Origin of the sequence: Anoxybacillus sp. PDR2 (assembly GCF_009834045.1) — a bacterium.
Lineage (GTDB): Bacteria > Bacillota > Bacilli > Bacillales > Anoxybacillaceae > Anoxybacteroides > Anoxybacteroides rupiense.
In genome coordinates this window covers 365,001-422,671 of sequence record NZ_CP047158.1, presented here as the reverse complement: position 1 = coordinate 422,671, position 57,671 = coordinate 365,001, and the positions used below count along the sequence as shown (strand labels likewise).

Sequence of the window (57,671 nt, the reverse complement as noted above, 5' to 3'; positions counted from 1 at the left end):
AGCCGCTTCCAAATGCGCCATTCATTCAGCCTTGATTTAAGCAACTATGCCACATTGTGGAAATGGCGCTTTGAAGCGTTGTCAAACTCCCTTTTCAGCTACTATTGGAAGATTCGCTCACATTTCAATCAATAGCGAACACGAATCAGGTGATTTTGGTAAAAATGATGAGAGGAGCAAGACTAATGAAATCGTTATTATGGAAGCGGCTCGCCGTTGCCGCCCGGAAAGAGCCGGCTGATCTCGTGGTCAAAAACGGGAAAATTATCAATGTATTCACTCATGAGATCGAAGAAGGAGATATCGCCATTGTTGACGGAATGATTGCAGGCATCGGACAATATGAGGGCCATTCGATCATTGATGCCGGAGGAAAGTATGTTTGTCCGGGATTCATTGATGCGCATGTGCACATTGAATCTTCCATGGTCACCCCAAGCGAATTTGCTCAAGCCGTGATCCCCCACGGTGTGACAGCTGTGATCGCCGATCCTCATGAAATCGCCAACGTATCTGGAGTGGAAGGAATACAATTTATGCTGGACGATTCCAAGCATGTGCCGCTGGACGTTTATATCATGCTCCCTTCCTGTGTTCCAGCGACATCGTTTGAACATGCGGGAGCTGTATTGACCGCGCAGGAGCTGGCTCCATTTCTCTCCGACTCTCGAGTTCTCGGATTGGCAGAAGTGATGGATTACCCGTCTCTTTTGCACGAGCGCTCACATATGCTCGATAAGCTCATCATGGCAGAAGAAGCGAACAAACGCATCGATGGGCATTTGGCCGGCTTAGATCATCAAGCGGTAAACGTGTACGCCAGCGCGGCCATAAAAACAGACCATGAATGTGCAACGGCCGCAGAAGCTTTAGAACGAATTCGACGCGGCCTATATGTCATGATTCGCGAAGGATCCGTCGCTAAAGATTTGCTTCAGCTGATTCCGGCGGTTAACGTCCAAAATGCACGGCGATTTTTATTTTGCACAGATGATAAGCATTTAGATGAACTAATGGCCGAGGGAAGCATCGATCATAACATCCGCCTTGCTATACAGGCAGGAATCGATCCGATCACGGCCATTCAAATGGCGACACTTAATGTGGCTGAGTGCTATCGTTTAAATACAAAAGGAGCCATCGCTCCCGGATATGAAGCCGATTTTTTACTGATTGACGATTTGCGTTTATTGCAAATTTCACACGTTTATAAAAAAGGGGGGCTCGTGGCCGAAAACGGCAAAGCCGTCTTTTCCACATCAGCAGAAAAGAAAAATTTAGGAGACCGAATTCTCCAATCTGTTCACGCCCCCGTCATCACAGAAAGAGATCTGCAAATTCCTTTTTCAAAAGGGACGAAGGCTCATGTTATTGAAATTATTCCCAATCGCTTACAAACGAAGCATATGATCGAATCAGTCGATGTCCACCAAGGACGATTCGTCCCTTCCATAACAAAAGATTTATTGAAGCTTGTTGTTGTTGAACGGCATCAACAGCGCGGAATCGGACTTGGCATTGTGAAAGGGTTTCAACTGCAAAACGGCGCGATTGCTTCATCCATCGCCCACGATTCGCATAATCTTATCGCCGTCGGCACAAACGATCGCGATTTACTGCTGGCCATCGATCATATCAAGCAGCTTAACGGTGGACTCGTTGTCGTGAAAGACGGAGCAATCATAGCCGACCTGCCGCTTGAAGTTGGCGGTCTTATGACGACAAGAAGCTGCAGCGATGTGTGCGAAAACTTGCAAAAAATCAACGAGGCATTGATGGATATCGGGGCATCTCAAGCGTTTAATCCATTCATTACCCTCGCTTTTTTAGCCTTGCCAGTCATCCCAGAACTGAAATTGACGGACCAAGGATTGTTTGACGTACAGACCTTTCAATTTATTCCGGTAGAAGCATAAGTCGGATCCCCTCTTTCGGATGAAAGAGGGGATTTTTTACTTATTTATGTATGATTTTGGAAAATAAACAGAACCAAACTAACAAAAATTCACAAAATCAAGCTTCATGTGGAAAAAATAAATGGAAAATGATATTCTTAACCGTGTAGTTTTTTACAGCGCTAGCTTAGATAGACCAAACCCGTTTGTCCCTATGACGAAAAGCACATATTGATAACAAAGTGCTATTCATGGCATATAAACCATAATAGAAAAGGAGTGAAAACATGAAGATCGCCGTACTCATTCCTTGCTATAACGAGGAACAGACCATTGGAAAAGTGATCTCAGATTTTCAAAGAGAATTACCAGAAGCCGATATTTACGTATATGACAACAACTCAAAGGACCGTACTTCAGAAGTTGCGTCCCAGCATGGCGCTATTGTTCGAAAAGAAACTCGCCAAGGAAAGGGACATGTCGTTCGTTCGATGTTTCGGGAGATTGATGCCGATATTTATGTCATGGTTGACGGCGATGACACATATCCGGCCGAATTTGTTCATCGGCTAATTGAACCGATTAAAAACAAAGAAGCCAATATGGTGATTGGTGACCGCTTGTCAAACGGCACCTACTTTCAGGAAAACAAACGACCTTTCCACAACTTTGGCAATAATTTGGTAAAAGGATTAATTAACTTCCTTTATAAAAGCGATATTAAAGATATCATGACTGGCTATCGCGCGTTTGATAAGTGGTTTGTCAAATCCATGCCCGTCATGAGTCCAGGATTTGAAATTGAAACGGAAATGAGCATCCATGCTCTTGATAAAAAGTTTTTAATTAAAGAGGTGCCGATCGATTATCGCGATCGTCCAGAAGGCAGCGAATCCAAGCTTAATACGTTCTCTGATGGATGGAAAGTGTTAAAAATGATTTTCACCTTATTTAAAGATTACAAACCATTCTTATTCTTTTCACTATGGGCGCTGTTATTTTTCATTCTTGGACTAGCCGCAGGAATTCCGGTTATCGTAGAGTTTGCCAAAACAAGCTTCATTACTCGTATCCCGTCGGCGATTTTAGCCGTTGGATTAATGATTTTTGCCTTGCTATCTTTCGCATGTGGATTGATTTTAGATACCGTTGCCGCTGCACACCGAAAGCAGTATGAATTGGAGTTGAACCAAATTTATAAGCAAATGCGGAGGGAAGAAAATGACTACATCTCTTAATCGCTACGCTATAAGCGTAGCTGCCGCTTTGCTCAGCGGTATAGCAGTCATCTTTTTTTTCGCGCCGATTCTTGATGTTTCCTTGTTTGTTATCCTTTTGGTGATCGCATTGCTCGCTTTTTGCTATTATCGGCTTTTTTTTATGGCTTCGTCCCTTGCATCCTTTAACAAACGCAAAAAGCACATCACCATTGGGTTTACATTGGTCTTTTCATTCTTAGCCTTTCTTAGTTTAAAAGGAGAGCAATTTTATTTATCAGATAATTCTTGGCTGACGCGCGCATATGTATATATTGGTACATATGCAACGATTTGCTCGCTCGTCCTATGGATCATTTTGTCGCTTGTAAACATTAAAATGAATGAAGTTCCTCGCTCTGTCAGCAAATGGAACATACTGAAATATGCTCTCCCTTCTCTAGTAGTTTGGACCTTTTATCTGTTGGCCATTTTTCCTGGAGGAATGACCGCTGACTCCATTTATCAATGGGAGCAAGCTCATACAGGAAAATTTAATGATTGGCATCCCTTAATGTATACATTTTTCATTATGATTCTAACAAAAATCTGGGACTCACCTGCCGTGATCGGCCTCTCGCAAATCATCATCATTTCGTTGATTTTTGGCTATTGTATGCGGCAATTTGAAAAAGCTGGGGTTAAACCATTTTTGCTTTGGATCATATCGATTATTTTTGCTTTAAGTCCTATTAATGGGATTTATTCTATCACCATATGGAAAGATGTTTTATATAGCACCTTTATTTTATTATTTACTACGCTCGTTTTTAATCTTGTCATTACCAACGGAAAATGGATTAAACGCAACACCCATTTCTTTCTCTTTATCATGACAGCTCTAGGAGTGATTTTTTTCCGGCACAACGGCTTTGCCGTCTGTTTAGTCATGCTCGTGATCTTGCTTATTTGCTTCCGGGAAACATGGAAGCAATGGGTCTTTTCCATTTTCTTTATCGTTGCAGCCCATTATATTGTCACCGGTCCTGTATTTACCTATCTGAAAGTTGTGCCAGCGGATCCAAACGAAGCATTAAGCATTCCGACGCAACAGCTCGCTCGGGTTGTTGCTTATAATGGGAACCTGACGGATGAACAAGCAGATTATTTAAATCAAATTTTACCTTTGGAGCTCTGGAAGAAAAACTATAATCCATACCTTACAGACCCCATTAAATTCGCCAAGCAATACAATCGAAGCGCGATTTTTCCTGACCACTTTTCTGATTATTTACGCATATGGTGGGATATTTGTATGCAAAATCCAAAGCTTGTGATACAAGCCGCGCTCAAGCAAACATCTCTTGTTTGGCAAATGAACCAGCCTAATGATGGGTATACATCGACATTTGTCACCAATGTCTTTTACGGAAATAAGTTTGGTCTGAAAAACGAAATCATTTTCTCTCCGCTGACATTGGCAGTGAAAAAATATTTATCGATCTCTGACACAACATTCAAACCGTTGATTTGGCGGCCGGCCATCTATACCTTTTTCATTCTGTTATTCACATTTGTCGCCTTTTTACGAAACAATTGGAAAGCCTGGCTTGTGCCACTCATAGTTCTTTTAAATACCGGAACCGTATTAGCCGCTTTGCCAGCGCAAGATTTCCGTTATTTGTATTCTAATTCGTTAGTATTCTTTATTGCCTTTTTATTTGCCTTCGTTTCTTATAAAAAGAAGGAGATGAGGACATGAATCGGTTTGTTCAGTCCTTGCAAAAAAACAAAATCGGCATTTTATTCATTCTGATTGCCTCTGTCAGCACCGCCAGCGGACAGATGCTTTGGAAGCTATCGGACGGAAATTGGAACGTTTATCTGTTATTCGGGTTCTCCCTTTATTTTATTGGAGCTGTTTTAATGATCGTCGCTTTTCGCTTCGGAAGTCTTTCTGTGCTGCACCCTCTTCTCAGTATGGGATATGTGTTCGGTCTTCTGTTGGGAGTCGCCTTTCTTCATGAACCAATCACCACCATGAAAGTAATAGGGACTCTTCTCATTACGAGCGGCGCCATACTGATAGGAGGTGGCGATCATTAGTTCGTTTCTCTTGCTTTTAATCATGACCTTGTCCGGCGCGTTAGGAGGCTATTACTTTAAAAAAGCATCCAGCCAGCGCTTAGGATTCCAAGCAGCGTTTTTGCTCCCGTTATTCATTGGCGGTATGCTTTATGGGATAGGAGCCGTGCTTAATATTATCATTTTAAAGCAGCTCCCTTATACTATCGTGTTCCCTTTAACATCCATCACTTATATTTGGACGCTCGGTTTATCGTATGTTCTGTTAAAAGAACATATCACCCGCAAAAAAATGGCAGGGGTCTTGTTGATTTTAATCGGCTCCATTTTCCTTGTGTTATAAACGGCAAAAAGCTGCTTCAAGGGAGCAGCTTTTTGCCATTATCCTTCTATTCTCCTCTCCTTCCCCTATCTTCTACCGCAAAAATTCAACATTTATAGATTTCATAAAAAATGACATTTTTATAATTCTGTCGATCGGTGTATAATAGGATAATGGAAAATAAATACATGAATGACTGATTGAAGTAAGACCCCCTCTAGTGATCGATGTCGCCATCACAAAGACATTGCATAGAGTCAGTGTTAGGAATGGATTAGCGCACGTTCAACATCATATGATTACCTATTCTGAGGAGGAAATAATGTAATGAGCACGAGGATGATCATTTATATAGCTAGTATCCCGTTAGCCCTTTTTAGCAGTGTGGCCCTCATTTTCTTTTTTATCCCCATTCAAGATACGTCACGGGCGACCGTTGCTTTTGTCACGACACTATTGACTTTCATCCATATTCATTTGCTGTTCTTAATGAAAGATGAATGGCGCCGTCTTTTAAAAAGACAACGGATAGCGATTATCGTCTTTACGCTTTTATTTTCATTCTTAGCCCTTCTTAGCATGAAAGGAGAACAAGATTTTTTGCTTGCCTACTCTTTTAAAACAAGAGCATATGTTTATGTCGGCACCTTTTTTTTCCTAAGTAGTCTTGTATTGTGGATTATTTTCTCCTCTCTAAAAATAGAGGTAAAACCAGCTGATCACTTAGCTTCAAGCAAATGGAGCCTATTCAAATACGCCGTTCCTTCCATCATCCTGTGGGGGGGATATGCACTGGCGATTTTCCCTGCCGCTATGACCTTTGATTCTGTTGATCAGTGGCACCAAGCTCATACCGGACATTTTAGCAATTGGCATCCGCTGATGTATACATTACTCATTATGGGACTAACGAAAATTTGGAACTCTCCCGCTATTGTTGCGCTATCGCAAATCATCATCATCTCACTCATCTTTGGATACTGTATGGCCCAATTCGAAAAAGCTGGCATTCGACGCTTTTGGCTTTGGATTGTATCGATTCTTTTTGCAATTAACCCTATTAACGGCATTTATTCTGTAACAATTTGGAAAGATATCCTATATAGTGCATTCATATTACTATTTAGTACGACTATCTTTCATTTAGTCATTACGAATGGAAAATGGCTAAACAGCAAGAAAAACACGTGGATTTTCTTTCTAGCCGCCTTCGGTGTTGTATTTTTCCGTCATAACGGCTTTCCGGTGTTCCTTGTCATGCTCATCGTTTTGCTTATGGTCTTCCGCCGTCAGTGGAAACCGTTGATATTATCCGGGGGCTCTATTATCGCGTTTTACCTCATCTTTACAGGGCCTGTCTTTCATTATCTGAAGGTCGCACCTTCGGATCCAAACGAGGTTTTAAGCATTCCTACCCAACAAATAGCTAGAGTGATTGAGCAAGGTGGAAAACTAACAGAGGAACAGGCGCAATACTTAAATCAAATTTTGCCATTACCGTTGTGGAAGCAATATTATCATCCATATATCACCAATCGCATTAAATTTTCCAAGGAATATAATCGAAGTGCGATTTTTCCCGATCATCTTTCCACTTATATGCGGACATGGCTCGAAATTTGCGCACAAAATCCAAAAATAGCAAAGGAAGCTTTTTTAAAACAAACTTCTCTTGTCTGGCAAATGAATGAACCACAAGACGGCCATACGTATACATTTGTGACAAATGTTTGGCCTCACAATAGGGACGGGCTGAAAAGCCAAGTCATCGTTAAGCCTTTGACTGAATTCATCACTCAATATTTAAAAACATCGGATACAGATTTAAAACCATTTATTTGGCGGCCAGCCAACTACATGTTCCTGATCGTTTTGTTTACTTTTATTACAGCTTTGCGGAACGACTGGAAGGCTTGGTTAGTTCCTTTTGCGTTGTTTCTCAATATCGGAAGCATTTTTATCGCTCTGCCGGCTCAAGACTTTCGTTATTTGTATGCCAATACACTCGTATTTTATCTTTCCGTTTTATTCATGTTCATACGTTATAAAGACAAGGAACCTTCGAAGCAGAGCTCTTGATTTCATTAACAGAGCTGGCTCTCAAGATTTCTTATTCCATGTGCATAAAAAACCTCTCCCCTCTTCACTTCGTGAAAGGAGGGAGAGGTTTCTATGAGTATGTTAAAGCGCCTTTTCCTGATGGAGCAATTGCTTCAAAAAGCTAATCAGCTCCCCGCGCAGTTCTTCCTTCTGCAGCGCGAATTCCACCGTCGTTTTTACAAATCCAAGCTTCTCGCCTACATCATAGCGCTTGCCCATAAAACTGTATGCATATACAGACTGTTTTTCATTTAATTTTTGGATCGCATCGGTCAGTTGAATTTCTCCTCCAGCCCCAATCTCCTGTTTTTCTAAAAACTCGAATATATCCGGAGTAAACACATAACGACCCATAATCGCTAAATTGGACGGAGCTGTGCCTAACGGAGGTTTTTCAACAAACTGCTTTACTTGATAAAGCTCTCCCATTTTCTTTAGCGGTTCGATAATTCCATAACGGTTTGTTTCATCGTCCGGCACGGGTTGAACACCAATCACTGAGCATTGAGTATGCTCAAATTGTTCAATCAATTGGCTTAAACAAGGTTTTTCCGCTTGGACGATATCATCTCCCAGTAACACCGCGAACGGTTCATCGCCAATAAACTTGCGGGCACACCATACCGCATGGCCCAATCCTTTTGGGGATTTTTGGCGAATATAATGAATATCCACTAAATTAGCGGAGTGGCGCACCTCTTCCAATAAATCGTACTTTTTCTTTTCCATTAAATTTTGCTCCAGCTCTGGCGCATTATCAAAATGGTCTTCAATGGCGCGCTTTCCTTTTCCCGTTACAATGATAATATCTTCAATGCCAGAAGCGATCGCTTCTTCAACAATATACTGAATGGTCGGCTTATCCACAATCGGAAGCATTTCCTTGGGCATCGCCTTAGTAGCTGGTAGAAAACGAGTGCCCAAACCGGCAGCAGGAATAATCGCCTTTCTAACCTTTTTCATGCTAAACTCTCCTTTATCATCCAATTCCTTATTAATTATATATGACTAAAAATGGATAAACAATAAATCTGGAATGAATAGTATATTACACAATTAGAAAAAATAAACTGCTTTCCCCAAAAACAAGTCTATCTGTTTGATCGGGTCATCCACACACTAACAGATAAACGCTTTCCGCATCAAAACCTCTTTTTAACATACGAAAACATGTACTTCCCTGACATAACAAAATTCCTCGTTAATACATGGAATCTCGTTCATAATATGTATAAAAATACTATTGAAACAAATCATTTATAAGATTATATTTATAATATGGTTGAATCTATCATTATTACCATATATCGTAATGGAACAAACGGCAAAAGAATTCAAGTCGACCTCTATTGATCGATCGGGAAAGGTTGAATGAATTGTTTACTCCAAAAAATCAACCCATTTTTTAACAATATGGAAACTTGCCTTGAACCAACGAAAAACACCCTAAATTTCATATCGATATAAATGATGGGTTCAAATGGAAAACCGATAGAAACGAGCTCGTTCAACCGTTTGAAAATGATGAGGCCATATTAGAAAATCAATCTGTATTGAATCCGTTCACTCCGTGAAAGTATACATACGCACCTTTAAGCAAAACCAATGGAATAAGGCGATTCATCATAGGCTGGCAATGGAGAATGAAAGCCGATATTTGCCGTTCTCCCCCTATCAGTCAATCAAATTAGGAAAGGAGGTGATCATGACATGCGGCGCATCTTCCTCTTTATCTTTTCATGCTTAGCTGTTTTTTTGGTTTTATTCACTCATAAAGCAACTGCCGACGGACAAAAAATGTATATTAAAGCGATACAGTCACGCGTTCCACTGCTTGACAACAGCACAGGCTCATTACTTGAAGTAGGCTATATGGAAAAAGGAGATATATTAAAAATCTATGCAGATGCAGGGAAAAATTGGTGGAAAATAAAATTTGGCAATAGCTATGCTTATGTGTATAAGGGTGCTGTTCATCCCTTTTGCAGCCAAACGGTTTCAGGAGAAAATGCAAAAAATCTAAAAAACTCAAACCGCACGATTTTAATCAATAAAAATGAACGCGTTTATGATAATAGCAAGGGCAAACTGATTCCTTTCGTCACGATCAAAGGCAATATGCGTTATCCGATTATAAAAAAAATCAATCATTGGTACCAACTTGATGTCGGCGGACGAATCGGATATTTACATGATTCAAAAGCTAAGTGGGACAATGGTGTCCCTGTCCTTATGTATCATCATATTTTAAAGCCAGCAGAAAATAAAAATTATCGCAATGTATCGACGACTATTTCGGATCTTCAGTTTAACCAACAGATGAATTGGCTGAAAACTCATGGGTACGAGGCGATTACGCTGGAGCGCTTAGAAAATTACGTAAAAGGAACGGCCAATCTCCCGGCCAAAGCGGTTGTCATTACCTTTGACGACGGTTTAAAAACGAGTTTTTTGTATGCTTATCCTGTATTAAAATCGTACGGATTTAAAGCAGCTAATTTTGTCATCACGAGCAGAATGACGAAAACACCGCAGCCATTTAACCCAGATAAGCTGCAATTTTTAAGTCAAACGGAAATGAACAGCATGAAGGACGTATTTACATTTGAATCCCATACCCATCAGCTACATCATTTAAACGGCAACAAAAGTGATGTGATCACAAAGCCTTATGCAACCGTCAAAGCGGACATTAAACAAAGCATAAGCATACTGGAAGGAAGCAAATATTTCGCCTATCCGTTCGGCCAATACAATGCTAATACAATAAAGCTATTAAAAGAATTAAATATTCATATGGCCGTGACAACCAAACCAGGGAAAGTCCAGGTTGGCGATGCATTGCTGGAAATTAAGCGACTTGGTGTAGAGCCAAATTGTACGTTAAATCAATTTGCTAAAATGGTGGAAAACTAAACAAATTAAACCGAGGCAGATTCATATGTAAAGGAGGAATCTGCCTCGGTGAACGTTTGCGATCGGCAATGACTATGATAACCAAAGCAGCCGATACGGCGCTTCTAAATAAGTCTTCACGGTGCGGAGAAAATCGCTCGCTGGAGCTCCATCAATGATTTGGTGGTCAAACGTCAAGCTGAGTGGCAATCGTTTTCTGCGTTGAATGTCCTCCCCGATAAAAACAGGGACATCGGTTGCCGTCCCTACCCCAAGAATCCCTACCTCTGGAGGATTGAGCACCGGCGTAAAAAATTCGACTCCATAAGCACCAAGACTAGTAATGGTAAAGGTCGATCCTGTCATCTCTTCACTGTTTAAAGCCCCTTCACGCGCCTTTTTACTTAACGTCTTGATTTGCTGTGAAATTTCTCTTAAAGAAAGAGATTCGGCATGTTTGACGACGGGAACAATAAGGCCGTTTTCCAACGCAACAGCTATCCCTAAATGGACCGCATCATACGTTTGAATCTGTCCATTTTGATAATGGCTGTTTATTTGTTTATGTTGAAGCAACGATAAAACGACAGCACGGGCAATAAAGTCCGTGATCGTCAGTTTTCCGATCGCTTCATCCTGTCTCAGCTTTTCCTGCAGCTCCAACAAATGAGTGACATCCGCGTTCATATGAATGGTCAACTGCGCCGTTTGCTGCAGGCTAGCAAGCATTCTTGAGGCAATGGTTTTACGCATGCCTGTCATCGGTTTGACCGTCACACCGCTTGGCTCAACTTCAACATTCGTTTGAGGCTTTAGCTGCTTTTCCGCAACAGAAGGGGCAGGAGCCTGTGCCATTTGTATGGCCTTTTCAATATCAGCTCTTGTTATCCTTCCCTTTGGGCCAGAACCGGAAATTTTGCTTAAATCAATCCCCGCTTCGCGAGCGAGCTTCCTCGCCGCAGGCGAGACACGGGCCATCATCTGCGGAGCGGGCTTCGTCTCTTCTGCCGCGATCGCTGTCGCCGCTTCCTGCCGCGCTGTTTGGCTTGCTGTGCTGATCACTTGTTCTTCTTTCTTGACAGCTTCTCTTCCTTCCGCTTCATGCATGCTTTCTCCTTCTTGACCGATATAGCCGATGGCTTGCCCTACTGCAACCGTTTCGTCTTGCGCCGCAATAATCTTCAATAGCACTCCATCCTGAGGGGCTTCAATATCTTTTTCGATTTTTTCCGAGCTGATGACCGCAATCGACTCACCTTTTTTAATCGCGTCTCCTTCTTTTTTGAGCCACTCGACTACCGTTCCTTCTTCCATGCTCATTCCTAGCTTTGGCATAATAATTTCAACCGCCATGATTTCCCTCTCCTTTTCCGATGAATACAAGGAATGAAAAATGCTGCAATCAATGTAGGCAGCATGCGCCTGAGCGTCCATGTCGCCAGCCGCTCTTGTGAACCACCCGCCACGCCACCGTTTAGAGGAGGGGGCTTCAAGCGACTTGTGCGTGTTCGCTGAACGGTAAGCCCCACACAAGAACCCTTTACGCTTCCCTTCGTTCCGCAGGGGTCCGTTCGAACGATAGAGTATCCTATCCGTTGGCGGATCGCCGACCGAAATTCATCTCCCCCTACTCACTGGGCTGTCACCCTTCATGGTCCTCGAGGATGGGAGACTTCTTTTGGAAAGCTGTTAAATCGCTCATTATACTAGCGCCCTATATTCACTCTTATCTTTTTGAGAAAATGTCAGCTGCTGGACTCCAGCTGAAATGAATGACCTATTGATTCACGCTTTAAGAAAGAAAGGCGCATGCCAGCTGATTGAAATAAAACAAAGTTTTACTATGTCCCGCACGATTCGCGTCTGCTTCACACGGTTACAATCGTTTCATCGCCGATAATTTCAGCTGCTGCCCGCAACACTTTTTCCGGAGTTGGCAAATACAGGTCCTCCAATGCCGGCGAAAATGGAACCGGGCAATGCGGAGCGGTAATCATTTTGATCGGCGCGTCTAAATAATCAAATCCTTTATCGGCCACGAGCGCGGAAATATCCGTAGCAGCGCTGCAGCGCGGATTTGCTTCATCGATGACAATAAGCCGGCCCGTCTTCTCCACAGAAGCTAAAATCGTCTCCTCATCAAGCGGAGATAGCGTTCTTGGATCGACGACTTCTGTTTCAATTCCTCTCTCTTTTAATAATTCTGCCGCCTTTAACGCGGTATGCACCTGTTTTCCGATTGCGACAATCGTCAAATCGCTGCCTTGCCGTTTAATATCGGCCTTTCCAAGCGGAATCGTATAAAACTCCTCGTCTACTTCTCCTTTCATGTTATAAAGTGTTTTATCCTCAAAAAAGATCACGGGATCATCATCAAAAATCGAAGCGAGCAAGAGCCCTTTTGCGTCAGATGGAGTCGATGGCACAACCACCTTTAAACCTGGTATGTGGGTAAATAACGCATAAAGGCTTTGCGAATGCTGGGCCGCCGCCCGAAACCCTGCACCATGCATCGTCCGCACAGTGAGCGGCACCTTCGCCTTTCCGCCAAACATATAGCGCAGCTTTGCTCCCTGATTCATCACCTCGTCCAAACAACTGCCGATAAAGTCATTAAACATTAATTCAGCGATTGGCCGCATTCCAGTGGCCGCCGCCGTGACAGCCGCTCCCATATATCCCGCTTCAGCAATCGGCGTATCAAGTACTCGTTCTCTCCCAAACTCCTGCACAAGTCCTTTCGTGACTCCCATCACTCCTCCCCATGCTTCGTCATCCTGCAAATGGTCGACTGTCGCCCCGCCGGCGACATCCTCTCCGAGCAAAATGACATTCGGATCTTTTCGCATCGCCAGCTTCATCGCCTCATTGACCGCTTCTGAGAAAGAAATTTTTCTTGTCATCTTTCGCTCCCCCTCACTTTTTCATTAATAGGATACATATACATCCCGCAAAAGCTCCTCTTCGGTCGGAAACGGACTATTCTCCGCAAACTCGACAGCCTTCTCAATCGCTTCTGCCACATTTTGTTCGATATGCATTAGCTCCTGCTCAGAGACAAGCCCATTCGCCAGCAAATGCTTGCGGAATCTGACAATCGCATCAAGCTCCTGCAAATGCTTCTGCTTTTCTTCCGATGATTTGTATGTTTGCGCATCTCCCTCGAAATGTCCGTAGTTTCGATAAGTTTTACACTCAATCAGCGTCGGGCCTTGTCCGTTTCTTGCTCGCTCAATCGCCCTTTCCGCCGCTTCATAAACAGCGACCACATCCTTACCGTCCACAATTTCTCCCGGAATATTATAAGCAGCCGCACGATCGGCAATATTTTGGCAGCTGGAAGCATATTCAAAAGGAGTAGCTTCCGCGTATCCATTATTTTCGGCCACAAAAATGACCGGTAGCTTCCAAATCGCCGCAAGATTGATCCCTTCATGAAACGTTCCATGGTTGTTGGCGCCATCTCCGAAAAAGCAAACGGCCACTCCGCCCGTTTTCTTTAACTTCGCCGTCAATCCGGCACCAACAGCGAGAGGAAAGCCTCCTCCAACGATTCCATTGGCACCAAGCATTCCTTTTTCCACATCGGCAATATGCATCGATCCGCCTTTTCCTTTACATAGCCCTGTCGCCTTTCCATAAATTTCAGACATCATTCCATTTAAGTCACATTCCTTTGCAATGCAATGACCGTGCCCTCTGTGTGTGCTCGTAATATAGTCTTTTTCGCTTAAATGGGCGCAAATTCCGACTGCCACCGCCTCCTCGCCAGCATACAAATGAACAAAACCAGGCAAAACACCTTTGCTAAAAATTTCATGCACTTTGTCCTCAAACTGGCGAATTTCATTCATTTTTTGATACATCCACTTCGCTTTTTCTTGAGTGATGCTTTTCGTTTGTGATTTTGCGATTGTCATCATGCTCCCTCCTATTCGATTCATTTCACTTTTATATATTGCAAGTATCGTGCCAGCAAAAAAGCGCTTACAAAATCAATCCTTTTGCAAGCGCCTGATACACAAAAGCGACATTGTTTCTCATTTTGTTTCATACTGTATCATTTTGTTTCATTTTTGTTCATTGGCGAACCTTTTCCCTTTTGCGCAGAACGCGGAGAAACGGAACACTTTTCTAGGATGTTCTACATGAGCTGGTATTTTTTCAGTTTACGATAAAGGGTGCTTCGCGAAATATTAAGCGTAGCCGCTGCTTTGCTGACATTTCCGTTCGTGATCTGCAATACGTTCATCATTCGTTCTTTTTCGATCTTCTCTCTGTAAGATAGTGCTTGATTCTGCTCCGCTTTTTCTTTATTTTGATTCCAAGCTACAAGCATCGACTGAAGCTGAGAAACCGATGGGAGATGCGTCCCATATTCCACACGGATTCTTTCCAAAACATTCAACAGTTCGCGGATATTTCCAGGCCAGTGATAATTCATCAATAATTGCAGCAGCTGATCTGAAAAGGTTACCGTCCAATGGTGTTTTTGACAGTAATGCTCAATAAAAAAGGGAATATCTTCTTTTCTCTCTCTAAGCGGCGGTACATGAATGGGGTACACATAAATTCGGTAGAACAAATCCTCCCTAAGTTTTCCTTCCTGCACTAGCTTGTATAAGTCGCGATGAGTGGCCGTAATGATTCTCACATCAACCGGAATGGCTTTATCGCCCCCAATAGGTACCACCTCACGCTCTTGAAGCACCCTTAAAAGTGCTACTTGCATCTCTGGAGGGATCTCGCCCATTTCATCAAGAAACAAGGTTCCACCATTCGCCTGCACAAATTTCCCCTTATGTCCTGTCCGCTTGGCCCCTGTAAACGCTCCTTCTGCATAGCCAAACAATTCACTGCCAATCAGCTCTTTTGGAATGGCGCCGCAGTTGACCGCCACAAACGGTTTGTTTTTCCGGTTGCTATTTTGATGAATAAAGCGGGCGAGCATTTCCTTTCCGGTACCGGTTTCTCCCGTCATATAAACCGTGGTCTCTGTTTTTGCTGCTTTTTCGCAGCTTTGCAAAACATGGGCAAACACCTCGCTTTCTCCCGCAACACCATCAAAATGAAAGGATGGCGCAGAGAAGTAAAAGGTTTGTGGATAAACGGCGGTTCTCTGAAGCGTCACCTCATAGCCGATCAACTCACCATCAACGGCAGAGTGAATCGGTTTTTTTGTTTGAATTCTCCATTTTTGTTCACAAAGGGATTCCAGTGGCTGATCGGTTAAATTAGGCAAGAAAGCGCGCAACCCATGGTTCATCCATACCGTTTTTTCATGACAGTCGCAGATGACAACCGGAGAATGAGGATTGGGAATGTGATGTGTATACTTAAATAGTTCTAATAGATCTTCTTTCTTTTGTAGCTGAAATCGCTGTTCGATGGTATAAGCGGCGGCAACAACAGTGGCTAAAGCATGGTCTTGAAGCAGAGAGCTGTTGATGGGGCAAGAAAGATCAATCGCTCCAACTAATTCTTTCTTTTCATTATAGATAGGCGTAGCTGAACATATCCATTGCTGGGAAGCGACTGAGTAGTGCTCATCGCCGACAACGGTGATCGGCTCCTGAATTCTTAGCGCTGTGCCAATCGCATTTGTTCCAACCTCATCCTCGGTCCATTTCACTCCTTCTGTAAAACGAATCGCTTTAGCTTTCTTGATCGCTTGCTGATGTCCATTCGCGTATAAAACATATCCATCGCGATCAATTAACAACAAAAGCGATTTTGTCTCCTGAATCAGCTTCTGTAGCTTTTCTAAAACAGGAACTGCCAGCTGCAGCAATCGCCGATTTTTTTGCTTCCGCTCCAGCAATAAAGGCGGTTCCAGCACAACTTTCCCCTTTCCATCGTATGGATTAACATTATAGCGGCGGCAAAGCTGCCATGATTCTTCAATTCTGTGATGGATTCTTCCTTGATCCAATATTCCTTCTCGTATAAAACGCTGCCAAACCTCCCTTTTGGATAGATCTACCATACCCATCCTATGCCCTCCTCTCTATCGGATTCATACTATACTACATTCGCTTTTGTTAAAAAAATTCCTCTTTGTGAACCCTTTCTACCTTTCTATGCGAATGGCCAATCCGCCGAGACGCCAGCGAAGTATAGAAAAGGGGGTATTGGCGCTTTTTCCTTCTTATTTTTATAATAAATACAAGCTGATTTCATCATGCAGCCACATGACCAAAGCATCACTTCGGCGATCATCAAACAGCCATATTGAAACATGCCGCAATCAACCGTTTCTATGGATATATGAAAAGGAGAGAGACCCATGCAAGTGACCTTTGACCATCTTGTTCATCTAACAGCATCCCCCAGAGAAGCGAAAGCTGCTTTTGCACAAATGGGCTTCCACGCCGTACAGGGCGGTATTCATCACGATTGGGGAACGTATAATTGCCTATGCTATTTCCGTGACTTGCGCTACATTGAATGGATTGGCTTTATGGACCTTAACAAAGCGAAAAAGTCTGATAATAGACTGATCCAGCAAATCGTCACAGACTCCGCCCAAGGGGCCGGCTTTTCACAAATCGCCTTTCGCACAAATGACATCCATGCCATCATGAACCATATTTCTGAAAAAGGATTAACCCCCATTGGCCCATTTGCCGGAAACCGGCAACGAGAAGACGGGACCGTGCTCAGCTGGTCGATGCTGTTTATTAGAGATGAGTCCCATCGCACATACCGCTATCCATTTTTTATTCAATGGGGGCAACAAGACAGCATACGGAAGCAGGAAATGAAACAGCTGATGCAGCATCATCATGGACAGCCAACCCTTTCCTATATCGGCATTCAAGCGGACCACCTCGACGAGTCGGTCCAAAAATATTGCCACTTATTTGATATTCCTTCTTCTTTAGTCCGCTATCATGCTGACCGATTTGGCTCTTATGCGGAGATTCCCGCTGGCCATATCAAGATGCGTTTTTATGAATCTGCGAAGCTTTCATCCGGAAGGGCTCTATATATCAATCGCCCTTTTTTATGCGGAATCACGGGAATGCCACAAAATCAAATGATCTTGCTCGAACAAGCGATTTACGATTTTTCTGTCTGAGAGGCAGGCAACCGGCATAGGGCAAACAACCCAAAACCCATTCCCTCTCCAGGCAAAGCTGGAGAGGGAAGATACCATTTAGGCTAAACCGCATCAAAATGGCGCGTCCATACGATAACCGCGATCATGATCGCCAAGATCACAAACGAACTGCTTAATCCCATCACGCTCCACATAAAGGAAACATGAAGCAAATAAAGGGCAAGGCTGGCAAAAGCCAATCCGAGAATGATGGCAGAAAGAGCCCAAACCGCTATTTCCTTTGCAAAATGCCAGAGCCTCGTTCTTCTTGTCCAACCGATCATCTCATACATTTGAAACTCGCTTTTTCGTTCGCTCAATAGCGTATGAACCCCTTCGCTCACACCGATGGCGGCAAGGCCAGTTGACGATAAAATGATCGAGATTTGCACCCAAAAGGTCGCATTTCTTATATACTCCCCTAAGGCGGTCTCTGCCGTCTCCTGCAGGGCAGCGGTCAACGCGGCGATCTGTACAGCCAGCAACACGGCGGCAAGCGATAAAATCCCCATCATCGGAACAATCCAGCGCCGATAATAACGAATGGAAGAAAAACGGCGATAAGCGATCGTTCGCTCCTTTCGTTCTTCTTTTCTGTGAAGCAAAAATGTCACAAGCACTATGGAAAACATCCACAAACCAGCGGCCACCCCATATAGCGGCAGGGCGGCATCCAAACCATATAAAATGCTAAAAGACGCCGCTAAGGCAACCGTCATAAGCAAATATTGCTCTATGGCATTTCGCTTGCGAATCTGTCCTTCTCGCCAACCAAGGAGAGTTAGATATTCATTTTCAAGAGCCAGCAGATTTTTTTCAAAAACGAGTCTCATAGCGAGCCAAAGCAGGGCAAAGCAAGAAAACAAAAATGTGGTTACAAGACTCATATCATTCCATGTATGTGTCAGCCGTTGGGCGACTCCTAACGTTGTCCACGGCTCCTTGACTTTGCCGATCCCCTCGACATCAAGCGTCATTTCCTTAAACGAAGCGCCGGCTACGACATCTACCTCATATCCCTGCTTCAACAACTTAGCGGCCACCTGTTCAATTTTCCGGCGGGCTGCCTCATCATACTTTTTAATTCCAGCAATTCGAACGCGAATGGCATCAATCGGTTTCTTTCCTTTGATCAGTTCAGCCGCTTCCAACGTCGTCACACCGCTGGCAGGCGCTGGAATGAAACTTCCGGGTACTGTTGTCGGCGTTAATGTGCGGCCCTCTTCGGTTGTTGCCTCCATCCCTCCATAAATGCCCAGAGGGCTTGAAGCAAGCTTGTTGCTGGGCTCCTTTTTCGGAGAAAACGTGCCTACCTGTTCAATAATAAAAGGGAGTTTCGTTGCAGTCGCCATCGAGACGCCCCGTTTTTCTACCTGCTTATAAGACGGCGGCTCACCAGGCTGTACAATATGGATGGTCGGAATGGAATCAAGATGCTGATAAACAATTTTAGAGGCGACATAATAAACGGACGTATCGCCGCCAATTGAATATCTTTGCGCAACATTTAACTGCCACTGGTCATTAAGAATCAGCGCCGTACCATCAAACGGCTTTTGAAACTTCGATAAATCTAAATCGATCGTTTTCGATTGCACGACTCTCTCCTTTTTCAGTTCCTTTAAAACCTCGGCGATTTTCTCCGGGCTTGCACTCATCATCCATTGCCCTTGCTGCAAATGGAGGCTGCGAAGATACTTCTCGATGCTTACCTCAAGCGTATCCACTTGCAGGCGAAGAAAAACGGGGATATTCAAATCATCACGCTGAAGCACCTTTACAACAGGGGGATTCCCGTAATTTTCAAGCGTCATTTTTAGCATCATCGCTTTTGGATCCTGAGGGCGATCCAGTTCCAGCGGTTCTTCTAATTTGGAAAAATCAATGCCGGTTAACTGCTGTTCGCTTTCCGGGTCAATGGCGACCAAAAGGTAATAATTCTCCGGCATCTCAATCATCATGGCTGCGCTTCCAAAACGCTGTGCTGTGGTAACATACTGAGTCGTTCCAGGATCGAGCTGTTCAAAATAGACAAATGTTCCCGAAGAACCGAGCGGATAGTTTTTATATCCGTCTGATGTATAAAATTGATAGGTGAATCTCGACGGATTTTCCAAAAAAGGGAGCTCTAGGGAAAACTGCTTGCCGCGAAAGTAGCCTAATGAAGCAACAGGAGCAGCCGCTTCAATCAGCGGATCGGCTTTGATCCGCTTCCACTCGGCGATGGAAAAGCCGCCCTTTCCATCGCCAATATAGTTTTCCTCGACGACGCCAAGCGTTTTTTCCACTTGCGTTCTTGATGAGGCAGGACGAACTAATAGATCATATGTACCCCTTCCATATTTCTCAATGCTGCTGTCGACCGTTGATTTCGCTTCTTTCGCTTGGAAAAGGCCGAACGGAATCAGCGTATAGACGCTGATAAGAGCGGCCAGCATCGTCATTGTTGCCATTTTCCGGTGAACGAGACGACGCCAAACGATCCGGATCATACATTCACCTCATTTGGCAGAAGAAGCCCATCTTTTAATAAATAAATGCAATTAGAGTAGGCCGCCACTTCCATATCATGGGTCACTAAAATCATCGTTTTTCCTTGCTGGTTGAAGGAACGCAAAATCTCAATCATATGATCGCGATTCTCCCGATCTAAATTCCCTGTCGGCTCATCGCAAACCAATACGTCCGGATCGGCAATGAGCGCACGCGCAAAGGCAACGCGCTGCTTTTCTCCTCCGGATAAGTCATTCGGCAGCCGGGAAAATAACGGCTCTTGAATGCCGAGCGATAGCAACAGCATTTTCGCTTTTTCATATAATTCCTGTTTCTTTTTATCATAATATAAAGGGAGGATCACATTGTCTAAAACCGAATAATACGGCAATAATTTAAAATCTTGAAATACAAACCCAATATGACGTCGGCGGAAATCGCTTTTTTCTCGTTCGCCCATTCGATAGAGATCGAGATCCCGGTAATAAACAGTCCCTGTATCCGGTTTTAATAAACCCGTCATAATTTTTAATAAAGTCGATTTCCCTGAGCCGGACGGACCGACAATCGACACCCAGCTCCCTTGCTGAATCACTAGATCAACATGATTTAAAATTTTGATTTTGCTAGAATGGTGCTTAAATGATTGGCTGATATTTTCTAATCGAATCATCTTTTCCCTCCTTCTCCTTAGCTAAAAACGAGGCTGTATATCACAGATTACACTGATCGCCCATTCACCAATAAGGATGCATATAACATTCATATGTCCTTCTAACAGCCGTAGGCCTCGATCTTTAAGGCTTAAACATACTCTCTAGGCATGCGCGACTTTTTTCTATTATACTTCTCTTTCTGTTTGCCTCTACCGCCAACCTGTGGCGGAACTCCGCCACTAAATGGCGGGCTTAAAAAGAAAACGCCTCACCGCGGGGCATTTTCACTGTTTTTATAAATTCCTACCATACGGATATAAATATTTCCGAATAGATAAATCAAAATAAAATTCCTGATACATAACAATCAAACCTCTTTGTCATTGCAAAGAGGCCCGTATGTTTTAATACATTATTTTTGATTCAATGTGTATCTCATTTAAGTTAAAAAATTATATCTTAATGATCTGCCTCTATTTCATTAATTTTTTATAATAATTTTAATGAAACATAATCATCAAAAAATCGAGAACAAATTGACATCTAAATTTTTATTAATTTCAATATTTTTCGTTTTTATTGATTCCTTAATGATACCTGAGGAATCAAAAACTTCCATTTGTATCATTATTCCAGTTTTTGGATCTATATTTAATTTGAAAGTTTTTGCGTTATATCGTTTTGAATATTCGCTATTGAGTTTACCTTCTATTACTATTGTCTTAATTCCTGCTATAATTTCCTGTCCTGTGATATCCCATAGTGTACTATCTACTAAGAATCCCATTGCTATATCTTCTGGAAATAAAGAAGTCTTCGCTATCCCCATATAGGATGGATCTACTCTGTGTATATAGGCTTTTTCTCCATCTACTGTAGTAATCCGTTCATGAATACTCGTGTTTTTTAAATAATTACGCTCCTTTTCACTCACTTTTCCTACTTTTACGATAGTTTTTATAGGAACATTGCTCTTAGTAACACTATTCGTTTGATGATCGCTAGAACCACTATTGTAGTTAATCAAATTTTCTCCATCATATATACTCACTTCATAGCCCAACTCAGTCGCATTAACTATACCATTATTATTTTCCTTACCCAGTCCATACACTTTTTCATAAGATTGTGGGCTATCAGAAAGATTTGTTTGATAATCTACACTGATATAAAAATCACCTGATTCACTAAAATATTCAAACGATCCTTTTGCTGTTTTATAATGATCAATAGAATTTAACATTAAGGTTTGAATTTTAGTTTTTTGTTCATTTGTATTTTGAACTTTTACTTTTTGGATATTTTCACTTGCCTGAGCCACGTTTTCTCTTTTCCCAGTAAAATCCATACCATTATATATTACAAGTGAAATGGCTAATATCACACCAGTAACTCCAGCAACCAAAAATTCTTTTTTCAAAGTATTCACCCCCAAATTAATAAGTAATTTTTGTAGCATCTGCTCCCACGTTTCCTACCTTGGTAGTTAAAGATGTGTTAATTACAATCATATGATTCCACTCTTTATTAGTTTTTAGAAAATTCCAGCCTCCGGGTGCTGTATTTTGATTAATATAGACAATACCACCAAGCTCATCTATTTGATAAGCTGTTCTTGGATTTGTAAAATCTTTATTGTTTAAATAGACATAATGAGCGGCATTTTTATCGTGTGCATAAAAGCTCCAAATATAGGCATAATCAGGATCAAAGCCATTAACGGTCGCTGAAACGATCCGATAATCATTGTAGTACCCAGAACCTGTCTTGTAGATCCAATTTCCCTTTTGTTCAGAGAATCCAGGAGCGTTGCTTAAAGCATCATTATCCACAATATCAGTAGTTGCAAAAGTATTAGTTGAGAAGAAAGCCAACCCTGTAACTAGCGGAAAAATGGATAAATAACCCTTTTTGAACATAAAAATCCCCCCCATCTGTCTGATTTTTATACTATAAATATAAATCAAAACTATCACTTTTTCACCGCCAACCTGTGGCGGAACCCCGCCATTTTTTGGCGGAAGTCCGCCACAGGTTGGCGGGTTTAAAAAAGAAAATGCCTCACCGCGGGGGAGAGACGCGCAAGGCCAGGTATGGGACCATCCGATTCACTCCATATTCACAGTCTAGGATATGATATCACAAAGCCGCCAATATTTTTATTTAAACGTCCGCCATAGTTGTATAGCCGATATAATAATGCCCACTCCTAACCACAAAAAGGTAAGCAAAAGCGCCATGTCGCCACTTCCATAAACGTATAAGCCGCTACTATCGCCAGTGCAACATCCAAGCTTCGGACAGCACTTAAAACCGCAATCCCCACCATTCGATAAAAGAGAAACAACATAATCAGGTGCGCCATTAAAGTGCTTGTGAAAAAGTTCAACCCATTGATCCATGCTGTCAATCCCACTAGCAGAAATATAAAAATTCCGTGCAGTCCAGCGTAACGGATCATGTCGATATGAAGAAATAAACGAGTGAAAAAACGTGGTAAGCCATCATCATAAACCCTTGGCATAACATATGGGCGGCCAACATCGCGCTCATTTTCTCCAACATGATCCGATAGCCATCCACAAAAAAAGGACTGAACGCCATAAAGAAGCTCCTTTGAATGGAGAAGATAGAAAAAACAATGTAAAAGATTGATATCATTTGCACAAGCATGAAGACTTCATGTGGCGGTTGTCCGGAATACTCCATATTTGATTGCATATCATCTGAAAAGAACAAAATGAGTCTAGCAATCAACAAAACAAAAAATAATACGCTAGCTCCAGCGTATAGCTTACTTTTAAGCATCTTCTTCAGATAAAATACAAACAGAAATTTCCATCTCATTACACATCACCTACTTTCGTTCAAGGAGTTTTGTAGCATCAAGCATGGGAGAAGGAGGAAGGATGTGACGCCGATAGCGGGACACATCTTTACAAAAAACGTAGAGTGAATCATGCCATATGAGAAAGTGGGTTGGAAACGCCGTATATCCTCTAGTTTGGTACATCCGCGCTCTAAGATAGCTTTCATTGGCTCTTATTGCGGCTTCCGGTCCCCCCTGCGAATCCATACAACAGTGATGGATACCAATAGGAGCACCGCAAGGGATAAAACGGTCAGTTTGCTGATGAAAAATGGGTCCCATACGGGCGGGTCGAACAAAAAGATGTGCGGCCATGGCATAAATGTCCCTAATGTGGCGACTTCGAGCACCGTATAAATGAAGATGACCGTCAAAGAGATGTCCACGTTTTTCACAAGCACGATCAATGTAGTGCTAAAAAAAAGGTAAAACAGTGTCAAAATAACGAAGTGAATCATGTTCAAAGGCGACAAAGAAGACGCGCCATATTTCCATCCCAATGCGATGCTTAACAAAACGACTCCCAACATATGAACAAAGAAGTAGCGAAATACATCAGCCCAAAACCATTTCGCATAATAGGGGACAAGCGTTTCTTGCGCTCCGTCTTCATACATTTCACCGAACCGATAGGTGAGGCACCAGCCGGAAAACGGGATGAACAGCCCTTGGATGATGATCACATTGTCGTAAATGCTTTGCGATTTGCGGGGAATAAGCAAAATGAGCAACAACGATAGGGCGAACATCGCCGGTGGCACGAAAAACGCTCCGCCCATTGTCTTTCGGTCAAACGTGAATGCGGTTCGGATCCATTCTATGTACGGTTTCATCTTAATTCCCCCTCCGGACGACAGCCAAATAGCCATCGATCAATCGCGGCGCCACCCGCCTTGCCCCTGTTTCGTCAGTCTTAGAAAACACGCGCACATGAATGCCGTCCTCTTCTTCCAGAAGCTGCACCACTTCTCTCGCTGCGATCAAGTCATCCAATTCTTCCGGGCGTACGCAATATTCCCACACGCAGCCTTCCGCACGGGATTTCAGTTTGGACGGCGTGCCTTCAAATAACACTTGTCCTTGTTTTAAAATGCCAATTTTTGTACACAAAAACTCAATGTCTTCCACAATGTGCGAAGAGATGATGACGGTATGCTCGGAACCAAGCTGTTTGAGCAAATGGCGAAAGCGGATTCGCTCTTCAATATCAAGACCGGCTGTCGGCTCGTCGAAAAGCAAGATGGACGGCTTTCGCGTCAATAAATGGGCAATTCCCACCCGTCGCCGCATACCGCCGGACAGCTCGGACATTTTTTTCGTCTCATGGCCGTTCAAGTTGACTTTTTGGATCGCCTCGGCAATGGCCGCCTGCCGTTCCTGCTTGTCCATCATTCCTTGCAATAAAGCGAGATGGTCAAGCGCTTCTTCGACCGTAATGTTCGGATAGACCATGAAATCTTGCGGCAAATAACCGATCCTTTCATTGGCTTTCACATATTTTCCTTTGATATAGTTTCGCCCGTCGATTGCCACCTGTCCTTCATCCATGGGTGTCAAGCCGGCCAATATTTTCATCAATGTCGTTTTGCCGGCTCCGTTCGGTCCGACCAAGCCATAGATCCCTTCAATGCAAAGCGATACGTTCGATAAAATGAGTTGTTTTTTGATTCGTTTGGTGACGCCGGATACATGGATCATTTCTGTCCCTCCTGAACGATACGGATGAGCTGTACCGTTTTCTCCCAGCTGCCATCCGCTCCTTCCCTTATTTGTTTGTACCATAAGGCCAAAAATTGCCGCTTTTTCTCATCGGATAAGCGTTCATACTCCCCAGACATCTGCCTCAGCACTTGCTGTGTTTTCCCGTCAGAGGAGTCGACTGACAAAGCCAAATCAAACGTCAAATCTCCTCCGGAATATGGGAGGCCTAATTGTTGTTGAAACCATCTTGTCAGCAACGCTTGAAACGCTTCTTTTTGTTTAGATGAATGCTTTCCGCTCCAAAGCAGCCCTTCGGTTATTATTTCCGGCAAATACATTAATGTTCCTTCCTGGGAGCGAAGAGAATATGGCGTATCGATTTGAAGAAGCAAGTGATCGCTGCTATATACGCTGCGTTGTTCGCCATGGGGGGCAAGCAGCACGATTTTCGTCGGCAGCTCTGCATCCTTTAAATCGAACATCTGCACCATTTCGTTATGGATGCGCCGCAAATAGCGTTCGAAAGCAGGCCAAACATCCGCCACCCCCGGCCAATCCGCAGGATGCACGATCTCCCATGGCCCGATTTTTTCCTTCAAAAACATTCCGGCTACGGCCGTAATGCCACCGGACACCGCTCCTTCATACGTTCCATCGCTTCGGCTCGGCAAATTCGTATAAAACGGCGCCGTTCCGTGAAACGACAACGTATAGCGGATCGGCTGGCTCGGTTGCATCGATACGGACACTGGGCCGGAATGATCGCTCGCAAAGGCAAACGGCGCATGGTCGGCTCTTGTCGGCACCCAGCTGAAATCGTTGGGTAAAAACAAATAGTGCGGCGAAACGGGAACTTGGGCGGAATCGTTCATCTTATACTCAAACGTCCATTCATCGGCTGGGCGGATGGATGACCGCTTGACAGTGATGACATCCCCCTGTTGGATAAACGGCAGCCGTTTTCTGGTTTGATCGGTGACTTGTTTCAGAGCAAAATGATGATAAAGCACAAACGACAGCGTGTTGCCCCGGATTTGCCGCAAGGTCACTTTCACTTTCGCATTGACACCGCTTTTGGCATCCAACTGAATGTCATACCGTTCAATCGAATAGTGCAATGTGCTCGGCTTGATTGTTGGATAGTGAGTTTGATAGTAAACATTTTCTTGATTTAAATCAGCATAGCTAAACACCAGCTTGCTTCCTGTAAAAATATGCGGAAACAACCAGGCATCACCCGCCAAAAGCAAAGTGGCGCCCATGATGATGGCCGCTTTCTCCTTTGTGGTGCGGGCCGTTTTCCAAAGGATGGCCCATACCGCCATCATAGACGCTATGATCCAAAACAACATTTTCATATACGTCGAAAGGCTGACATTGTACCCAATGACGTCACGAAACACGTCGTCCATATTCAACGGGCCGATGTAGAACAAACTATGGATGTCGGAAAAGGAAATGTGATGGAAATAACGGGAAAACAATTCTGTATTCATTGGGCCGATCGCCAGCCAAACGACCATCATCCAGGCAAAGCTCAATCGATTTTTCCCAAACAATAGAGCGGTGAAAATACCAAGAAAAAAGGCGAACACTAACGGCAACAGCCAATACGCGGCAATATACGATACCGTTTCGGTATACAACGAAGAAAAGGGAATGCCCCATGCGCGATAAAACTGCCATACGAGCGCAGCTTGCAGCCCTGTAAGCAATGCAAGAAACAACAGATGATTGGCGAACAAGGCTGCGATTTTCAGCGCTGTGATGCGCAACGAACCGGCAAACAAAAGATTGGCGCCAAATCGGTATTCATCAGAGAACAACTTGTAAAAAAATACCATAAACAACAACATCGCTGCTTGGATGATTAACGTCATTTCCCCGACAAAATTTCCGTAATCCGTCATTCCAAATGGATCGTGTTGCCGAATGATAAAGCGGGAAATGAGCATGGTAGCCATAAAAATGTATGTTCCTATATAGAGCACGCTTTTTACCATTTGTTTCGCGTAAAACCACGATAAACGGAAACACAACGTCATGATGAGTCACTCCATTTCTGGATGGTCATATCCATCAGCAACAAAAGGAAGCAAACGAATGCTGGCATGATTGAGCCGCTTTGGCATTCGTTTGCTGTTGAATGAAACATACCATTAGTTCACTGTCACTTTTGCCTCGCCATAAATGGATGTCGCGTTGGCTTGCGTGTATGCTTCAGCATAGTAGAAAGACCCGTTCTCAGCTGTAAAAGATTTTTTTACTGTTTGTGATGGGTAGGCTATTGCTGAAGCAACTGTTGAGTCAGGCCACCAGTCGATTTGTTTTTTTGCATACCCCTGTACATAAAATGCTGGACCTGATGAAGAGACTGTTAATGTTCCAGAAGTCCCGGTAGCTTTCACTGGTGTTCCTGTGGCAGAACTAGCTCCCGGTGAAATATGCGCAGTTGAAGTGCCAGCGGCATACACAGATCCAGCAATGCTGAGAACCAACACTAAAATGAATAGTGGTAGCCCCTTAGCTTTCGTTTTACGTGCCTTATTGACAACCATCCTCCTCACCTCCTTTCAAGCGTAGTAATTTGGTAGAATCAAGTTGATATATTGGCTTTGAAAGCATAGTGAATATTCTTTCTATTCGATTTGTAAAAATGAGATAATGTGCATCCGAAAAATCATCTTTTAAGAAATGATAAAACTGTTCTAAGTCCTCGAAGTCGAAGTATTTGGTTGGCTGATTAAGAATAAATATGGTGCGATTCAATGCTTGTCCAAGGGAAATAATATAAATCAGTCGTTGGAATATGGTCAGTGAATCAATCGATGCTTGGGGAAGTATATTGTATTTTTGACATAATGCAGATTGCTGAAATGAGCTATTCATCAATTTGGGTATTTCTTGTAAACGATAGTTCATCCATAATTTGTTGTAGTTTTCCGGTATAACAAAAAATACTTTTTTACTCAACTTCTTCTTTTCACTTATAACATTTTCATCTAAATGTATTTCACCTCCGTCTACAGGATGAAAGCCAGCAAAAGTTCTCGAAATAATATCCGTATTAATATTATTTTTGGCCACAATAATTGATTGAGAAGGAAGCTTACAATTACAACTATGCAAAATGATTTGGCGATTATATTTGATAGTAACGTTTTTTAATTCTAGCATTAGTCTTTTCTCCTCATTTCTTGCGCCATTTGAATGAGCGCCTTTTCTTTCTCTTCCATCGTTAGTTTCGTATAGTGATTCCATGATTCCGAGTTGATAGAGGATTTCTCCACTATCGTTCTCAAATATCCACTTGGTTGAATATGTAGTTTTTCCATTAAATACTGACTAGCAAAGATGCTTATTTGTTCATTTTCGAACAGTCTGTATGGGATCAAAAAGGTGGATAATTCCTGAACATATGCTGTTACCGGTTTGTCATTGACGTCAAGAAAAGGATCGACGTAGAACGTATAGCTTCCGTTAGTAACTGTGCTGTCATATAGCGAGAGATTTGTTGTACTTAAGCTTTTTGGAATGATAACAATAGTTTCAATTTCATTTGTGCAATAATTTGTGTTTTTAAGATTAGTAAATAATTTACAAAGTTCACTACGAATTGAAACAAGTTGATCCTTCAATTCTCTATAATTCTTTGTTTTCGTCAAAAATGGTTCATAAACGATTAACTTCGTATTTTGAATTTCAATTTGTTTGTAGGGACCTTTTATAATTGATAGACAATCTAAATGATCTCCATGCCAACTATAATTTTCTTCTCCCTCAATTATCTCTATGCGTTTACATTTTTTTGTTTGGACATTAGTATGAAAAGTTCCAGATGAGTCTATCGTATAAAGATTCGAATGGGTTGACTGTGGATACCAGTTTGCTTCAAACGGCAGTAAAACGATATTGGATGTTAACGGATAAAAGCTAGAACCAAAAGTATTTTTATAATATAGCACCATTGATTGAACACCGTTTGTTTCCACTTCTACAATGCTTCCTTGTTGTTTAAATGATAAATTTTTGCCTTCACTTTTTATGTGGTCGATCTTAAATTGTTCGTTAATAGAAAAACGGATTAAATTCTCTTTTTTATCTAAAGTAAGCTTAATTTGAATTGGGTATCGGGACCCTGGTTCAACTTGAACACCCGTTATTCTCCAATTGTCTGTCATTTTTATGTTGCTATAGGTTTTATTTTTTATCTGATGATAAAGTTTATAGTCATTAGCTAGCAGAATTTTATCTAACTGGGATTTACTTTGAACACTATCGGTTGTAAATGTGACAAAAATGATGAGGATAACACTTATAGCAATTCCAACCATAGTGCGTCTAATTTTCACAAAAACGAAACAAGCTCCTATTGAACAAATGAGGTATACTAACTTAATAAGTACATTCTCTTTTAGAAATGTCAGACTAAATAAAGGATCAATATAAGGCCAACGATTTTCGATAAATACATTAAATGATGCAAGCTTATATTCAAGGAAAAATAACGTTATTACCCATAGAAGAAATACATCGAAAAACAAAATCGCTTTTTTGTGAGAATGATATGCATAAATAATACTGATGGATAATCCAGTAATCCATGACCATATAAACGGAAGAACAAAATAAATACAGTATAATTTAAAAATGAAAGCAAAGAGATTCCAACCAGCTGAAAAAGTCATGACAATGGCACTTGCTATGATTCCAGCGATAAGTATTTGTAATATTAAGAAACAAATAAATGTAGTACTAATTTGATTAACCACAATCTTTTTTGGCTTTTGTACGATTTCGTTAATAGTAATCCAGTTAATAGGAATTGAATTTGTAATCAAAAGATGTAAGCGAAAACTTACGAATAACCAGACACAAACTCCAACGGGAACCAAATACTTCGTGTATAAGATAAATTCTACTGGATTAATTGTATGAGGATTACTGCAATAAAAAATAAGGATGCACGAAAAAACGCAAATAAGAATCATGTCTATCTTTATACTTAAAACCATTCTTAACAACACATATAACAGCCTCATACCAGCTTATCCTTTCAAACATCGTATTTACAATTTAAAATTACCTCACCAAATTCACATACCCATCTATATTCTGAGATAGACTCAAATCACCACCCTGTTCAAAAATGTTAAGAGCAACTTTTGCACATTCCTTTATATACAAAATTATACATCTATTTTCTTGTCTCTCCACCGCCAACCTGTGGCGGAACCCCGCCATTTTTTGGCGGAAGTCCGCCACTAAGATGGCGGGCTTAAAAAAGAAAACGCCTCACCGGTAAGGAGGCGTTAATATTCCATGTGAATCGCGGAGATCAGCCCTAGCTTTCTAGCTTTTTCTACCGCTTCGATCCTTGAAGAAACTTGCAGTTTGGCAAAAATGCGGGATAGTTGCCGTTCAATGCTGCGTTGGCTGATATGGCATTTTTTTGCAATCTCCTTATTGCCTAAGCCATTGGCAACTTCCATTAATATTTCCTGCTCAAGGGGGCTCAGCGCGACCGGTTCGCCTTCTTGCGTTCGGTCCTTCACCTCAGAAAGCCGCATCCGGCGCAACAAATGCACAGGAACCACCGCTTCGTTCCTTAATGCGCAACGAATCGCTGTGATTAATTGCTCGCTTGTCGCCGTTTTACTGACAAAGCCGGTGATACCTGATTCGATCAAGTAATGAAAAAAAGGCGCGATGTCATATCCGGTATACATAACAATTTTCGCATCTGGTTGTTTTTGCAGAATTCGCTTACCTAATTCGACTCCACTTATCCCAGGCATCTGCCAATCCAGCAAATATGCATCATAGGTGTACCTTTCTATGATTGGTTCCACATCTTTTCCAGATGTTACAAGCTCCACATGAAAGTCTGGTTCATTTTCCAGTACTTTCTTTGTCCCCTCACCAACAAGCCGATGGTCATCGACAACCAAAATATGAATCATCTTAGCCTCTTCTCCCCCTTTCCAGATTTACAGCGCAAGGATGATTCCTTTTGAAATGCGGTATGCCAAGCTTGGCATGTGTTCTTTGATACCACCGATCCACCTCTTATCAGCCATCGGACAAAAGCGCAGGCAATGCGATTGATTTCTTCCGTCATTTGTCTCACATATTCATATAAACGCTTTCATCTCCCCTCCTTATTTTGTCCCCCCACATATCTACACAAATATTTACAATTAACCAAAATTCGACAAAATCAGTGAACTTCCTTCCACTGATGTAAATAAATTTATCGCTAAAAAGGAAACCATTTTGTATCAACAGTGATCTTCGGACATTTAAAGTGTCTAAAACTAGTTCTACTTACACAAAGTAAAAGAAGAGAAAAAGCGGCTTTGTACATCACTTGAAGGGGATAAACGCGGGAATATAGCATAATGAAAAACCTCCCTGCCTAGGCAGAGAGGGATTTTCATTAAAACATTTCCGATACCGTTTTTGCTTGCACGTGAAGAATCAAATAAGTCAGGGCCGCCTGCTTTTGAGTCTGTTCCTGACATGCTGAAGCCGCCAAATGGCTGATAGCCGACCAGCCGACCATCGTTCCTCTATTTAGAAAAATTCTGTCCATAAACAAAAAGCGTTTTTCCAAGCTGGCTTTATTCAGTCGGGAAGTCTCGCGTTTCTGAATCTTGTACAGCTTGATGAAAGCGGGAGATGAATCGACTTCGGACAAGGACAAGCGTTGTCTGTTCCATGATCCGACTCTATCATAAAATAAATCGATGCTGTTCTTTGATCACTGGATTGAGAGATTGATGGAGAAATCAAATGAGAAAACCAAACGGAGCCTTCCATACGTAAAATATCCAAGGTACAAAAAAGAACTCCGAATCGTCGGACATCTAGGGTGGGAAAACCTGTGGGGACAACATATCGCGTTATTTCTCTAACTCCTCCACTCGCTTTTTCATTTCCATCAATAACCGATCAAATAGATAAACGTATCTCTGGCGAATGTGTTCATAAATTTCCATCGCTATTTGCTCATCATACGTGTGTGATGTTCTGTTTCTGTCTTCCAGCATTTGAATCCACGTTTCTCCGTCTTGAATGAGTCCTCCTTTAAACGCTTCCTTTATCGTCTTTCGCGGGCTTGTTACTTCGTTGTTTCCGTTGTATTCCAAATAACTTTTCATCCATTTCCATGCCAGATCATATGTAAATTCAAACCGCTGAATCGTCGCATCAAGAACAAGGTCGTCTTTCGTGACATCGCGCCCGACGCTTTGATGAAGTTTATATAGGCGCCTTCTCAAAATCGGAAAGCTTATCTATGATTTTATTCATCGTCACGACTATCTCCCCCCGATCGTTCGTTAAAAAGATCGTTTTCCCTTCTTGATCAACATACGATTTGAGTTTTCCGTTACTTATTTTGTCATAATCGATCACATCTACTGTATAAATTATATTGACTTCAGCCAAATCGTCTTGAATGCGATATAGCTGCTCGTTGTTTTTTCTAAATTTAATCGCAATATCAATATCCGATGTTTCTTTATAATCACCTCGTGCCCGCGAACCAAACAAAATGATTTTTTCAATAATGTCCGCATAGCTTTGGAAGAAATGAAGAAGCTGATAAAATGTTTTTCTCTTTAATCCATACATATTGACACTCAAGATCACCGCCTCCTAATGATTTTCTTCAAATGTCCAAACCTGAACACGAAATCATGATGAGAATTTAGGAGCTATTCCAAAAGTCTTCGTAATATTTCCACAACCCCCAATTTAATGTTTGTTACCTAACAACATTCTTAATTCATTGTTAGGTTTCCAAAGCCCCTTACTGGATATATCAGAGGTATGTCTTCATAAGTGAGGAGCTAAGTCCTTATCCATTTTATGCTCTGTAAAATGAAACCCACTCTTTTTCCAGTCTGGCTTTACACCTCGCCCCCATAACACGAGGGTTTCTTTATGTTACCAAGTATATGAGGCTCATCAAAGAAACGTAAGTATAACAACAATATTTTTACCATTTGGACAGAGGAATTTTAGAAAAATCCACCTCAGTCGCCGTTTGGACAGAGGTGGATTTTTTGCGCATCGACAAATTCACTAGACCCCCTCCCAGCATTCGCCAAGAGGGGGTTTTTACTTTAAAACATTTCCGATACCGTTTTTGCTTGCATATGAAGAATCAAGTAGTCAGGACCGCCTGCTTTTGAGTCTGTTCCTGACATGTTGAAGCCGCCAAATGGCTGATAACCGACAATCGCGCCTGTGCATCCGCGGTTGAAGTAAAGGTTACCGACATGGAATTCTTCGCGCGCTTTGTCAAGGTTAAAGCGGTTTTTCGAAATGACCGCTCCCGTTAAGCCGTATTCGGTGTTATTAGCAATTTCAAGCGCATGATCGAAATCTTTCGCTTTTGTGAACGCCACAACTGGGCCGAAGATTTCTTCTTGCATTAAGCGCGCTTTTGGATCGACATCGGCGAATACTGTTGGCTGAATGAAGAAGCCTTTTGAGTCATCTCCTTCGCCGCCTGTCATCAGCTTGCCTTCTTGTTTGCCGATTTCAATGTATTCCATAATTTTATTGTAAGCAGATTGGTCGATCACAGGACCCATGAACGTGCTTTGTTCTTCTGGATTGCCGACTTTCAACTGCTTTGTTAGCTCAACGACGCGATTTAATACTTGATCGTATACCTCTTCAAGAACAACCGCACGAGAGCAAGCGGAGCATTTTTGTCCTGAGAAGCCAAAGGCAGAGGCAACAATCGATTGAGCTGCCAATTCTAAGTCAGCTTCTTTGTCGACCACGATTGTATCTTTTCCACCCATTTCCGCGATGACGCGTTTGAGCCAAATTTGGCCTGGATGTACTTTCGCTGCGCGCTCGTAAATGCGAATGCCGACATCACGAGAGCCTGTGAAGCTGATAAAGCGAGTGCGCGGATGGTCCACTAAGTAGTCGCCGACTTCTGCGCCGCTTCCCGGGATATAGTTCAATACGCCGGCTGGAAGACCTGCTTCCTCCAACACTTCCACAAATTTATAAGCGACAACAGGCGTTGTGCTCGCTGGTTTTAAAAGAACGGTATTGCCCGTAACAAGAGCAGCTACTGTTGTTCCCGCCATGATCGCAAACGGGAAGTTCCAAGGCGAAATCACCACACCGACGCCAAGCGGAATATAGAAGAAACGATTCGACTCACCTGGACGGCTTTCTACCGGAATGCCCTCTTTCAGCTTTAACATTTGACGAGCATAATACTCCATAAAATCAATCGCTTCTGCTGTGTCCGCATCCGCTTCTCTCCAAGGTTTTCCGGCTTCTTTCACAAGCAATGCGGAAAACTCATGCTTGCGGCGACGCACAATCGCAGCAGCACGGAACAAAATATCAGCGCGCATTTCCGGTTTTGTTTTGCTCCACCATTTGAATGCGGCATCTGCTGCTTGCATAGCCTTTTCAGCCAACTCTTTATTCGCTTTTGATACGCGACCAATTACTTCTTCTTTATTAGCTGGGTTGATTGAAACGATTTTATCTTCCGTCGTCACCCGTTCTCCGCCAATCACTAACGGGTAGTCTTGGCCAAGATACGCTTGTACTTGTTGTAAACCGGCTTCAAAAGCCTGTTTATTTGCTTCCACTGTGAAATCTGTGAATGGTTCATGTCTATAAGGTTGTACCATACTTGTGCCCCCTTTGCCGAAATTAAACGTTTACAACCCACATCTATCATTCTAACGGATAATAAAAACTTATTCAATCGCTATCGTTTTCCGTCTATTGATATATATGGACAAATGGCTGTTCGGCCTTCGCTTCGCGGATGATAATGCTTTCCGGGCCGTTAACAGACGAAATATAGACATTGACCGTGATATAATCCGGGAATTGCTCCATCACAAGCCCTGTTACATATTGCGTAAACGCAATGACCTCTCCCTTGCCATAAAATTGCATCGGAATATTGACCGTCAGCTGCTGAAGCTGATCGTCTACATAAAATGCTTTGCCGATGACGCCTGTATAATTTGGAAAAAAGTCTTCGATATCGGATTTAAAATTTAAAAACTTCATTAAATCTTCGCGGTGATTTTTTTCCGCGTCATCTGATGGAAATAAAGTGTATTCTTCATTAATTTTTTCCCATTTGTCGATCGTCGTGCTTCCCTCGTCTACATTCGTCACGGCAAAGAAATGGCCTGGAATAATCGCCGATTGCGGCTGTTGCTTAAATAAGGCAATGGTAATCGGCACGCTTTCTAATCCTTTAATCTGACGAACCCGCGACAATATTTCAGAAGCCAGTCGCTTGCCTTCTTTTTCAATGACGCCATCCTCGATTTGCACCTCGCGCGGATATCCCTGCTCCGTCTCATAATAATGGACGGAATTTAAGGCGAGCCCTAAAACAATCCCGCCAAGCTTTACTTTATTATTATCGTTTTTCATTAAATAATCATGCTCTAAAATATTGGCCAAATAAATCGGACTTTTTGTATTTTTTTCTTCATTGGTTCCTTTGTTGCCTAGCGCCGGATTCAAGCCCTTATCATCTTCGCTTTTCCTCTTAAGCCAGCTCTGAATCGTTTTTTTGTCCAAATATTGCCCTTCTTGAAATAAATAGTCCTGCGGTGAGAAACGATCTTGAGCTACACGCATCAAGCCCGTTTCAAACTCGTCCACATCCAAACGTGTATTCAAATCCTCCACCACAAGTCCTCTCGCTTCCGAAGGCTTAAATGGCAAAATCATTCGATAGTACGAATCAGAAATATTGTATTTTGGAATCACAGCTTTTTGCTGTTTATTATCTTTTTGTTGTACGACTTCTTCTTGGCCAAATTTCGGAGCACAAGCCGATAGCAAGAACATCATTGCTATAGATAATATCGCCATTTTTTTCATGGTCCTTACACCTGCCGCTCAAGTTCTTGAAGAAAGCGCGCTTCATTCCAAATTTCAATATGGAGCTGCTGCGCTTTCGTTAATTTCGATCCGGCTTCTGCACCGGCAATGACTAAATCGGTCTTTTTGCTGACGCTTCCCGTCACGTTGCCGCCAAGCTGTTCGATCCTTTCTTTCGCTTCACTGCGCGATAATGCTTCCAGCTTGCCGGTTAATACGACCGTTTTTCCAGAAAAATAAGACGTTCCTTCAACTGCTTTTACTGATTTTGTTCCTTTGTAAGTCATATTCACTCCATAAGAACGGAGCTCATTCAACAGTTCTTTTACTTCCTGCCGCGAAAAATAAGTGACAATGGAATCGGCCATTTTTTCGCCGATTTCGTGAATCTCCAGCAAATCTTCCTGCGTAGCCGACTCAAGACGTTCCATTGTTTCAAAATGCTCGGCAAGTACTTTCGCCGCTTTCGCTCCGACATGGCGAATGCCAAGTCCGAACAAAAGACGTTCCAGCGAATTTTGCTTTGACGCTTCAATCGCTGCAAGCAAATTCGCGGCAGACTTTTCGCCCATCCGCTCCAAAGGAACGAGCTGCTCTTTTGTTAGTGTATACAAATCGGCCACGTCATGTACAAGCCCTTGTTGAAACAATTGAGCAATCACCTTTTCGCCAAGTCCCTCAATGTTCATCGCCTGTCGGGAAACAAAATGGATTAAACCTTCGCGAATTTGGGCTGGACATTTTGGGTTTAAACAGCGAAGCGCCACCTCTCCTTCTAAGCGGACAAGCTCGCTTTTACATTCTGGACAATGGGTCGGCATTGCAAAAGGAATTTCGTCTCCCGTTCGCCTTTCAGGCAAAACATTTACAATTTCAGGAATAATGTCACCTGCTTTTTTGACAACGACGGCGTCGCCAATCATAATATCCTTCGCTCGAATCAAATCTTCATTATGAAGCGAAGCTCTCTGCACCGTTGTGCCAGCAACGCGAACTGGCTCTAAAAGCGCGGTTGGCGTGACCACTCCCGTACGGCCGACGCTTAATTCAATGCCAAGCAGCTTTGTGACTACTTCTTCGGCTGGAAATTTGTAAGCGATCGCCCAACGAGGGCTTTTAGCCGTTGCGCCGAGCTGTTCCTGCTGTTCAAATGAATCCACTTTAATCACAATGCCATCAATCTCATAGGAAAGCTGCGGACGTTTCCCATTCCATTCCTTTATAAATTCAATTACTTCTTCCATATTCGCACATCTCCGCCGCTCCGGATTGGTTTTAAATCCAAGCCGTTGCAAATAATCAAGCGCCTCACTGTGCGAATCGATTCCCATTTCCTCTGCATTAGCTAAACCATAAATAAACATGTCTAAATGGCGAGAGGCCGCAATTTTTGGATCAAGCTGACGCAACGATCCAGCGGCTGCATTGCGCGGGTTGGCAAACAGTTCCTCGCCGCGCTGGCGGCGCTGTTCATTTAATCGCTCAAACGATCTTTTCGGCATATAGGCTTCACCGCGCGCCTCTAACGTGACAGGTTGCTGCAGCCGCAACGGGAGCGAACGAATGGTTTTTAAATTTTCGGTGATGTCCTCTCCTGTTATTCCATCGCCCCGTGTAGCCCCTTGAGCAAAATAGCCATCCTCATAGCGCAAGGAAACAGCAAGTCCGTCGATTTTCAGTTCACATACATACGCGACATCATCGCCAACTTCTTGACGAACGCGGCGGTCAAACTCCCGCAAATCTCCTTCATTAAAAGCATTGGCAAGACTTAGCATCGGAGCACGATGCTCCACTTTTTGGAAAGCATCTAACGCTTGTCCGCCTACACGCTGGGAAGGAGAGTCTTTCGTTTTTAAATCAGGATGCGCCTCTTCAAGAGCGATGAGCTCCTGCATCAGCCGGTCATATTCAGCATCAGGCACCGATGGTCGATCCAATACGTAATACTCATAGTTATATTGATCTAAAAGACGGCGAAGCTCCTCAATGCGCCCAATAGCTGTTTGTCGATCCATTGTTCGTTCATCCTTTCTCTAGACCTTCGTAATCGGGGCAAATTTAGCTAATAATCGCTTAATTCCAATCGGACTTTGGAAAGCGATATCCAGCTCTTTGTCGTCTCCGTCTCCGCGCACGCTCACAACGGTTCCGATTCCCCACTTTTTATGCTCTGCTTTATCGCCTACCTTCCAAGCGACCGCTTCTCCTCCTGTCGTTGTCGGCACCGCAGCTAAACGAACGGACTTCGTTCTCGCTTGTTCGCTTGCTGGCCAACGCTTCGTTTTATTCACCTGTTCGACTAATTCATCAGGAATTTCCCCGATAAAGCGCGAAGCTGGATTCACATTCGTTCGGCCGAACAGGGTGCGCATTTGGGCGCTTGTTAAAAACAATTCCTCTTCGGCGCGGGTAATGCCGACATAGGCCAAGCGCCGCTCTTCTTCCATTTCCTCTTCATCGTCGAGTGAGCGGCTATGTGGAAAAATGCCTTCTTCCATGCCGATCAAAAAAACGACAGGGAATTCTAACCCCTTTGCCGAGTGAAGCGTCATAAGCACAACGGCTTCCTTGTCTGTTTCCTCTTCATTGTTTAACTGGTCAATGTCAGCCACTAAAGCAAGATCCGTTAAAAAGGCGATGAGCGATTTATCTTCACTTACATTTTCAAAATGTTTGGTTACGGATAAAAATTCATCAATATTCTCAAGCCGGCTTTGCGCTTCCAATGTTTTTTCCGCTTCAAGCATCTCGCGGTACCCCGACTTCTCTAAAACATCCTCTACCAACTCCGTAACAGATACATATTCTTGCAGCTGCCCCCAATGCTCTATTTGCCGACGAAATTCATGCAACGAAGCGGCAATGCGCGCACTAATCCCCATATGCTCAAGCTCGCCAAGCGCCTGAAACATCGAAAGACCGTATGCGGAAGCGTAGCTTGCAATTTTATCGAGCGATGAAGCGCCGATACCGCGCTTTGGCACATTGATAATTCTCGTCAAACTAATATCGTCATTTGGATTGGCGATCAAACGCAAATACGCCAAAATATCTTTAATTTCTTTTCGGTCATAGAACTTTAAGCCGCCGACGATTTGATAAGGAATATTCGATTTAATCAACACTTCCTCCATCATCCGCGATTGGGCATTCGTGCGATACAATATGGCGAAATCCGAATAGCGGCGCTTGCTGCTGTCCACATACTCTTTAATTTTACCAGCGACAAATTGCGCTTCATCTGATTCGCTCATCGCCTCATAATAGGCGATTTTTTTTCCTTCCGGATTTTCGGTCCATAATCTTTTTGGCTTGCGGTTGTAGTTATTTTCAATGACCTTGTTCGCCGCTTGTAAGATGCGCTTGGTCGAACGATAATTTTGTTCAAGAAGTACTACTTTGGCATTGGGATAGTCCGTTTCAAATGATAAGATATTTTGAATGTCCGCTCCACGCCAGCGATAAATCGATTGATCGGAATCACCGACAACGCATAAATTCTGAAATCTCGCGGCCAGCATTTTAACAAGCATATACTGCGCTCTGTTCGTATCCTGATATTCGTCAATATGAATATACTGAAATTTATATTGATAATGCTCAAGCACTTCCGGCACGCGTTCAAACAGCTGAATCGTCACCATAATTAGGTCGTCAAAATCAAGAGAATGGTTGCGCAGAAGACGCTGTTGATATTCGGTATACACATCGCTTACCACTTTTTCATAATAAGTAGCTGCTTTTTTAGCAAATTTCTCCGGAGAAAGCAGCTCGTTTTTAGCGCTGCTGATCGTTCCTAAAATGGCACGCGGATCAAATTTTTTCGGATCGATATTTTTATCATTTAAAATCGTTTTGAGCACTGAAAGCTGATCGGTCGCATCTAAAATAGAAAAGTTGCGATTAATGCCAATACGGTCGATATCGCGCCGCAAAATGCGCACGCACATCGAATGAAACGTCGAGATCCAAATCTCTTCCGCCGCTCCGCCGACAAGCGATTGCACCCTCTCCTTCATTTCACGGGCTGCTTTATTTGTAAAGGTAATCGCTAAAATGTTCCAAGGGGCAACATGCTTTTCCGCCATCAAATAAGCAATACGGTGCGTCAATACGCGCGTCTTTCCGCTTCCCGCTCCAGCCATGATCAATAAAGGCCCTTCCGTCGTTTTGACGGCCGCTTGCTGCTCGGGATTCAAATTCGCAAGCAGCTTATTGGATAAGAAATTCAATTCTATCACCACCATACAAACATTTGTTCTATTTTACTACATTTTTTCTGTTCAGACAATTTCTCGTTTCACAGCTTTCACTGTTTCTAACGCTTTCGGCAAATCGTGATATATCGCATTTCCGACGACAATCGTATCCGCATATTGCGCCATTTCCTTTGCTTGTTCTGGGCTTTCAATGCCGCCACCGTAAAATAGCCGCGTATGATGCAGCGCCTCTTTCACTCGGCGTACCGTTTCTACATTTCCATAAGTTCCGCTGTACTCTAAATAAAAAATCGGCAGTTGATACATTTTTTCCGCTATTAATGCATAGGCGACGATATCTTCGTCAGAAAGCTCCGTCTTCGCTTCCGTAAGCATTGCCGCTTTGCAGTTTTTGTTTAAAATGCAATATCCCTCCATGAACATTTCATCCCAATTCATAAGCTCCCCAAATTGCTTCATCGCCTCATGATGCAAATCGACTATCCACTTTGTCTGTCTGCTATTTAAAACCGTCGGGATGAAATATAAATCAAATCCGGGCGTCACAGATTCGATATTCGATATTTCTAAAACGCAAGGAACCGCAAATCGGCGAATGCGCGCCATTAGATCGAGGACATTCTCGAGCGTGACATGATCCGTTCCGCCGACAATGACTGCATCCGTTCCAGATTCGCAAATTTGTTCCAGATGCTCCTCGCTGATTTCTTTATGGGGATCCAGCTTAAACACGTGACGCCACTGGTGAATATCGTACATAGAAAAACCTCCATTTACTTCTCCGTCATCAGACGTGGGGATTTATTGGCAAAAACGACGAATCTCGCTTTGTCTACTGCTAACAAGCAACCATTTGTCTGGTTATGATTAAACACTCTTTATCCATCATCTTATTATAACAAATCCTTAAGCTGATGGATGAACCTATAAGCCTTATTCATCGCAAACCTATATATACCATTACAAAAAAGAGCCGAGGACCGCATAAGATCCAATGTCTCTTCTTCAAAAAAGAAAAGGAGCACCAAAACAAGGCTCCTTCCTTTCATTTTATATGATTCGTTTCTTTGAAGTCGTCAGCTTGCTCTTCTTTAATACGTTCAAGCACCATTTCATAAGCATCGCTTCCATAGTTCAAACATCGTTTGACACGAGAGATAGTGGCTGTGCTAGCCCCCGTTTCTGTTTCGATTTTGTGGTACGTATAGCCTTCTCGGAGCATACGGGCCACTTCAAGGCGCTGGGCCAACGACTGAATTTCGTTGACCGTGCATAAATCATCAAAAAAACGATAGCATTCCTCTAAGTCACGAAGCGAAAGAATGGCTTGAAACAATTGATCGACTTCTCTGCCTCTCAGCTTATCAATTTGCATATAGTATTCAACCCTCCATTTACTATACTAACGATATTGGACCATATCAAGTGATGGCACAACATTAATCCAAGTCTTTCCCGGAGTAAATCCGACCGGCACACCATGATCATACGGCAGCAACCGCCCATTGACATTTTTCCATTCCACACGCTTGACGGTGCCGTTTTGAAATAAATATCCATCTCCACCGGAGGTCAAATCGATATCGCGCCGGCCATATTCATCCGCAATCGTGTGGACTGCCGCAACAATGAACACGTTTTGAACCAAAATAGGATCATGTGTATCATAATCGATCGTTTGCTCTCCTCCGCTGTAACGGATGTAGCCTTTTTTATCCGAAATGTATTGATATTGAACATGAGCATACGATCTTTTGGAATACGAAATATCCACTTGCTCTGCTGGTTCACTTTGCGCTTCATTTTTGAAAAAAGGAAGCGCTTCTACCGTTTCTTCTAAAGAATAGCCTTTTTCTTTTGCTCCTTTTTCGATATTAGCAAATGTAATATACGAATTATGTGGAGCCTTTCGGAACGAAGCTCTTTTAAAGAGCGTTCCGTCATAAAACAACCCATTCAAATAATCTGTTCCGCCAGCTTCCAGCATACTTTTTGCCTCAGGGCTCCAGCCGTGACAAATATAGAGCGCGTCAAATCCTTTGCTTAGCTCAATATAATAATCACGAGCGCTGCGAACCGGCCCCACTTTTTCAGGGAACTCGCTTTGATATAAGGCTAAAAAACGTGTAATATCCCCTTCTGCCAGCACCTCATATACAACATCCGCTTTCTGCAATCCTGATTGGGGGCGGGCCGCCGGATGGTTGTTAATCATCACACCTACCACACGATGATTCGCGTCCTGTTTGGCAGGCAACCCTGTCAATGGCGAGAGTACCTGTTGTTGCCCAGTCTCGTTTTCCGGTTCCTTCTGTGGCGTTTCTATAGCTGTCGCAGGCTGACGTTCCTTTTTTTCGGCTTTTGTACAGCCGCTAAACAGAAGACATGTTCCACTTATGGCAATTAACCAGCGCTTCAATCCTCACACAACCTTTTTCTTTTATATTTTAACGCATTATCGACGGAAAGAGTACCGTTTTATTCATGACATCATAAATTCCTTTTTGCGTAATGCGAATATAAGGCAAATGAGTAGATTGAAAAAATAATAAAGAATAAATAGGATCAACAAAGCGATAGCCTCGTTCTTTTAATAGCTCCTTTAACTTGTTCTCTTCGCGGATCAGGCTGTCGACACGTTCATTGGACATCATCCCGTTCAGCACAAGCGGAATTTCATGAATGATTTCCCCGTTTTCAGCCAGTACAATTCCGCCGCCAATTTCACACATGCGCTGAAATGCCATTAGCATATCCCGCTTGCTTTTGCCAATTAATAAAATATCGCCGGTATTAGAATAAGAGCTGACCAATCCTTTCACATGGGTGGCAAACCCCTTAACCACTGTATTGACACGCCATCTCCCCTGACGATCTACAAGCATTAAAAAGCTCTCATCATGGCTCTCCGCCAATTCATCGTGCGCAGTGTCAATTAATACAGAATATGGGCGCATAATCACCGAATTCTCCATATACATTCCAAGAGGCATGGAAAATTGTAAATCATCCATTGACAATTGCCAAGTCAATTGAAGTGGACCTATACCATACGTTCGCCAGTCGATACCGTGATCCCACGTTTCAAAATCTCCGTCTCGCAGCATCCATTGCCCTTTTGAAAGCACACTTACAGGCGTCGGGTCTTCCTTATCGCACAAAAAGTTAATATTGGCGAACCGTCCTGTCGTGATCGTACCGTGTAAATGTTCCATATGATAATGGCGCGCCACATTGAGTGTTGCCATATGATACGCATCAATGACAGGAACCCCTTTTTGGATCGCGATGCGAATCATCTGATCAACAATGCCGTGTTCATAAAATGAAGGCGGTGAACCATCTGTTGTAAAAATGATGTGATCATATTGCTCAATCCCTAATTCTTTCATCTCTTCAAGCAGCTTCGGCAAATCCGGACGAATCGATGAATACCGTAATGAAACCGTATACCCGTGCAAAAGCCTATGGTATACCTCTTTGCCTGTCATGGCTTCATGGTCGCAGTCCGTGCCAGCCAGCATCATTTTTGTAAGCGTTTTCTCTGAAGCTCCCGGAAAATGTCCCTCAATTCGCTTTTTCATGCTTTTAGCCTCTTGAATCCAATGAAGCATCGTATCATCTCCGGCAAGAAGCTTCGGCCAGCCTGTTAACTCGCCAGCCTGTATGACCGATTTTTGCTTAAGCCATTCTTTAATGATGGCATAAGAAAAAGTATTATCTTCTTTAGCGAGTTCTGTCTGCCCATCCAAACGGCACCACCAATAGATCGTTGCCGGTAACGATTCCATATCCCTTAGAAAAGAAAACGCTTTCTTTTTTGCGAGCTGCAAAACAAGGAATAAGTTATCATTGATGATCGTTGTCGTACCAAACTTTGCTGCATATTCGGCAAACGTTTGGGGATTATATAACTGAAAAGGATGGGCGTGTGGTTCGATATAGCCAGGGACTAAATAGTAGTCGCTGCAATCAATCACTTCGCACTGTTCCAGATCGCTTGGCAAACGCTCGCCCGCATAAACAATGCGATCATGTTTTATCCAAATATTACCTCTTACCCATTTACGTAAATATGAATGCAAATACGTCGCATTGGTAAGCAACTTTGCTGGTGATCGCTTTCCATCAATGATCGCCATTTGTTCGCGAAGCTGCTCGGTGTTCCATTGATAGCGTTGTTCGGCCATATATACATCCCCGTTCCTTTTTTTCCAAAATTGTACCATATGATCATTTTACCGTATTAAAGTCATTTACACAAACAAAAAAAGAGGAGGAAATATATGGTCAAAGTAAATATTGGCATCCTGAATGCCTTCATTCGAATAACATGCGGATTAACCATGCTTGCCTGGGCCACTTCCAAAATGGTCAAGCATCCTTGGCGCGATTCCTATATGGTGATTGCTTGGTTAGCCGCTATGAAAGTGGCAGAGGGCATTACACGCTTCTGTCCGCTCACAGCATTGTACGAAAAATGCCGGAAGCAAGAACAAACAAAGGAAACAGCAAACAACCCAACCTAATGATAAAAATAGGGCTGACTTTCATAAGCCAGCCCTCTAATCTATGCATGATAAGGAGAGAATTCATAATGCTGCTTGAATATATGACCGATATGTCATTTGTGCTTGCTACCTTAATCGGGAGCATTGTCGCCCTTACTTTTGTTTATGTGAAGAAAAAGCGCGTGCGGTAGCTTTGCGACCAATATCGCTTCGATAAAATAATTGATCACATTGGATATGAGAAATTTCCGTATACACTTCTTGCTGCGCAGCTTGCAACGTCTCACCTTTTGCCGCAACGAGCAGCACACGACCGCCATTTGTGCATACGATACCATTTTCAACCTTCGTTCCAGCATGAAATACAAGTGTGTCTTCTTTCAACGCGTCCAGCCCGATAATCGGCGCTCCTTTTTCGTATGCATCGGGATAGCCTTTAGAAGCTAAAACGACGCCAACAACCGCTTCATTAGACCACTTCGGCTCCGCCTCTTTCCCTTCCAGTAAATCGACCAGCAGCTCAACCAAATCTGTTTCTAAACGGGGCAGCACCACTTGCGCCTCCGGATCACCGAAACGGGCATTGAATTCAATGACTTTTGGTCCTTGAGGGGTTGCGATTAGCCCTGCATACAAAACGCCTGTAAATGGATTTCCTTCTGCGACAAGCGCTTTTGCGATGGGATGAATGATTTGCTCAATGGCTTGCTCCACGACTTCTGCAGAAATCTGCGGCACAGGAGAGTACGCTCCCATTCCTCCTGTATTCGGACCCTCATCGTTATCAAAGGCGCGTTTATGATCCTGGGCGATCGCCATTGGGTAAGCTTTTTCACCGTTGACAAAAGCCATCAACGAAAACTCTTCCCCCTCTAAAAACTCTTCAACCACGACTTGCGCACTTGCTGCCCCAAATTTCTTTTCGATCATCATATCATATAAAGCGGCTAAGGCCTCTTGTTCCGTCATCGCCACAGTAACACCTTTTCCAGCCGCCAGTCCATCCGCTTTGATGACAATCGGCGCTCCCTTTTCCTCCACATACGCTTTGGCCTCTTCATATGAAGTAAAGGAGCGATACTCCGCTGTCGGTACGCCATATTTTTGCATCAATTCCTTTGCAAACGCCTTACTTCCCTCGATCAGTGCGGCTTTCTTTTTCGGTCCAAAAATACGTAGCCCTTCTTCTTCAAAGCGATCGACAATTCCATTCAATAACGGTGCTTCTGGACCGACAATCGTCAAATCGATTCTTTCGTTTTTAGCAAAATGCACAAGCGCTTCGATATCCTGTTCATCGATGGGAATCAGTTGGGCTGCTTGAGCCATTCCCGGATTCCCCGGTGCGGCATACAGCTTTTGCACAAGCGGACTTTGCGCCGCTTTCCAAACGATCGCATGCTCCCGTCCCCCACGACCGATTACGAGTACTTTCATTTGCTTCACTCCTTAATGCTTAAAATGGCGCACGCCAGTAAAGACCATGGCAATGCCGTATTCATCTGCCTTTTTGATGGAATCCTCATCGCGGATCGATCCGCCCGGCTGAATGATCGCGGTGATTCCTGCTTTGGCTGCTGCTTCTACTGTATCATCCATCGGGAAAAATGCATCAGAGGCTAAAGCGGCTCCTTGCGCTTTATGACCCGCTTGTTCAATCGCAATTTTAGCTGCGCCCACGCGATTCATTTGCCCTGCTCCGACCCCGATTGTCATATGGTCTTTCGCGAGCACAATCGCATTGGACTTGACATGCTTGACCACCTTCCATGCCAACTTTAAATCTTCCCATTCCGTTTCGGTCGGCTGCCGTTTCGTGACAATTTTTATCTCGGCATCGTCCAATGTGTATCGATCTTCATCTTGTACAAGCAGGCCGCCATGCACGGACACGAAAAACGGTTCATTTTTGTGCTGCGCTGCAAAATCAATGGTTAATAAGCGAAGATTTTTCTTCTGCGTTAAAATTTCAACGGCTTCTTCACTGAAGGATGGAGCGATAATAATTTCAAGAAAAATTTCATGCATTTTTAATGCCGTATCGCGGTCCACTTCTCGGTTCAAGGCGACAATTCCGCCAAAGATTGAAGTTGGATCCGCTTCATACGCTCTTGTAAAAGCGGCCAAAATCGTATCGCCGATTCCTACTCCGCACGGATTCATATGCTTAACCGCAACGGCGGCCGGTTCAGCAAATTCTTTGACAATTTGCAATGCCGCATTCGCATCATTAATATTGTTATAGGATAGCTCCTTGCCATGCAGCTGTTTAGCCGCCGCAATGGAAAAGATAGAGCCAAGCGGCTTTTGATAAAAAGCAGCTTGTTGATGCGGATTTTCGCCATAGCGTAAATCTTGTTTTTTCGTAAAGGTCATGGTCAAGGATTCTGGATAGCGTTCCCCCGCGAAATTTGTTAAATACTCAGCAATCATGGCATCGTAAGCGGCCGTATGACGGAATACTTTCGCCGCCAATTTTAAATTCGTATCATGAGAAACCGCCCCATTTTCCTCGAGCTGCTGCAATACGATTTCATAATCAGCCGGATCAACAACAACCGTTACATATTGATGATTTTTCGCCGCCGCCCGAAGCATGGTCGGACCGCCAATGTCGATATTTTCAATCGCCTCGGCAAATGTAACGTCTGGCTTGGCGATCGTTTGCTGGAACGGATATAAATTCACAACGACTAAGTCAATTGGTCGAATATGGTGCTCATCAAGCTGCTTGCTATGGCTCTCATCATCGCGAATCGCTAAAAGTCCGCCATGGATTATTGGGTGCAGCGTCTTCACACGCCCATCTAAAATTTCCGGAAATCCTGTGACCTCAGAAATGCTGATCACCGGAATCCCTTCTTGCTCTAGAGCTTTCTTCGTTCCACCTGTTGAAATGATTTCGATTCCCAATTCTGACAAGCGCTTAGCGAAAGCAATGATACCTTCTTTATTCGAAACACTTATTAAAGCACGTTGAGCTTTCATGCATGTTCGATCCTTTCTCTCAATGTTCAAACAATGTTTGTAATACTTCGGGATATAGCTGATGCTCCAGCTCATGAATTCTCGCTTCTAATTGCTCCAACGATTCTCCTTCATAAATAGGAATGGCACGTTGTTCAATAATCGGTCCTGTATCCATTCCTTCGTCCACATAATGAATCGTCACTCCCGTTGCCTTCACACCGGCGCGATACGCTTGTCCGATTGCGTCTTTTCCAGGGAAGGCAGGCAGAAGCGAAGGATGAATATTCACCATTTTTCCCTCGTAAGCCGATAAAAGCGTTGGCCCAATTAGGCGCATATAACCGGCTAAAACGATCCACTCAATCCCTTTTTCTTTTAAGCGCATTAAAATATCGCGTTCAAACTCGGCCTTTTCTGCATAATCTTTTGGATGAAAAACAAAGGTAGCGATCCCTTCTTTCTTCGCTCTCTCAATCACCTTTGCTCCCGGGCGATCGCATACAAGCAAAGCAATGTCAGCTTGCAGTCTTTTTTGTTTGACAGCCTCGACAATCGCTTGAAAATTCGTTCCGCTGCCAGATGCAAAAATAGCGATTCGTTTCATTCCATTTTCCCTCCAGCAAAGACAACTCCTTCTCCTTTTTTCACCCGTCCGATCAGATACGCCTTCTCTCCGAGCTGTTCTAAACGTTCCAATAGCGGTTGAATCATTTCGCTATCTACCGCCATGACTAGACCGATCCCCATGTTAAAAATATTGAACATCTCCTGGCGCATCAGATGTCCCTTCTCCTGAAGCAAATCGAAAATCGGCGGAATCGGCCAAGAGCCATAATCAATTTCGGCACAAAAACCGCTTGGCAGCATGCGAGGGATATTTTCAACAAAGCCGCCCCCAGTAATATGGGCCATGCCTTTGATCGCAAATTCTTTCATCACTGCCAGCAACGGCTTTACATAAATGCGCGTCGGTTTTAGCAGCTCTTTACCTAGTGGAGCAGCGAATCCCTCATACGTTTTATGAAGGTCAAGTTGGGCTTCTTCAAGCACAATCTTCCGCACAAGCGAATAGCCGTTGCTATGAATGCCGCTTGAAGCAAGCCCAATAAGCGCATCGCCTTCTTGAATGTTTGCTCCCGTGATAAGTTTGGATTTCTCCGCTACTCCCACCACAAATCCAGCCACATCATATTCTTCTTCGCCATACATTCCAGGCATTTCTGCTGTTTCGCCGCCAATGAGGGCGCATCCCGCTTGCACACAGCCATCGGAAATACCTTTAACAATTTGCGCAATTTTTTCAGGCACCGCTTTTCCGCACGCGATATAGTCAAGGAAAAACAGCGGTTCTGCGCCTTGAACGACAATATCATTGACACACATTGCCACACAGTCGATTCCAATGGTATCATGCTCATCCATCATAAAAGCTAGCATTAATTTCGTGCCAACCCCATCTGTTCCCGATACAAGAACAGGTTCACGATATCCGAGCTGCGATAGGTCAAACATGCCGCCAAAACCGCCTAGTCCGCCCAATACTTCTTTCCGATTCGTTTTTTGTACGTGCTTTTTCATCAGCGAAACCGCTTGATATCCAGCCTCAATGTCGACACCCGCTCGCTTATACGACTCCGCCATTTTAAGTCCTCCTTTATTGCTTAACTGTTTGCTCTAATAACTGGCTGCATGTATTAGTTGGGTATTCTCCGGTAAAACATGCCATGCATTGACCGCGAAACAGAGAGCCGTTCGCCGAACGCCCAATCGCTTCCAGCAATCCTTCATGGCTTAAAAATGCTAACGAATCGGCGCCAATCATCTGCCGCATCTCTTCAACCGAATGGGCGGAAGCAATGAGTTCCTCTTTTGTTGGCGTATCAATTCCATAAAAACAAGGATGAGTAATAGGCGGTGAGCTAATGCGAACATGGACCTCTTTCGCCCCAGCTTCTCGAAGCATGTTGACGATTCGTCTGCTTGTCGTTCCGCGCACAATCGAGTCATCAACCATGACGACCCGCTTGCCAGCTACGACTCCCCGGACAGGAGATAACTTCATTTTCACGCCTTGTTCACGCAATGCCTGCGACGGTTGAATAAACGTCCGCCCTACATAACGATTTTTAATTAATCCTAGCTCATATGGAATTCCTGTCACCTCTGCATAACCAATCGCGACAGAAATGCTGGAATCAGGCACACCTGTCACAACATCTGCATCGACTGGCGCTTCAAGCGCCAAGCGTTTTCCTAAATTTTTGCGGGCTGTATGAACATTGATCCCATCGACATTGCTGTCAGGACGGGCAAAATAAATGTATTCCATACTGCAAATCGAGCGCGGGCGTTTTTCCGCATAACGTTCTGCATAAATGCCGTGTTTGTTAATGATAATCAGTTCTCCAGGCTCTACTTCGCGCTCGTACACAGCTCCCACTACATCAAACGCACACGTTTCCGAAGCGACGACATAAGCATTGCCAAGACGGCCGATGGAAAGCGGACGGAATCCTTGCGGATCAAGAGCGATGTACATTTCTGTTTCCGTCAACAAAAGGAAGGCGAATGCTCCTTCCAGATAGTTGAGGGCCACCTTGATTTGCTCCTTTAACGTTGGCGCCATGCTACGACGAATTAAATGAGCAAATACTTCCGTATCCGAAGTCGTTTGAAAAATGCTTCCTTGCTGTTCAAGACGGAGCTTAAGCTCAGCCGCGTTGACTAAATTGCCGTTATGGGCTAAAGCAATGCTTCCGCTTTGCGAGCGGAATAGCAGAGGCTGAACATTTTCGTAGCCTCCGCCTCCTGCTGTTGCATAGCGCACATGCCCAATCGCTGCCGCTCCGTTTAATTGCTGTAGCTGGCCATCGCTAAATACTTCCGTCACAAGCCCGAGACCTTTATGTCCCTTCAATGTTTCACCATCGGAAACGACAATCCCTGCCCCCTCTTGGCCGCGATGCTGTAAGCTGTGCAATCCATAATAAGTGACTTGTGCCGCTTCCTCGTGTCCCCAAATCCCAAAAATTCCACATTCTTCGTTTAATCCTTTGATTTCAGCAAGCATGGAATAGCTCCTTTCCACACGCTTCTCATTTGTGTAACCGAAAGCTGGACAACTGTTTTACCGCTTTCTGCCTCGATATGAAGCATCCCATCACTAGTGACTTCTCCAAGCAAAGTCGCTTCTATGAACTGTTCAAAGGCCGCCTGATGTTCCTTTTTCACGGACACAATAAAACGCGATTGTGTTTCGCTGAATAATTCGGCAACCGCATCGCCGCTGATCTTTACCTTTGCTCCTAATCCATCCGCATTCATTAAACATTCAGCTAACGCTACGGACAAACCGCCTTCAGATACATCGTGAGCGGAAGCAACCAATCCGGCGCGAATCGCCGCTAAAAGCGCTTGCTGGCGCTCGGCCTCCACATGCAAGTCAATGCTTGGCGCTTTGCCGAAAATGCGGCCTTCTAATAATTTTTGTAATTCACTGCCGCCAAATTCCTGCTTTGCTTTTCCAATCACATAAATGAAATCGCCAGACTGTTTGAACGCTTGCGTCGTGATATGGCTCAATTCATCAACGAGCCCGACCATTCCGACAACAGGGGTTGGGTACACCGCTTCACCATTCGTTTCGTTGTAAAGCGATACATTGCCGCTAATGACCGGTGCATTTAATAAACGGCACGCCTCGCTCATTCCATCGACCGCTTTTTCAATCTGCCAAAAAATTTCTGGTTTTTCAGGATTTCCAAAATTAAGACAATCTGTAATCGCTAGCGGCTTAGCGCCTGAGCAGACAATATTCCGGGCCGCTTCCGCAACGGCGATTTTTCCTCCTGTCTCTGGATCTAAATAAATGTAGCGTGAGTTGCAGTCCGTCGTCATCGCCAATGCTTTTTTTGTCCCGCGAATACGCACAACCGCCGCATCTGATCCCGGCGCGACTACCGTATTCGTTCGCACCATATAATCATATTGATCATATACCCATTCCTTGCTCGCAATCGTCGGTTGCGCTAACAATGAAAGCAGTGTTTCCTCATAGTTCTCTACCGTCGGAAGATAATCGATTTGTTGAAATTCTTGATAATAATCCGGTTCTTTGGACGGCTTATGATACACGGGTGCATCTTTCGCTAAAGCATCGACTGGAACCTCAGCGACCACTTCGCCATGGAAATAAAGACGAAGCATTTTGTCATCCGTTACTTTTCCGATCGCAGTGGCCTCAAGCCCGTATTTAGCAAACAAATCATAAATTTCTTGCTCGCGGCCCTTTTTCACAACAAGAAGCATCCGTTCCTGCGATTCTGAAAGCATCATTTCGTACGGAGTCATCCCTGTTTCGCGCTGTGGCACAAGATCTAAATTCATTTCAATGCCAAAGCCGGCTTTGCTGGCCATTTCAGCAGAAGAACTAGTAAGCCCGGCAGCGCCCATGTCTTGGATGCCAACGAGCGCATCAGACTGAACGACTTCTAAGCAAGCTTCCAGCAGCAATTTTTCCATAAAAGGATCTCCGACTTGAACCGCTGGGCGCTTTGCTTCAGACTCTTCGGTCAGTTCTTCAGAAGCAAAGGTGGCCCCATGAATGCCGTCGCGCCCTGTTTTAGCTCCAACATACATCACCGTGTTGCCGACACCTGATGCTACACCGCGCTGAATATCCTCATGACGAATCAATCCCACACACATAGCATTGACGAGCGGATTGCCGTCGTAAGCACGGTCAAATTGCACCTCGCCGCCGACGGTCGGAATGCCAACACAGTTTCCATATCCGGCAATGCCAGCGACAACATGTTCAAATAAATATTTGACACGAGGAGAAGTTAACTCCCCAAAACGCAATGAATTCAGCAAGGCGATCGGCCGAGCTCCCATGGAAAAGACATCGCGAATAATTCCTCCAACCCCAGTTGCTGCGCCTTGGTACGGTTCAATCGCAGAAGGATGGTTATGGCTTTCAATTTTAAACGCAACGGCTAATCCGTCACCAATATCGACAATCCCTGCTCCTTCACCAGGCCCTTGCAAAACATGATCGCCTTCAGTCGGGAATTTTTTTAAAACGGGCTTGGAGTTTTTATAGCTGCAATGCTCCGACCACATCACGGAAAAAATGCCGGTTTCCGTATAGTTAGGCAAACGCCCAAGAATGCGTTCTACCATTGCAAACTCTTCATCTGTTAATCCCATTTCACGATATAATTTTTCTTCTTTAATCATTGTCGGACTTGGCTCAAGAAGTAACGACATGTGCTTCCCTCCAATATTTCACAATTGACTGAAACAACTTCAAACCATCAGCGCTGCCGAGCAGCTCATCCACTGCACGCTCCGGATGAGGCATCATCCCTAGAACATTGCCTTTTTCATTGATAATACCGGCAATGTCAGCTAAACTGCCGTTCGGATTTTCCCCATGGTATCGAAAAACAATTTGGCGATTATCGATCAGCTGCTTTAACGTCTCTTCATCGCAGTAATAGTTGCCTTCGCCATGGGCGATCGGGATCGTAATCATTTCATCCTTCTCGTACATTGAAGTAAACATTGTTTCATGATTTTCTACGCGAAGCTCTACTGGACGGCACATAAATTTTAGACTGTGATTGCGGCGCATTGCTCCTGGCAAAAGCCCGGCTTCCAACAAAATTTGAAATCCATTACATACGCCTAAAATCGGTTTCCCTGCTTCTGCCGCTTGTTGGATCGCCTTCATCACGTTGGAAAAGCGGGCAATCGCCCCTGAACGAAGATAGTCTCCGTATGAAAAGCCTCCCGGAAGTAAAATTCCATCAAACTCATCAAGATGGTCGGCATCATGCCATACATACTCGACCTCTTCTCCCAATTCATCCTTAATCGCATGGTACATATCAACATCACAGTTGGAGCCCGGAAATACAATCACTGCAAATTTCACTGCGCCACTACCTCCTCAATCTCATACCGGTAGTCTTCAATCACTGTATTGGCTAATAGCTTTTCACACATATCGCGCACAATTTCTTCAATATCGCGATCGTTTTTTTCAATCATAAGCTCCATAAACTTGCCAATCCGCACATCTTGTACTTCTTGGTAAGATAAGCTGTGAAGCGCTCCTTTTACCGCACTTCCTTGTGGATCTAGCACATTTTCTCGCAATGTGACATATACTTTTACTTTGTACATTTTGTTTGTCCCCCTAATCTTTGTAAAATCACTTCATAGGCATCCGTTAAGTTTCCTAAATCGCGTCGAAATACATCTTTATCAAATTTTTCATTGGTTTCCATATCCCATAGACGACAAGTATCTGGCGAAATTTCATCCGCCAATATTATGTTTCCTTCCGCATCAAAACCAAACTCTAATTTAAAATCAATTAATCGAACCTGACAGCTGTGAAAATGGCGGGTGAGGATCTCATTGATCTTTAAAGCCTGCTCCTTTAATATGGCGATTTGTTCTGAGGTCGCTAGCTTTAAAATAGCAATATGGTCTTCCAACAACAGAGGGTCGCCAAGCTCATCATTTTTGTAATAAAACTCAATCAGCGGTTTTTCCAAACTTGTTCCTTCGGCAATGCCAAGCCGCTTTGCAAGGCTTCCAGCGACATAATTGCGGACAACAACTTCAAGGGGAATAATCGTTACTTTTTTAACAAGCTGCTCTGTTTCCGAAAGTTTACGAATAAAATGATTATTGACGCCGGCTTCATGCAATTTGGCAAATAATAAGCTGGTAATTTCATTATTTAAACGTCCTTTTCCAGCAATAGTTGCCTTTTTCTCTCCGTTAAATGCCGTGGCGCTATCCTTATATTCAATCCAAAACACCGCTTCTTCATCTGTGCGATACACTTTTTTTGCTTTTCCTTCATAAAGCTGCTCTAATTTTTTGACCATGGGTAGAAGCCTCCCAAAACAGAATATTAGGAATTTTTTGGCTTGTGGGCAGGTAAGGGAAAACCTTACCTGCTTTGCTTATAATCCGAGACGCGTAAAAATCGTATCAACGTGCTTGAGATGATAATGGTAATCAAAGCAATCATCGATTTCCTCTTTCGTCAATCGCTGTGTGATCGCTTCGTCTGCCTCAACCAACGAACGGAACGGAACTTGTTTCTCCCATGCTTCCATTGCTTTTGGCTGAACTAAGTCATACGCTTCCTCACGTACCATGCCTTTATCAATTAACGCTAACAAAACGCGTTGAGAATAAATCAATCCAAGCGTGCGATCCATATTGCGTTTCATATTTTCTGGGAATACTGTCAAGTTTTTTACAATATTAGCAAAGCGATTGAGCATATAGTTCAACGCGATGGTGGCATCAGGCAAAATAATGCGTTCAGCTGACGAATGGGAAATATCGCGTTCATGCCAAAGCGGCACATTTTCGTAAGCCGTTAGCATATATCCGCGAATGACACGCGCCATCCCTGTCATATTTTCAGAGCCGATTGGATTGCGTTTATGCGGCATTGCAGAAGATCCCTTTTGTCCCTTAGCAAAAAACTCCTCCACTTCACGTGTTTCACTCTTTTGCAAACCACGAATTTCAACAGCAAATTTTTCGATGGACGTTGCAATGAGCGCCAATGTCGCCATATAATGGGCATGGCGATCACGCTGAAGAGTCTGAGTGGAGATAGGTGCTGGCTCTAATCCAAGCTTTTCGCATACATACTTTTCAACAAAAGGATCAATATTCGCATACGTTCCGACAGCTCCGGAAATTTTCCCAACTCGAACCGTTTCAGCAGCCTGTTTGAAACGTTCTAAGTTTCGCTTCATTTCCTCATACCAAAGAGCTAATTTCAACCCAAACGTTGTCGGCTCTGCATGAACCCCATGCGTCCGTCCCATCATGACCGTATATTTATGCTCTTGTGCTTTTTCCTTTAATACTTGAATAAAGTACTCTAAATCTTTAAGCAAAATTTCATTTGCCTGCTTCAGTAAATACGATAAAGCGGTATCGACAACGTCCGTCGATGTTAATCCATAATGCACCCATTTTCGTTCTTCTCCTAATGTTTCGGAGACCGCACGGGTAAAGGCAACCACATCGTGACGAGTTTCTTCCTCAATTTCTTTAATGCGCTGGATATCGAACGAAGCGTTTTGGCGAATTTTCGCCACGTCTTCCTTTGGAATGACTCCCAGCTCCGCCCAAGCCTCACAAGCTAAAATTTCTACTTCCAGCCACGCTTTAAAGCGATTTTCTTCCGTCCAAATCGCTCCCATCTCCGGTCTTGTATACCGTTCGATCATTTTTTTTCCTCCTTCTGCACTCAAACATCTGTCATTTCATCCAAATTTTCAAATCATCGATACGTTGCAGTGCGGCATCTACATTTTCAGCAAGCAGCGTAACATGTCCCATCTTCCGTTTGTGCTTCGCCTCTTTTTTTCCATATAAATGAAGGTGCATATCGGCCATTTCGGCAATGCAGTCTATTACTGGCTGGAGATGCTCGCCTAAAATATTGACCATCACAGCCGGCTTCAATAACTCTGTACCGCTTAAAGGCCAATTGCAGATGGCACGAATATGTTGCTGAAATTGAGAGGTCACACAAGCATTAATTGTATAATGACCTGAGTTGTGCGGTCTAGGGGCAAGCTCATTAATATAAATATCTCCTTCACTGGTTAAAAACATTTCCACTGCCAGTGTTCCGACTAATTCAAAATACGTCGCAAGTCTTTCTGCATAAGCGATGGCTTTTTGGGCGATGTGCTCAGCCATTCGTGCGGGAACGATCGTTTGGTGCAAAATATTATCAAGATGGATATTTTCTGCAACAGGAAATACTTTCATATCTCCTAGTCCATTTCTTGATACAATGACAGAGACTTCTTTTTCAAAGGAAACCCATCCTTCTAACACACAATGGCCTGATTGCAGCAACAAACTAGCCGCTTGGACATCCTTTTTGGAACGAATCACAAATTGCCCTTTGCCATCATAACCGCCTCGGCATGTTTTCAGCACACACGGCAGGCCAATCGCATCAACGGCCGTCACTAATTCTTCTTTTGTTTGCACCTCCTGATAAGGGGCAACTGGAAGTCCTGCTGTCACAATCGCTTGTTTTTCTGTAGCTCGATCTTGAGTGATCATGAGCAGCTTGCTTCCTTGTGGAACATAGGAGTGGCTGACAAGCCAATCGAGCGCTGCCGCATCAATGTTTTCAAATTCATACGTAATCACATCGCTTACCTCAGCCAGCTTTTGAATGGCACTTAAATCGCTATATTCTCCCGTAATTTCGATATCTGCTACTTGACCGCACGGAGAATCGGCGATCGGGTCAAGCACGGCAATGCGGAACCCCATTTCTTTAGCGGCAATAGCCATCATTCGACCAAGCTGTCCGCCTCCAATAATCCCAATGGTTTGTCCAGGTACGATCATCTGGTTATTCAAGATCATCACTGCTTTCTAATACTTCTTTACGAATTTGCTCTCTTCTCGCTTTTAAAGCATTCATATATTCGGAATCGAAAATCCCAAGAATGGCCGCGGCTAAAAGGCCTGCATTCGTCGCTCCTGCCTTTCCAATAGCAACAGTCGCAACAGGCACACCTCCTGGCATTTGTACGATCGATAAAAGAGAATCTAAACCATTTAACGTTTTTGATTGAATGGGCACACCGATAACAGGCAACGTTGTTTTTGCGGCTACCATCCCAGGTAGATGTGCGGCTCCCCCGGCTCCGGCAATAATTACTTTAATGCC

The 57,671-nt window shown here is 43.5% G+C and carries 49 protein-coding genes and 2 pseudogenes (1 of these 51 only partly in view); 10 read left to right on the top strand and 41 right to left on the bottom strand.

Annotated features, from left to right (window positions below; all coding sequences use genetic code 11):
* Window positions 1-185: 185 nt before the first annotated feature.
* From ade to GRQ40_RS02080, 6 genes are all read left to right on the top strand, one after another.
* Complete coding sequence (gene ade / locus GRQ40_RS02105) at window positions 186-1,916, top strand: adenine deaminase (protein WP_159719271.1); 1,731 nt, start codon at window positions 186-188, stop codon at window positions 1,914-1,916.
* Window positions 1,917-2,182: 266 nt separating this feature from the next.
* On the top strand, window positions 2,183-3,133 hold the full coding sequence (locus tag GRQ40_RS02100; protein ID WP_044741359.1) for a DPM/DPG synthase family glycosyltransferase: 951 nt from the start codon (window positions 2,183-2,185) through the stop codon (window positions 3,131-3,133).
* Window positions 3,117-4,853 (top strand): DUF6020 family protein, encoded by a 1,737-nt coding sequence (locus tag GRQ40_RS02095; protein WP_159719270.1) that lies wholly within the window; start codon window positions 3,117-3,119, stop codon window positions 4,851-4,853. Before GRQ40_RS02100 ends, GRQ40_RS02095 begins: the two co-directional genes overlap by 17 nt.
* Entirely contained in the window at window positions 4,850-5,197 is a 348-nt protein-coding gene (locus tag GRQ40_RS02090; protein WP_044741357.1) for an EamA family transporter, read from the top strand. Before GRQ40_RS02095 ends, GRQ40_RS02090 begins: the two co-directional genes overlap by 4 nt.
* Window positions 5,184-5,519 carry an EamA family transporter gene (locus GRQ40_RS02085; protein ID WP_311975581.1) on the top strand — a complete coding sequence of 112 codons (336 nt, stop codon included), beginning with the start codon at window positions 5,184-5,186 and terminating at the stop codon, window positions 5,517-5,519. The genes GRQ40_RS02090 and GRQ40_RS02085 overlap by 14 nt, the downstream gene beginning before the upstream one ends.
* Window positions 5,520-5,825: 306 nt before the next feature.
* The gene (locus GRQ40_RS02080; RefSeq protein ID WP_236546387.1) at window positions 5,826-7,577 is read left to right on the top strand and encodes a DUF6020 family protein; all 1,752 of its coding nucleotides are present in this window, start codon (window positions 5,826-5,828) and stop codon (window positions 7,575-7,577) included.
* A 102-nt stretch (window positions 7,578-7,679) separates the two neighbouring features.
* Here the strand turns inward: GRQ40_RS02080 and galU are convergent, their stop codons facing one another.
* A complete protein-coding gene (galU, locus tag GRQ40_RS02075; RefSeq protein WP_159719269.1) occupies window positions 7,680-8,561 on the bottom strand; it encodes a UTP--glucose-1-phosphate uridylyltransferase GalU in 882 nt (293 codons plus the stop codon).
* A 747-nt stretch (window positions 8,562-9,308) separates the two neighbouring features.
* Here galU and GRQ40_RS02070 point away from each other — a divergent pair.
* Window positions 9,309-10,514 carry a polysaccharide deacetylase family protein gene (locus tag GRQ40_RS02070; protein ID WP_159719268.1) on the top strand — a complete coding sequence of 402 codons (1,206 nt, stop codon included), beginning with the start codon at window positions 9,309-9,311 and terminating at the stop codon, window positions 10,512-10,514.
* Between the two features lie 72 nt (window positions 10,515-10,586).
* On the opposite strand, the gene GRQ40_RS02065 is transcribed toward GRQ40_RS02070, so the two are convergent.
* The 4 genes from GRQ40_RS02065 to GRQ40_RS02050 all read right to left on the bottom strand — a co-directional run bounded on the left by GRQ40_RS02065 (window position 10,587) and on the right by GRQ40_RS02050 (window position 16,485).
* Window positions 10,587-11,846 carry a dihydrolipoamide acetyltransferase family protein gene (locus GRQ40_RS02065; RefSeq protein WP_159719267.1) on the bottom strand — a complete coding sequence of 420 codons (1,260 nt, stop codon included), beginning with the start codon at window positions 11,844-11,846 and terminating at the stop codon, window positions 10,587-10,589.
* Between the two features lie 515 nt (window positions 11,847-12,361).
* On the bottom strand, window positions 12,362-13,396 hold the full coding sequence (locus GRQ40_RS02060; RefSeq protein WP_044741354.1) for an alpha-ketoacid dehydrogenase subunit beta: 1,035 nt from the start codon (window positions 13,394-13,396) through the stop codon (window positions 12,362-12,364).
* A 24-nt stretch (window positions 13,397-13,420) separates the two neighbouring features.
* Complete coding sequence (locus tag GRQ40_RS02055) at window positions 13,421-14,416, bottom strand: thiamine pyrophosphate-dependent dehydrogenase E1 component subunit alpha (protein WP_066148430.1); 996 nt, start codon at window positions 14,414-14,416, stop codon at window positions 13,421-13,423.
* A gap of 221 nt (window positions 14,417-14,637) precedes the next feature.
* A complete protein-coding gene (locus GRQ40_RS02050; protein ID WP_159719266.1) occupies window positions 14,638-16,485 on the bottom strand; it encodes a sigma-54-dependent Fis family transcriptional regulator in 1,848 nt (615 codons plus the stop codon).
* A gap of 294 nt (window positions 16,486-16,779) precedes the next feature.
* Between GRQ40_RS02050 and GRQ40_RS02045 the strand changes: the two genes are divergently transcribed.
* A complete protein-coding gene (locus GRQ40_RS02045) occupies window positions 16,780-17,574 on the top strand; it encodes a VOC family protein (RefSeq protein ID WP_159719265.1) in 795 nt (264 codons plus the stop codon).
* 83 nt (window positions 17,575-17,657) lie between these two features.
* Here GRQ40_RS02045 and GRQ40_RS02040 read toward each other — a convergent pair whose 3' ends face one another.
* From GRQ40_RS02040 to GRQ40_RS01940, 24 genes and pseudogenes are all read right to left on the bottom strand, one after another.
* Window positions 17,658-20,087 carry an ABC transporter permease gene (locus GRQ40_RS02040; protein WP_159719264.1) on the bottom strand — a complete coding sequence of 810 codons (2,430 nt, stop codon included), beginning with the start codon at window positions 20,085-20,087 and terminating at the stop codon, window positions 17,658-17,660.
* Complete coding sequence (locus tag GRQ40_RS02035; RefSeq protein ID WP_080859680.1) at window positions 20,084-20,761, bottom strand: ABC transporter ATP-binding protein; 678 nt, start codon at window positions 20,759-20,761, stop codon at window positions 20,084-20,086. Before GRQ40_RS02035 ends, GRQ40_RS02040 begins: the two co-directional genes overlap by 4 nt.
* A gap of 500 nt (window positions 20,762-21,261) precedes the next feature.
* Window positions 21,262-22,173: a hypothetical protein gene (locus tag GRQ40_RS02030; RefSeq protein WP_159720709.1), complete on the bottom strand. Its 912-nt coding sequence runs from the start codon at window positions 22,171-22,173 to the stop codon at window positions 21,262-21,264.
* Between the two features lie 7 nt (window positions 22,174-22,180).
* On the bottom strand, window positions 22,181-22,663 hold the full coding sequence (locus tag GRQ40_RS02025) for a hypothetical protein (protein WP_159719263.1): 483 nt from the start codon (window positions 22,661-22,663) through the stop codon (window positions 22,181-22,183).
* A gap of 290 nt (window positions 22,664-22,953) precedes the next feature.
* Complete coding sequence (locus GRQ40_RS02020) at window positions 22,954-23,268, bottom strand: hypothetical protein (protein WP_159719262.1); 315 nt, start codon at window positions 23,266-23,268, stop codon at window positions 22,954-22,956.
* Window positions 23,211-23,591: pseudogene (locus GRQ40_RS18900) on the bottom strand (ABC transporter permease); the annotation flags it as partial. The gene GRQ40_RS02020 and the pseudogene GRQ40_RS18900, both read right to left, overlap by 58 nt.
* A 195-nt stretch (window positions 23,592-23,786) precedes the next feature.
* Window positions 23,787-24,446: a hypothetical protein gene (locus GRQ40_RS02015; protein WP_159719261.1), complete on the bottom strand. Its 660-nt coding sequence runs from the start codon at window positions 24,444-24,446 to the stop codon at window positions 23,787-23,789.
* Between the two features lies 1 nt (window position 24,447).
* On the bottom strand, window positions 24,448-25,311 hold the full coding sequence (locus tag GRQ40_RS02010; protein WP_159719260.1) for an ABC transporter ATP-binding protein: 864 nt from the start codon (window positions 25,309-25,311) through the stop codon (window positions 24,448-24,450).
* Window positions 25,308-27,359 carry an ABC transporter permease gene (locus tag GRQ40_RS02005; RefSeq protein ID WP_159719259.1) on the bottom strand — a complete coding sequence of 684 codons (2,052 nt, stop codon included), beginning with the start codon at window positions 27,357-27,359 and terminating at the stop codon, window positions 25,308-25,310. The genes GRQ40_RS02010 and GRQ40_RS02005 overlap by 4 nt, the downstream gene beginning before the upstream one ends.
* Window positions 27,360-27,473: 114 nt before the next feature.
* Window positions 27,474-27,872: a hypothetical protein gene (locus tag GRQ40_RS02000; protein ID WP_159719258.1), complete on the bottom strand. Its 399-nt coding sequence runs from the start codon at window positions 27,870-27,872 to the stop codon at window positions 27,474-27,476.
* Window positions 27,859-28,491, bottom strand: coding sequence for an ATP-binding cassette domain-containing protein (locus tag GRQ40_RS01995; protein WP_159719257.1), 633 nt, complete (start codon window positions 28,489-28,491; stop codon window positions 27,859-27,861). Before GRQ40_RS01995 ends, GRQ40_RS02000 begins: the two co-directional genes overlap by 14 nt.
* Entirely contained in the window at window positions 28,491-30,341 is a 1,851-nt protein-coding gene (locus GRQ40_RS01990; RefSeq protein ID WP_370514182.1) for a hypothetical protein, read from the bottom strand. Before GRQ40_RS01990 ends, GRQ40_RS01995 begins: the two co-directional genes overlap by 1 nt.
* 285 nt (window positions 30,342-30,626) lie before the next feature.
* Window positions 30,627-31,277: a response regulator gene (locus GRQ40_RS01985; RefSeq protein ID WP_159719255.1), complete on the bottom strand. Its 651-nt coding sequence runs from the start codon at window positions 31,275-31,277 to the stop codon at window positions 30,627-30,629.
* Window positions 31,278-31,753: 476 nt separating this feature from the next.
* A pseudogene (locus tag GRQ40_RS18895) lies at window positions 31,754-31,894 on the bottom strand (hypothetical protein); the annotation flags it as partial.
* Between the two features lie 325 nt (window positions 31,895-32,219).
* Entirely contained in the window at window positions 32,220-32,597 is a 378-nt protein-coding gene (locus GRQ40_RS18410; RefSeq protein ID WP_236546386.1) for a nucleotidyltransferase substrate binding protein, read from the bottom strand.
* Window positions 32,578-32,964 (bottom strand): nucleotidyltransferase domain-containing protein, encoded by a 387-nt coding sequence (locus GRQ40_RS18405; protein ID WP_236546385.1) that lies wholly within the window; start codon window positions 32,962-32,964, stop codon window positions 32,578-32,580. The genes GRQ40_RS18410 and GRQ40_RS18405 overlap by 20 nt, the downstream gene beginning before the upstream one ends.
* A gap of 482 nt (window positions 32,965-33,446) precedes the next feature.
* On the bottom strand, window positions 33,447-34,994 hold the full coding sequence (gene pruA, locus GRQ40_RS01975; RefSeq protein ID WP_044741345.1) for an L-glutamate gamma-semialdehyde dehydrogenase: 1,548 nt from the start codon (window positions 34,992-34,994) through the stop codon (window positions 33,447-33,449).
* Between the two features lie 94 nt (window positions 34,995-35,088).
* Entirely contained in the window at window positions 35,089-36,216 is a 1,128-nt protein-coding gene (locus GRQ40_RS01970; protein ID WP_080859656.1) for a CamS family sex pheromone protein, read from the bottom strand.
* A 5-nt stretch (window positions 36,217-36,221) separates the two neighbouring features.
* Complete coding sequence (ligA, locus tag GRQ40_RS01965) at window positions 36,222-38,234, bottom strand: NAD-dependent DNA ligase LigA (RefSeq protein WP_159719254.1); 2,013 nt, start codon at window positions 38,232-38,234, stop codon at window positions 36,222-36,224.
* Window positions 38,235-38,252: 18 nt separating this feature from the next.
* Window positions 38,253-40,451, bottom strand: coding sequence for a DNA helicase PcrA (gene pcrA, locus GRQ40_RS01960; protein WP_159719253.1), 2,199 nt, complete (start codon window positions 40,449-40,451; stop codon window positions 38,253-38,255).
* A gap of 51 nt (window positions 40,452-40,502) precedes the next feature.
* On the bottom strand, window positions 40,503-41,198 hold the full coding sequence (locus GRQ40_RS01955) for a heptaprenylglyceryl phosphate synthase (RefSeq protein ID WP_159719252.1): 696 nt from the start codon (window positions 41,196-41,198) through the stop codon (window positions 40,503-40,505).
* A 286-nt stretch (window positions 41,199-41,484) separates the two neighbouring features.
* Window positions 41,485-41,814, bottom strand: coding sequence for a YerC/YecD family TrpR-related protein (locus GRQ40_RS01950; protein WP_044741340.1), 330 nt, complete (start codon window positions 41,812-41,814; stop codon window positions 41,485-41,487).
* A 27-nt stretch (window positions 41,815-41,841) separates the two neighbouring features.
* Window positions 41,842-42,858 carry a DUF3048 domain-containing protein gene (locus GRQ40_RS01945; RefSeq protein WP_044741339.1) on the bottom strand — a complete coding sequence of 339 codons (1,017 nt, stop codon included), beginning with the start codon at window positions 42,856-42,858 and terminating at the stop codon, window positions 41,842-41,844.
* A gap of 28 nt (window positions 42,859-42,886) precedes the next feature.
* Entirely contained in the window at window positions 42,887-44,629 is a 1,743-nt protein-coding gene (locus GRQ40_RS01940) for an adenine deaminase C-terminal domain-containing protein (protein ID WP_159719251.1), read from the bottom strand.
* A gap of 96 nt (window positions 44,630-44,725) precedes the next feature.
* Between GRQ40_RS01940 and GRQ40_RS01935 the strand changes: the two genes are divergently transcribed.
* Together GRQ40_RS01935 and GRQ40_RS18890 are read left to right on the top strand one after the other, a co-directional pair.
* Window positions 44,726-44,968, top strand: a complete 243-nt coding sequence (locus GRQ40_RS01935) for a YgaP family membrane protein (protein WP_080859668.1) — start codon at window positions 44,726-44,728, stop codon at window positions 44,966-44,968.
* Window positions 44,920-45,141: an EYxxD motif small membrane protein gene (locus tag GRQ40_RS18890; RefSeq protein WP_370514181.1), complete on the top strand. Its 222-nt coding sequence runs from the start codon at window positions 44,920-44,922 to the stop codon at window positions 45,139-45,141. Before GRQ40_RS01935 ends, GRQ40_RS18890 begins: the two co-directional genes overlap by 49 nt.
* On the opposite strand, the gene purD is transcribed toward GRQ40_RS18890, so the two are convergent.
* The 12 genes from purD to purE form a co-directional block, all read right to left on the bottom strand.
* Entirely contained in the window at window positions 45,104-46,387 is a 1,284-nt protein-coding gene (gene purD, locus GRQ40_RS01930; RefSeq protein WP_159719250.1) for a phosphoribosylamine--glycine ligase, read from the bottom strand. The two genes, GRQ40_RS18890 and purD, sit on opposite strands and share 38 nt — an antisense overlap.
* 12 nt (window positions 46,388-46,399) lie before the next feature.
* Window positions 46,400-47,938, bottom strand: coding sequence for a bifunctional phosphoribosylaminoimidazolecarboxamide formyltransferase/IMP cyclohydrolase (gene purH, locus GRQ40_RS01925; RefSeq protein WP_159719249.1), 1,539 nt, complete (start codon window positions 47,936-47,938; stop codon window positions 46,400-46,402).
* Between the two features lie 19 nt (window positions 47,939-47,957).
* Complete coding sequence (gene purN, locus GRQ40_RS01920) at window positions 47,958-48,524, bottom strand: phosphoribosylglycinamide formyltransferase (protein ID WP_066148397.1); 567 nt, start codon at window positions 48,522-48,524, stop codon at window positions 47,958-47,960.
* Entirely contained in the window at window positions 48,521-49,561 is a 1,041-nt protein-coding gene (purM, locus tag GRQ40_RS01915; RefSeq protein WP_044741334.1) for a phosphoribosylformylglycinamidine cyclo-ligase, read from the bottom strand. Before purM ends, purN begins: the two co-directional genes overlap by 4 nt.
* Window positions 49,562-49,574: 13 nt before the next feature.
* Window positions 49,575-50,990: an amidophosphoribosyltransferase gene (gene purF, locus GRQ40_RS01910; protein ID WP_066148396.1), complete on the bottom strand. Its 1,416-nt coding sequence runs from the start codon at window positions 50,988-50,990 to the stop codon at window positions 49,575-49,577.
* Entirely contained in the window at window positions 50,966-53,191 is a 2,226-nt protein-coding gene (purL, locus tag GRQ40_RS01905; RefSeq protein WP_066148394.1) for a phosphoribosylformylglycinamidine synthase subunit PurL, read from the bottom strand. The genes purF and purL overlap by 25 nt, the downstream gene beginning before the upstream one ends.
* On the bottom strand, window positions 53,175-53,861 hold the full coding sequence (gene purQ / locus GRQ40_RS01900) for a phosphoribosylformylglycinamidine synthase subunit PurQ (protein ID WP_044741331.1): 687 nt from the start codon (window positions 53,859-53,861) through the stop codon (window positions 53,175-53,177). Before purQ ends, purL begins: the two co-directional genes overlap by 17 nt.
* Window positions 53,858-54,112 (bottom strand): phosphoribosylformylglycinamidine synthase subunit PurS, encoded by a 255-nt coding sequence (gene purS, locus GRQ40_RS01895; protein WP_044741330.1) that lies wholly within the window; start codon window positions 54,110-54,112, stop codon window positions 53,858-53,860. Before purS ends, purQ begins: the two co-directional genes overlap by 4 nt.
* Window positions 54,100-54,828, bottom strand: coding sequence for a phosphoribosylaminoimidazolesuccinocarboxamide synthase (purC, locus tag GRQ40_RS01890; RefSeq protein ID WP_066148390.1), 729 nt, complete (start codon window positions 54,826-54,828; stop codon window positions 54,100-54,102). The genes purS and purC overlap by 13 nt, the downstream gene beginning before the upstream one ends.
* A gap of 78 nt (window positions 54,829-54,906) precedes the next feature.
* On the bottom strand, window positions 54,907-56,199 hold the full coding sequence (purB, locus tag GRQ40_RS01885) for an adenylosuccinate lyase (protein WP_066148388.1): 1,293 nt from the start codon (window positions 56,197-56,199) through the stop codon (window positions 54,907-54,909).
* Window positions 56,200-56,230: 31 nt separating this feature from the next.
* On the bottom strand, window positions 56,231-57,364 hold the full coding sequence (gene purK / locus GRQ40_RS01880) for a 5-(carboxyamino)imidazole ribonucleotide synthase (RefSeq protein WP_066148386.1): 1,134 nt from the start codon (window positions 57,362-57,364) through the stop codon (window positions 56,231-56,233).
* On the bottom strand, window positions 57,351-57,671 hold the 3' portion of the coding sequence (purE, locus tag GRQ40_RS01875; RefSeq protein WP_066148385.1) for a 5-(carboxyamino)imidazole ribonucleotide mutase. The gene runs 168 nt beyond the window's last position; only the last 321 of its 489 coding nucleotides appear in the window; its start codon lies beyond the right edge, outside the window — the gene reads right to left on this strand; its stop codon occupies window positions 57,351-57,353. The genes purK and purE overlap by 14 nt, the downstream gene beginning before the upstream one ends.

Excerpts from the sequence above, each read along its gene's own strand:
- ade (WP_159719271.1), top strand. The coding sequence starts at position 186 with ATGAAATCGTTATTATGGAAGCGGCTCGCCGTTGCCGCCCGGAAAGAG.
- GRQ40_RS02095 (WP_159719270.1), top strand. The coding sequence starts at position 3,117 with ATGACTACATCTCTTAATCGCTACGCTATAAGCGTAGCTGCCGCTTTG.
- GRQ40_RS02025 (WP_159719263.1), bottom strand. The coding sequence starts at position 22,663 with ATGTTCAAAAAGGGTTATTTATCCATTTTTCCGCTAGTTACAGGGTTG.
- GRQ40_RS02100 (WP_044741359.1), top strand. The coding sequence starts at position 2,183 with ATGAAGATCGCCGTACTCATTCCTTGCTATAACGAGGAACAGACCATT.
- purC (WP_066148390.1), bottom strand. The coding sequence starts at position 54,828 with ATGGTCAAAAAATTAGAGCAGCTTTATGAAGGAAAAGCAAAAAAAGTG.
- GRQ40_RS02040 (WP_159719264.1), bottom strand. The coding sequence starts at position 20,087 with ATGATCCGGATCGTTTGGCGTCGTCTCGTTCACCGGAAAATGGCAACA.
- purS (WP_044741330.1), bottom strand. The coding sequence starts at position 54,112 with ATGTACAAAGTAAAAGTATATGTCACATTGCGAGAAAATGTGCTAGAT.
- GRQ40_RS02015 (WP_159719261.1), bottom strand. The coding sequence starts at position 24,446 with ATGAAACCGTACATAGAATGGATCCGAACCGCATTCACGTTTGACCGA.
- GRQ40_RS02060 (WP_044741354.1), bottom strand. The coding sequence starts at position 13,396 with ATGACAAGAAAAATTTCTTTCTCAGAAGCGGTCAATGAGGCGATGAAG.
- GRQ40_RS02050 (WP_159719266.1), bottom strand. The coding sequence starts at position 16,485 with ATGGGTATGGTAGATCTATCCAAAAGGGAGGTTTGGCAGCGTTTTATA.
- GRQ40_RS01940 (WP_159719251.1), bottom strand. The coding sequence starts at position 44,629 with ATGGCCGAACAACGCTATCAATGGAACACCGAGCAGCTTCGCGAACAA.
- GRQ40_RS02080 (WP_236546387.1), top strand. The coding sequence starts at position 5,826 with ATGAGCACGAGGATGATCATTTATATAGCTAGTATCCCGTTAGCCCTT.
- GRQ40_RS02055 (WP_066148430.1), bottom strand. The coding sequence starts at position 14,416 with ATGATGACAATCGCAAAATCACAAACGAAAAGCATCACTCAAGAAAAA.
- purM (WP_044741334.1), bottom strand. The coding sequence starts at position 49,561 with ATGGCGGAGTCGTATAAGCGAGCGGGTGTCGACATTGAGGCTGGATAT.
- galU (WP_159719269.1), bottom strand. The coding sequence starts at position 8,561 with ATGAAAAAGGTTAGAAAGGCGATTATTCCTGCTGCCGGTTTGGGCACT.
- GRQ40_RS01950 (WP_044741340.1), bottom strand. The coding sequence starts at position 41,814 with ATGCAAATTGATAAGCTGAGAGGCAGAGAAGTCGATCAATTGTTTCAA.
- GRQ40_RS01995 (WP_159719257.1), bottom strand. The coding sequence starts at position 28,491 with ATGCTAGAATTAAAAAACGTTACTATCAAATATAATCGCCAAATCATT.
- purL (WP_066148394.1), bottom strand. The coding sequence starts at position 53,191 with ATGTCGTTACTTCTTGAGCCAAGTCCGACAATGATTAAAGAAGAAAAA.
- GRQ40_RS02045 (WP_159719265.1), top strand. The coding sequence starts at position 16,780 with ATGCAAGTGACCTTTGACCATCTTGTTCATCTAACAGCATCCCCCAGA.
- GRQ40_RS01970 (WP_080859656.1), bottom strand. The coding sequence starts at position 36,216 with ATGAAAAAAATGGCGATATTATCTATAGCAATGATGTTCTTGCTATCG.
- GRQ40_RS02020 (WP_159719262.1), bottom strand. The coding sequence starts at position 23,268 with ATGCCAAGGGTTTATGATGATGGCTTACCACGTTTTTTCACTCGTTTA.
- GRQ40_RS18890 (WP_370514181.1), top strand. The coding sequence starts at position 44,920 with ATGCCGGAAGCAAGAACAAACAAAGGAAACAGCAAACAACCCAACCTA.
- pruA (WP_044741345.1), bottom strand. The coding sequence starts at position 34,994 with ATGGTACAACCTTATAGACATGAACCATTCACAGATTTCACAGTGGAA.
- purN (WP_066148397.1), bottom strand. The coding sequence starts at position 48,524 with ATGAAACGAATCGCTATTTTTGCATCTGGCAGCGGAACGAATTTTCAA.
- purB (WP_066148388.1), bottom strand. The coding sequence starts at position 56,199 with ATGATCGAACGGTATACAAGACCGGAGATGGGAGCGATTTGGACGGAA.
- GRQ40_RS01935 (WP_080859668.1), top strand. The coding sequence starts at position 44,726 with ATGGTCAAAGTAAATATTGGCATCCTGAATGCCTTCATTCGAATAACA.
- purH (WP_159719249.1), bottom strand. The coding sequence starts at position 47,938 with ATGAAAGCTCAACGTGCTTTAATAAGTGTTTCGAATAAAGAAGGTATC.
- GRQ40_RS02035 (WP_080859680.1), bottom strand. The coding sequence starts at position 20,761 with ATGATTCGATTAGAAAATATCAGCCAATCATTTAAGCACCATTCTAGC.
- GRQ40_RS02000 (WP_159719258.1), bottom strand. The coding sequence starts at position 27,872 with ATGGTTGTCAATAAGGCACGTAAAACGAAAGCTAAGGGGCTACCACTA.
- GRQ40_RS01955 (WP_159719252.1), bottom strand. The coding sequence starts at position 41,198 with ATGTACGATATTCACCAGTGGCGTCACGTGTTTAAGCTGGATCCCCAT.
- GRQ40_RS01985 (WP_159719255.1), bottom strand. The coding sequence starts at position 31,277 with ATGATTCATATTTTGGTTGTCGATGACCATCGGCTTGTTGGTGAGGGG.
- purF (WP_066148396.1), bottom strand. The coding sequence starts at position 50,990 with ATGCTTGCTGAAATCAAAGGATTAAACGAAGAATGTGGAATTTTTGGG.
- ligA (WP_159719254.1), bottom strand. The coding sequence starts at position 38,234 with ATGGATCGACAAACAGCTATTGGGCGCATTGAGGAGCTTCGCCGTCTT.
- GRQ40_RS02010 (WP_159719260.1), bottom strand. The coding sequence starts at position 25,311 with ATGATCCATGTATCCGGCGTCACCAAACGAATCAAAAAACAACTCATT.
- purD (WP_159719250.1), bottom strand. The coding sequence starts at position 46,387 with ATGAAAGTACTCGTAATCGGTCGTGGGGGACGGGAGCATGCGATCGTT.
- purK (WP_066148386.1), bottom strand. The coding sequence starts at position 57,364 with ATGATCTTGAATAACCAGATGATCGTACCTGGACAAACCATTGGGATT.
- GRQ40_RS02090 (WP_044741357.1), top strand. The coding sequence starts at position 4,850 with ATGAATCGGTTTGTTCAGTCCTTGCAAAAAAACAAAATCGGCATTTTA.
- GRQ40_RS02070 (WP_159719268.1), top strand. The coding sequence starts at position 9,309 with ATGCGGCGCATCTTCCTCTTTATCTTTTCATGCTTAGCTGTTTTTTTG.
- GRQ40_RS02065 (WP_159719267.1), bottom strand. The coding sequence starts at position 11,846 with ATGGCGGTTGAAATTATTATGCCAAAGCTAGGAATGAGCATGGAAGAA.
- GRQ40_RS02005 (WP_159719259.1), bottom strand. The coding sequence starts at position 27,359 with ATGACGTTGTGTTTCCGTTTATCGTGGTTTTACGCGAAACAAATGGTA.